This is a genomic window from Streptomyces sp. NPDC003042 (genome assembly GCF_053591315.1).
Genome location: NZ_JBSFTP010000038.1, coordinates 1 through 56,324 on the forward strand (window position 1 = coordinate 1; position 56,324 = coordinate 56,324).

At 71.8% G+C, this 56,324-nt stretch carries 48 protein-coding genes; 13 read left to right on the plus strand and 35 right to left on the minus strand.

Annotated elements, in window-relative coordinates; genetic code table 11:
* Window positions 1-53: 53 nt before the first annotated feature.
* The 4 genes from ACWDYJ_RS19635 to ACWDYJ_RS19650 form a co-directional block, all read right to left on the minus strand.
* A complete protein-coding gene (locus ACWDYJ_RS19635; protein WP_451566826.1) occupies window positions 54-1,139 on the minus strand; it encodes a branched-chain amino acid aminotransferase in 1,086 nt (361 codons plus the stop codon).
* A gap of 227 nt (window positions 1,140-1,366) precedes the next feature.
* Window positions 1,367-2,407, minus strand: coding sequence for a 3-isopropylmalate dehydrogenase (locus ACWDYJ_RS19640; RefSeq protein ID WP_451566827.1), 1,041 nt, complete (start codon window positions 2,405-2,407; stop codon window positions 1,367-1,369).
* A 127-nt stretch (window positions 2,408-2,534) separates the two neighbouring features.
* On the minus strand, window positions 2,535-2,666 hold the full coding sequence (locus ACWDYJ_RS19645; RefSeq protein ID WP_281206921.1) for a hypothetical protein: 132 nt from the start codon (window positions 2,664-2,666) through the stop codon (window positions 2,535-2,537).
* 261 nt (window positions 2,667-2,927) lie between these two features.
* The gene (locus ACWDYJ_RS19650) at window positions 2,928-3,824 is read right to left on the minus strand and encodes a LysR family transcriptional regulator (RefSeq protein ID WP_451566828.1); all 897 of its coding nucleotides are present in this window, start codon (window positions 3,822-3,824) and stop codon (window positions 2,928-2,930) included.
* A gap of 100 nt (window positions 3,825-3,924) precedes the next feature.
* On the opposite strand from ACWDYJ_RS19650, the gene ACWDYJ_RS19655 reads away from it, so the two are divergent.
* Complete coding sequence (locus tag ACWDYJ_RS19655) at window positions 3,925-4,938, plus strand: NADP-dependent oxidoreductase (RefSeq protein ID WP_451566829.1); 1,014 nt, start codon at window positions 3,925-3,927, stop codon at window positions 4,936-4,938.
* A gap of 119 nt (window positions 4,939-5,057) precedes the next feature.
* Window positions 5,058-7,085, plus strand: a complete 2,028-nt coding sequence (locus ACWDYJ_RS19660; RefSeq protein WP_451566830.1) for a phosphocholine-specific phospholipase C — start codon at window positions 5,058-5,060, stop codon at window positions 7,083-7,085.
* A gap of 21 nt (window positions 7,086-7,106) precedes the next feature.
* On the opposite strand, the gene ACWDYJ_RS19665 is transcribed toward ACWDYJ_RS19660, so the two are convergent.
* Window positions 7,107-7,655 (minus strand): GNAT family N-acetyltransferase, encoded by a 549-nt coding sequence (locus ACWDYJ_RS19665; RefSeq protein ID WP_451566831.1) that lies wholly within the window; start codon window positions 7,653-7,655, stop codon window positions 7,107-7,109.
* Between the two features lie 423 nt (window positions 7,656-8,078).
* Between ACWDYJ_RS19665 and ACWDYJ_RS19670 the strand changes: the two genes are divergently transcribed.
* Window positions 8,079-8,780, plus strand: a complete 702-nt coding sequence (locus ACWDYJ_RS19670; RefSeq protein ID WP_451566832.1) for a nitroreductase family protein — start codon at window positions 8,079-8,081, stop codon at window positions 8,778-8,780.
* A gap of 129 nt (window positions 8,781-8,909) precedes the next feature.
* On the opposite strand, the gene pruA is transcribed toward ACWDYJ_RS19670, so the two are convergent.
* Entirely contained in the window at window positions 8,910-10,541 is a 1,632-nt protein-coding gene (pruA, locus tag ACWDYJ_RS19675) for an L-glutamate gamma-semialdehyde dehydrogenase (RefSeq protein WP_451566833.1), read from the minus strand.
* Window positions 10,542-10,561: 20 nt separating this feature from the next.
* The gene (locus tag ACWDYJ_RS19680) at window positions 10,562-11,542 is read right to left on the minus strand and encodes a proline dehydrogenase family protein (RefSeq protein ID WP_451566834.1); all 981 of its coding nucleotides are present in this window, start codon (window positions 11,540-11,542) and stop codon (window positions 10,562-10,564) included.
* Window positions 11,543-11,742: 200 nt separating this feature from the next.
* Between ACWDYJ_RS19680 and ACWDYJ_RS19685 the strand changes: the two genes are divergently transcribed.
* Entirely contained in the window at window positions 11,743-12,882 is a 1,140-nt protein-coding gene (locus ACWDYJ_RS19685) for a PucR family transcriptional regulator (protein WP_451566835.1), read from the plus strand.
* Between the two features lie 35 nt (window positions 12,883-12,917).
* On the opposite strand, the gene ACWDYJ_RS19690 is transcribed toward ACWDYJ_RS19685, so the two are convergent.
* Window positions 12,918-13,457 (minus strand): hypothetical protein, encoded by a 540-nt coding sequence (locus ACWDYJ_RS19690; RefSeq protein WP_451566836.1) that lies wholly within the window; start codon window positions 13,455-13,457, stop codon window positions 12,918-12,920.
* Window positions 13,458-13,570: 113 nt separating this feature from the next.
* Window positions 13,571-14,167: a TetR/AcrR family transcriptional regulator gene (locus ACWDYJ_RS19695; RefSeq protein WP_451566837.1), complete on the minus strand. Its 597-nt coding sequence runs from the start codon at window positions 14,165-14,167 to the stop codon at window positions 13,571-13,573.
* A 102-nt stretch (window positions 14,168-14,269) separates the two neighbouring features.
* Here ACWDYJ_RS19695 and ACWDYJ_RS19700 point away from each other — a divergent pair, with 102 nt between their 5' ends.
* Window positions 14,270-15,796, plus strand: a complete 1,527-nt coding sequence (locus tag ACWDYJ_RS19700; protein WP_451566838.1) for an MFS transporter — start codon at window positions 14,270-14,272, stop codon at window positions 15,794-15,796.
* A gap of 113 nt (window positions 15,797-15,909) precedes the next feature.
* On the opposite strand, the gene serA is transcribed toward ACWDYJ_RS19700, so the two are convergent.
* The 6 genes from serA to ACWDYJ_RS19730 form a co-directional block, all read right to left on the minus strand.
* Window positions 15,910-17,499 carry a phosphoglycerate dehydrogenase gene (serA, locus tag ACWDYJ_RS19705; protein WP_451566839.1) on the minus strand — a complete coding sequence of 530 codons (1,590 nt, stop codon included), beginning with the start codon at window positions 17,497-17,499 and terminating at the stop codon, window positions 15,910-15,912.
* A 334-nt stretch (window positions 17,500-17,833) separates the two neighbouring features.
* On the minus strand, window positions 17,834-18,835 hold the full coding sequence (gene ilvC / locus ACWDYJ_RS19710) for a ketol-acid reductoisomerase (protein ID WP_451566840.1): 1,002 nt from the start codon (window positions 18,833-18,835) through the stop codon (window positions 17,834-17,836).
* 130 nt (window positions 18,836-18,965) lie between these two features.
* Window positions 18,966-19,490: an acetolactate synthase small subunit gene (gene ilvN, locus ACWDYJ_RS19715; protein WP_451566841.1), complete on the minus strand. Its 525-nt coding sequence runs from the start codon at window positions 19,488-19,490 to the stop codon at window positions 18,966-18,968.
* 33 nt (window positions 19,491-19,523) lie between these two features.
* Window positions 19,524-21,410 (minus strand): acetolactate synthase large subunit, encoded by a 1,887-nt coding sequence (locus tag ACWDYJ_RS19720; RefSeq protein ID WP_451566842.1) that lies wholly within the window; start codon window positions 21,408-21,410, stop codon window positions 19,524-19,526.
* A 227-nt stretch (window positions 21,411-21,637) separates the two neighbouring features.
* Entirely contained in the window at window positions 21,638-24,493 is a 2,856-nt protein-coding gene (locus ACWDYJ_RS19725) for a putative bifunctional diguanylate cyclase/phosphodiesterase (protein WP_451566843.1), read from the minus strand.
* 282 nt (window positions 24,494-24,775) lie between these two features.
* Window positions 24,776-25,723: a 2-hydroxyacid dehydrogenase gene (locus ACWDYJ_RS19730; RefSeq protein WP_451566844.1), complete on the minus strand. Its 948-nt coding sequence runs from the start codon at window positions 25,721-25,723 to the stop codon at window positions 24,776-24,778.
* Between the two features lie 73 nt (window positions 25,724-25,796).
* On the opposite strand from ACWDYJ_RS19730, the gene ACWDYJ_RS19735 reads away from it, so the two are divergent.
* From ACWDYJ_RS19735 to ACWDYJ_RS19745, 3 genes are all read left to right on the plus strand, one after another.
* Window positions 25,797-26,804 carry an aldo/keto reductase gene (locus ACWDYJ_RS19735; RefSeq protein ID WP_451566845.1) on the plus strand — a complete coding sequence of 336 codons (1,008 nt, stop codon included), beginning with the start codon at window positions 25,797-25,799 and terminating at the stop codon, window positions 26,802-26,804.
* A 138-nt stretch (window positions 26,805-26,942) separates the two neighbouring features.
* Window positions 26,943-28,205, plus strand: coding sequence for a PQQ-dependent sugar dehydrogenase (locus ACWDYJ_RS19740; RefSeq protein ID WP_451566846.1), 1,263 nt, complete (start codon window positions 26,943-26,945; stop codon window positions 28,203-28,205).
* Between the two features lie 49 nt (window positions 28,206-28,254).
* Window positions 28,255-28,425 carry a DUF6191 domain-containing protein gene (locus ACWDYJ_RS19745; RefSeq protein ID WP_451566847.1) on the plus strand — a complete coding sequence of 57 codons (171 nt, stop codon included), beginning with the start codon at window positions 28,255-28,257 and terminating at the stop codon, window positions 28,423-28,425.
* On the opposite strand, the gene ACWDYJ_RS19750 is transcribed toward ACWDYJ_RS19745, so the two are convergent.
* The 6 genes from ACWDYJ_RS19750 to ACWDYJ_RS19775 form a co-directional block, all read right to left on the minus strand.
* Window positions 28,422-31,475 carry a helix-turn-helix transcriptional regulator gene (locus ACWDYJ_RS19750; protein WP_451566878.1) on the minus strand — a complete coding sequence of 1,018 codons (3,054 nt, stop codon included), beginning with the start codon at window positions 31,473-31,475 and terminating at the stop codon, window positions 28,422-28,424. The genes ACWDYJ_RS19745 and ACWDYJ_RS19750 overlap by 4 nt on opposite strands.
* A gap of 80 nt (window positions 31,476-31,555) precedes the next feature.
* Entirely contained in the window at window positions 31,556-31,726 is a 171-nt protein-coding gene (locus ACWDYJ_RS19755) for a hypothetical protein (RefSeq protein WP_451566848.1), read from the minus strand.
* A gap of 167 nt (window positions 31,727-31,893) precedes the next feature.
* A complete protein-coding gene (locus tag ACWDYJ_RS19760) occupies window positions 31,894-32,454 on the minus strand; it encodes a hypothetical protein (protein WP_451566849.1) in 561 nt (186 codons plus the stop codon).
* Between the two features lie 88 nt (window positions 32,455-32,542).
* Window positions 32,543-33,103: a GNAT family N-acetyltransferase gene (locus ACWDYJ_RS19765; RefSeq protein WP_451566850.1), complete on the minus strand. Its 561-nt coding sequence runs from the start codon at window positions 33,101-33,103 to the stop codon at window positions 32,543-32,545.
* 27 nt (window positions 33,104-33,130) lie between these two features.
* Window positions 33,131-35,368 carry an MMPL family transporter gene (locus ACWDYJ_RS19770; RefSeq protein WP_451566851.1) on the minus strand — a complete coding sequence of 746 codons (2,238 nt, stop codon included), beginning with the start codon at window positions 35,366-35,368 and terminating at the stop codon, window positions 33,131-33,133.
* Between the two features lie 125 nt (window positions 35,369-35,493).
* Window positions 35,494-35,925, minus strand: coding sequence for a signal peptidase I (locus ACWDYJ_RS19775; RefSeq protein WP_451566852.1), 432 nt, complete (start codon window positions 35,923-35,925; stop codon window positions 35,494-35,496).
* A gap of 64 nt (window positions 35,926-35,989) precedes the next feature.
* On the opposite strand from ACWDYJ_RS19775, the gene ACWDYJ_RS19780 reads away from it, so the two are divergent.
* Both ACWDYJ_RS19780 and ACWDYJ_RS19785 read left to right on the plus strand, forming a co-directional pair.
* Window positions 35,990-36,769: a GNAT family N-acetyltransferase gene (locus ACWDYJ_RS19780; protein ID WP_451566853.1), complete on the plus strand. Its 780-nt coding sequence runs from the start codon at window positions 35,990-35,992 to the stop codon at window positions 36,767-36,769.
* A 107-nt stretch (window positions 36,770-36,876) separates the two neighbouring features.
* Window positions 36,877-37,428, plus strand: a complete 552-nt coding sequence (locus tag ACWDYJ_RS19785) for a DinB family protein (RefSeq protein ID WP_451566854.1) — start codon at window positions 36,877-36,879, stop codon at window positions 37,426-37,428.
* Between the two features lie 24 nt (window positions 37,429-37,452).
* Here ACWDYJ_RS19785 and ACWDYJ_RS19790 read toward each other — a convergent pair whose 3' ends face one another.
* A complete protein-coding gene (locus tag ACWDYJ_RS19790; RefSeq protein WP_451566855.1) occupies window positions 37,453-38,187 on the minus strand; it encodes a siderophore-interacting protein in 735 nt (244 codons plus the stop codon).
* Between the two features lie 64 nt (window positions 38,188-38,251).
* Here ACWDYJ_RS19790 and ACWDYJ_RS19795 point away from each other — a divergent pair, with 64 nt between their 5' ends.
* Both ACWDYJ_RS19795 and ACWDYJ_RS19800 read left to right on the plus strand, forming a co-directional pair.
* Window positions 38,252-40,363, plus strand: coding sequence for a penicillin acylase family protein (locus tag ACWDYJ_RS19795; RefSeq protein ID WP_451566856.1), 2,112 nt, complete (start codon window positions 38,252-38,254; stop codon window positions 40,361-40,363).
* Window positions 40,360-40,950 (plus strand): GNAT family N-acetyltransferase, encoded by a 591-nt coding sequence (locus ACWDYJ_RS19800; protein ID WP_451566857.1) that lies wholly within the window; start codon window positions 40,360-40,362, stop codon window positions 40,948-40,950. Before ACWDYJ_RS19795 ends, ACWDYJ_RS19800 begins: the two co-directional genes overlap by 4 nt.
* Here the strand turns inward: ACWDYJ_RS19800 and ACWDYJ_RS19805 are convergent.
* The gene (locus ACWDYJ_RS19805; protein WP_451566858.1) at window positions 40,928-41,713 is read right to left on the minus strand and encodes an alpha/beta fold hydrolase; all 786 of its coding nucleotides are present in this window, start codon (window positions 41,711-41,713) and stop codon (window positions 40,928-40,930) included. The two genes, ACWDYJ_RS19800 and ACWDYJ_RS19805, sit on opposite strands and share 23 nt — an antisense overlap.
* Before the next feature lie 227 nt (window positions 41,714-41,940).
* Here ACWDYJ_RS19805 and ACWDYJ_RS19810 point away from each other — a divergent pair, with 227 nt between their 5' ends.
* A complete protein-coding gene (locus ACWDYJ_RS19810) occupies window positions 41,941-43,716 on the plus strand; it encodes a serine/threonine-protein kinase (RefSeq protein WP_451566859.1) in 1,776 nt (591 codons plus the stop codon).
* A gap of 33 nt (window positions 43,717-43,749) precedes the next feature.
* Here ACWDYJ_RS19810 and ACWDYJ_RS19815 read toward each other — a convergent pair whose 3' ends face one another.
* The 12 genes from ACWDYJ_RS19815 to ACWDYJ_RS19870 form a co-directional block, all read right to left on the minus strand.
* Window positions 43,750-44,133 (minus strand): type II toxin-antitoxin system VapC family toxin, encoded by a 384-nt coding sequence (locus tag ACWDYJ_RS19815; RefSeq protein ID WP_451566860.1) that lies wholly within the window; start codon window positions 44,131-44,133, stop codon window positions 43,750-43,752.
* Window positions 44,133-44,375 (minus strand): type II toxin-antitoxin system Phd/YefM family antitoxin, encoded by a 243-nt coding sequence (locus ACWDYJ_RS19820; protein WP_451566861.1) that lies wholly within the window; start codon window positions 44,373-44,375, stop codon window positions 44,133-44,135. Before ACWDYJ_RS19820 ends, ACWDYJ_RS19815 begins: the two co-directional genes overlap by 1 nt.
* Window positions 44,376-44,522: 147 nt before the next feature.
* Window positions 44,523-46,034, minus strand: coding sequence for an Asp-tRNA(Asn)/Glu-tRNA(Gln) amidotransferase subunit GatB (gene gatB / locus ACWDYJ_RS19825; RefSeq protein WP_451566862.1), 1,512 nt, complete (start codon window positions 46,032-46,034; stop codon window positions 44,523-44,525).
* Between the two features lie 16 nt (window positions 46,035-46,050).
* Window positions 46,051-46,293, minus strand: coding sequence for a hypothetical protein (locus ACWDYJ_RS19830; RefSeq protein WP_451566863.1), 243 nt, complete (start codon window positions 46,291-46,293; stop codon window positions 46,051-46,053).
* Window positions 46,290-47,789 carry an Asp-tRNA(Asn)/Glu-tRNA(Gln) amidotransferase subunit GatA gene (gatA, locus tag ACWDYJ_RS19835; protein WP_451566864.1) on the minus strand — a complete coding sequence of 500 codons (1,500 nt, stop codon included), beginning with the start codon at window positions 47,787-47,789 and terminating at the stop codon, window positions 46,290-46,292. Before gatA ends, ACWDYJ_RS19830 begins: the two co-directional genes overlap by 4 nt.
* 5 nt (window positions 47,790-47,794) lie before the next feature.
* Window positions 47,795-48,091 (minus strand): Asp-tRNA(Asn)/Glu-tRNA(Gln) amidotransferase subunit GatC, encoded by a 297-nt coding sequence (gene gatC / locus ACWDYJ_RS19840; RefSeq protein ID WP_007266718.1) that lies wholly within the window; start codon window positions 48,089-48,091, stop codon window positions 47,795-47,797.
* 301 nt (window positions 48,092-48,392) lie between these two features.
* Window positions 48,393-50,591: a putative bifunctional diguanylate cyclase/phosphodiesterase gene (locus tag ACWDYJ_RS19845; protein WP_451566865.1), complete on the minus strand. Its 2,199-nt coding sequence runs from the start codon at window positions 50,589-50,591 to the stop codon at window positions 48,393-48,395.
* Window positions 50,592-50,978: 387 nt separating this feature from the next.
* Window positions 50,979-53,180, minus strand: a complete 2,202-nt coding sequence (gene ligA / locus ACWDYJ_RS19850) for an NAD-dependent DNA ligase LigA (protein ID WP_451566866.1) — start codon at window positions 53,178-53,180, stop codon at window positions 50,979-50,981.
* A gap of 31 nt (window positions 53,181-53,211) precedes the next feature.
* Window positions 53,212-54,213 carry a methionine synthase gene (locus ACWDYJ_RS19855; protein WP_451566867.1) on the minus strand — a complete coding sequence of 334 codons (1,002 nt, stop codon included), beginning with the start codon at window positions 54,211-54,213 and terminating at the stop codon, window positions 53,212-53,214.
* The gene (locus ACWDYJ_RS19860; protein ID WP_451566868.1) at window positions 54,210-54,899 is read right to left on the minus strand and encodes an SDR family oxidoreductase; all 690 of its coding nucleotides are present in this window, start codon (window positions 54,897-54,899) and stop codon (window positions 54,210-54,212) included. Before ACWDYJ_RS19860 ends, ACWDYJ_RS19855 begins: the two co-directional genes overlap by 4 nt.
* Before the next feature lie 79 nt (window positions 54,900-54,978).
* A complete protein-coding gene (locus ACWDYJ_RS19865) occupies window positions 54,979-55,935 on the minus strand; it encodes a hypothetical protein (RefSeq protein WP_451566869.1) in 957 nt (318 codons plus the stop codon).
* Between the two features lie 2 nt (window positions 55,936-55,937).
* Window positions 55,938-56,282: a DUF1330 domain-containing protein gene (locus ACWDYJ_RS19870; RefSeq protein WP_451566870.1), complete on the minus strand. Its 345-nt coding sequence runs from the start codon at window positions 56,280-56,282 to the stop codon at window positions 55,938-55,940.
* Window positions 56,283-56,324 lie beyond the last annotated feature (42 nt).

A 56,324-nucleotide genomic window follows, 5' to 3' on the forward strand; every position in this document is an offset into this window, starting at 1 on the left:
CCTCGATCGCTGGACGAAGGGCGGGGCGGGGCGGTACGTACGGGCCGTGAGGTCTAGCCGAGCGGGTGCATCCAGCCGTGGGTGTCGACGGCGCGGCCGGTCTGGAGGTCCAGGAGCGCCTTGCGGAGCTTCATGGTGACCTCGCCGGGCTCGCCGTTGCCCTGGGTCCAGTTGGCGCGCTCGGACTTGACCGAGCCGACCGGGGTGATGACGGCGGCGGTGCCGCAGGCGAAGACCTCGGTCAGGGTGCCGTTCTCGTTGTCCCGCTTCCAGTCCTCGGTGCTGATCCGGCCCTCCTCGGCGGTGTAGCCGAGGTCGCGGGCGATGGTGAGGAGGGAGTCGCGGGTGATGCCGGGGAGCAGCGAGCCGGTGAGCTCGGGGGTGACGATCCGGTCGCCATACACGAAGTACAGGTTCATCCCGCCCATCTCCTCGATCCAGCGGTGCTCCACCGCGTCGAGCCAGACGACCTGGTCGCAGCCGTGCGAGGCGGCCTGCGCCTGGGCGACGAGGGAGGCGGCGTAGTTGCCGCCGGTCTTGGCGGCGCCGGTGCCGCCCTTGACGGCGCGGACGTAGTCCTCGGAGAGCCAGACGGAGACCGGCTTGACGCCACCGGGGAAGTAGGCGCCCGCCGGGGAGGCGATGACGATGAAGAGGAACTCGTTGGCCGGGCGGACGCCCAGGCCGACCTCGGACGCGAACATGAACGGCCGCAAGTAGAGCGAGGCCTCGCCGGAGTCGGGGACCCAGCCGCGGTCCTGCTGGATGAGGGCGTCGCACGCGGCGATGAAGAGCTCGGACGGCAGCTCCGGCATGGCCATGCGGCGGGCGGAGGTCTGGAACCGCTCGGCGTTGGCCTCGGGGCGGAAGGTGGCCACGGTGCCGTCGGGCTGCTTGTACGCCTTGAGGCCCTCGAAGATCGTCTGCGCGTAGTGCAGGGTCATGTTGGCCGGGTCGATCGACAGTGGCGCGTACGGGACCAGCTCGGCGTCGTGCCAGCCGCGCCCCTCGGTCCACTTGATGGTCACCATGTGATCGGTGAAGTGGCGACCGAAACCGGGGCTTGCCAGGATCGCTTCGCGCTCCGCGTCGGACAGAGGGTTCGAGGAGGGCTTCAGCTCGATCGTGGGCGTCGTCATGAGTGCTTGTCCTTCACCGGTTGGGTAGGGCGGACCGCGCTCACGGCGTACTAGGACGTCCGAGCTTCCCCGTATTCCGCGGCCTCGCGTTCGATTATCGCGCGAGGGCAGGCTCCGGTGAAACACGGTGAGAGCGGCCCAGGGGAGATGGTGGCACCCGGGGCCGCACAGGAGAAGCCGCCGGGTCGCTGTCATGACCCGGCGCTTCCTGGAATGGAGCTGCCGGGTCAGCCGGCTACTCGCGTGGCGAGAGCGTCGCCGATCGCGTCGGTGGAGCGGAAAGTCCCGTCGCGCTCGGCCAGATCGGCGCAGACGGCGTCCTCGATGCGGACGGCCTGGGCCTCGTAGCCGAGGTGGCGCAGCAGGAGGGCGACGGAGAGGATCGTCGCGGTCGGGTCGGCCTTGCCGGTGCCGGCGATGTCCGGGGCGGAGCCGTGGACGGGCTCGAACATGGACGGGAAGGCGCCGGTCGGGTTGATGTTCCCGGAGGCGGCCAGGCCGATTCCGCCGGTCACGGCCGCGGCCAGGTCGGTGAGGATGTCACCGAAGAGGTTGTCCGTGACGATGACGTCGAAGCGCTCGGGCTGTGTGACGAAGAAGATCGTCGCCGCGTCGACGTGCAGGTAGTCGGTGGTGACCTCGGGGTACTCCTGGCCGACCTTGTCGAAGATGTTCTTCCACAGGTGGCCCGCGTACACGAGGACGTTGTTCTTGTGGACCAGCGTCAGCTTCTTGCGGGGGCGGGCGTTGGCCCGCTCGTACGCGTCGCGGACGACGCGCTCGACGCCGTACGCGGTGTTGACGCTGACCTCGGTGGCGACCTCGGCCGGGGTGCCGGTGCGCAGGCTGCCGCCGTTGCCCGTGTACGGGCCTTCGGTGCCCTCACGGACCACGACGAAGTCGATCTCCGGACGGCCGGCGAGCGGGCTGGCCGTGTTGGGGAAGAGCTTCGACGGGCGCAGGTTGATGAAGTGGTCGAAGGCGAAGCGGAGCTTCAGCAGCAGACCGCGTTCCAGCACGCCCGACGGGACCGAGGGATCGCCGATGGCGCCCAGGAGGATCGCGTCGTGGTGCTTGAGGGCCGCGAGCTCCGCGTCCGGGAGGGTTTCACCGGTGCGGTGCCAGCGCTGGGCGCCGAGGTCGTATTCCTTGGTCTCCAGCTTCACATCCTGGGGCAGGACCGCGGTAAGGACCTTGAGGCCCTGAGCCACGACTTCCTGGCCGATGCCATCACCGGGGATCACTGCGAGATTGATGCTGGTCGACATGGCGAAACCGTACTCCGTGTCCCAGCCCTCAGACATATGGCGTCCAGCATTCGGACCAATCACTTGGACCGGTGCGGACGCGACATGCCGGGGCCGCGTCAGTTCCGACTCGATGGCCGGTTGGGGCTCAGTGGCCGGTCGAACCGCCGTTGTCGCGGCGGTCCAGGGCGCGCTGGAGGGCTGCGGCGGCGTTCTTGCGGTCGGCGTCGGCCGGGGAGGAGTGGCGGACGCGGCGGGCTGCGGCGGTGGTGGGGGTCATGGTGATCGACTCCTTGAGATCACGGCGTGGCGGGGCCACGGATGAGGGGTTCCTTCAAGGCGCCGGAAGAGGCGGGGAGCGGTGCGCCGCAGGGGTTGCCTGCCAAAGGGCGCGCGCTCTCGACCGCCATTCGCCGGATCGGCGAGACGTTCGGCTCCTACAAAGCTAGGTCAGCCGCCGCTGTATGTCTCCGCAATTACTCGGACTTCCTAGTATCTGAGACGGGGAACCCTCGAAAGGGCCCCTGCGCCGCCTTCCGTTTCAGCCCTTGTCGGCTCGAAGTTCCCTGATCAGAGCCCTGACGGTGAGCGTCGCGGCCAGTTCCGGTGTGGTGACGTACCCCACTTTCCTCACCGGTCCCTCAGGCCCCAGACGGGTGATCTCCACCGCCTCACCGGCCTCGCGGAGCGACAGCTCGGGCATGATCGCCATCCCGAGCCCCCGGCCGACCATCGTCAGCACCATCGCGTCGTCCTCCGCCTTGACGGTGGCGCGCGGGATCCAGTCCTGGGCCGCCCACCAGGCGCGGGTGTACGAGCCGCAGTTCTCGTCCCAGTCCAGCAGGGGCAGCGACCTCGGGTCGCGGTGTCCGGCCGGGTGGACGAGGGAGTACGCCTCTTGCGCGAGGACTCCGCTCAGCAGCCCCGGCGGCAGGTCGGCGGAGCCGCCCAGCGTGGCGATGCCCAGGTCGGCCCGGCCCGCCGCGACCTCCCCGGCCGTTCCGGGGCCCAGTTCGCGCACGACCCTGACCTCGGGGCGGATGCCGGGATGCCGGGCCGTGAGCCGCTCCAGGGCGGGCGGCAGCAGGTGCAGGGCGGCGCTGCGGAAGGCGGCGACGCGCAGCGGTCCCCCGAGGGCGCCCCCGGCGGCGTCGGGTCCGGTGCCCGGCCGGCCCGCGCCGCGCGCCTCCGCGCCCAGCACCTCGTAGAGCCGCAGGATGCGCCGGCCCAGGGCGACGGCCCGCTCCCCCGCCGGGGTGGGCGAGGCCCCGCCGCGGCCCCGTTCGAAGAGCACCGCGCCGATCTTGGCCTCGCTGCCGCGCACCGAGTGGGAGACGGCGGACTGGCTGATCCCGAGAACGCCCGCCGCGGCCGAGAAGCCGCCGGTTTCGGCGACGGCGACCAGGATCCGCAGTTCTTGCGGGGCGAGTTCGGTCACGGGGCTCCCACCTCGGTCTATGAGCGGCATTCATGGATGTGCGGCTTCGATGAGCCCAACCCCCTGCCCGGCCCGCTGATTCCTTCCTACGGTCATCGCCATGACCCCGCACACCGCATACGCCGTCCACCAGACCGCCCGCCCCACCGGCTTCCCCACCGCCACCGACTTCGCCTGCGTCGCCTCCCCGGTCCCGGAGCCGGCGCCCGGCACCGCCCTCGTCGAGAACCTGCTGCTCTCGGTGGACCCGTACCACCGCGGAATGATGGACGGCGGCGACGACGGCTTCACCTTGAACACCCCCCTGGAAGGCCGCTCGGTGGGCCGGGTGATCGCCTCCCGCGACCCGGGGCTGCGGGAGGGCGACCTGGTCTTCCACCGCGAGGGCTGGCGTACGCACGCGCTCGTCACCCTCGGCGTGGACGGCGCCCGCACACTGCGCGGCCATGACGGGGTCCCGCTGGAGGCGTACCTCTCCATCCTGGGCGGGACCGGCCTGACCGCGTACGCCGCCCTGACCCGGACCGCCGCCCTGCGGGAACGCGAGGACCTGTTCGTCTCCGCCGCCGCCGGCGGCGTCGGCACGGCCACCGGCCACATCGCCCGGCTGCTCGGCGCCCGCCGGATCATCGGCAGCGCGGGCTCGGCGGCGAAGGTCCGCCACCTCACCGGGGCCCTCGGCTTCGACGCGGCCTTCGACTACCACGACGGTCCGGTCGGCGAGCAGCTCGCGCAGGCGGCGCCGGACGGCATCGACGTCTACGTCGACAACGTGGGCGGCGACCACCTGGAGGGCGCCATCGCCAACCTGCGCGACTTCGGGCGGGTCGCGTGGGTCGGCGGGATCTCGATGTACAACGGCGACCGCTCGCCCGCCGCGCCCCGCAACCTCTTCGAGGTCGTCCACAAGTCACTGCGCCTGGAAGGGGTATTGGTTCGCCACCACACCAATCTCCAGGACGAGCTGGAGGACTTCCTCGTCCCCCATCTGCGCAGCGGCCGGATCGGCACCGACACCACCGTTGCGCAGGGCTTCGACCACACCGTGGACGCCTTCCTGGGCATGCTCCGCGGGGACAATCTGGGCAAGATGCTCGTACGGATCGCCGACTGATTCCGGCCACCTGGATGTTCACCGATTTCCTACCGCACGGATGTAGACCTTTGCCGCGCCTCCCGTCACTCTTGCGGTCAATGTGCCGCCGGGGCACGTGAGTTGGAGGCGAGGGGCCAGTGACACCGATCAGCCGCAGAGGTTTCGTGGGTATCGGCGCCGGGCTCGTGGCGGGGGCGGCGCTGCCCACGGCGGCTTCCGCGTCGGCGGCCGCGGCAGCCGCGACCGGCACGATCACCGATGTGAAGCACGTGGTGATCCTGATGCAGGAGAACCGCGGCTTCGACCACTACTTCGGCAGGCTGAAGGGTGTCCGCGGCTTCGGCGACCGCGCCGCCGGCAACCTCCCGGGCGGCTGGGGCATGTTCAACCAGCCCAACTGGGGCGGGCGCCAGTACCCCTGGAAGCTGTCCGCCACCCCGCCGGCGGGCGGCGCGGACAGCGAGACCCTCGCCCAGTGCACCGGCGACCTCCCGCACAGCTGGACCTCGCAGCACACCGCCTGGAACAAGGGCCGGATGGACAACTGGGTCACCGGAGTCGGCAACACCCGCACCCTCGGCCACCTGGACCGCTCGGACATCCCCTTCCACTACGGGCTCGCCGACCACTACACGGTCTGCGACGCGTACTTCTGCTCCGCGCTCAGCGCGACCGGCCCCAACCGCACCTTCCTGTGGAGCGGCAGGATCGACGCCTCCAGCAAGGACGGCGGCGACGAGTCCGGGCTGACCTGGGAGACGTACGCGGAGGCCCTCCAGCGGGCAGGCGTGAGCTGGAAGGTGTACCAGAACGCCCAGGACAACTACGGCGACAACGGACTGGCGTACTTCAAGAAGTTCACGGACGCGGCCCCCGGCAACCCGCTGCACGACCGCGGCATGGCCTCGGTCCCCCGCAGGACCGGCTCCACCCCGGACGACATCGCGGCCGCCATCCACGCGGACGCGCTCGCGGGCACGCTCCCCCAGGTCTCCTGGGTCGTGGCCAACGAGGCCTTCTCCGAGCACCCGTACGCCCCGCCCGGCGACGGCGCGCACTTCGTGGACCTCGTATACCGGGCGCTGGCCGCGAACCCGGAGGTCTTCGACTCCACCGTCCTCTTCCTCAACTACGACGAGAACGACGGCTTCTTCGACCACGTGCCGCCGCCGGTGGCCCCGCCCGGCACCCCCGGCGAGTACCTGGACGGCGTCCCGATCGGGCTGGGCTTCCGCGTGCCGATGATCGTGATGTCCCCGTGGACGCGCGGCGGCTGGGTCAGCTCGGAGGTCTTCGACCACACGTCGGTGCTGCGCTTCATGGAGACCTGGACCGCCGCCCTCGGCACCCCGGCCGGCTGCCCGAACATCAGCGCGTGGCGCCGCAAGGTGACCGGTGACCTGACCGGCGTCTTCGACTTCACCCGGCCGCTCTACGGAGTCCCGGCGGGCCTTCCGTCCACCGCCAAGGTGATCGGCCAGTCCACCTGCGCCCCGCTGCCCAATCCGGTGCCCCAGGACAACGCCCTCCCGGCCCAGGAGGCGGGCACGCGCCCGGCACGGGCCCTTCCGTACCAGGTCAACGGCAACCTGGACCGCTTCGAGTTCGGCGCGGCCGGCAAGATCCTGGCCTGGTTCTCGATGACCAACCAGGGGCCCGAGGCGAAGCGGGCGGCGCACTTCTCGATCCACCCGCACCAGTACCGGGACACGGCGGCCTGGCAGTACACGGTGGACGCCGGCGCCACGTCGAGCGACTACTTCAACATCGGCACCGGCAGCGGCGCGGGCAAGTACGACATCTCGATGCACGGCCCGAACCGCTTCCTGCGCCGCTTCATCGGCGACGCCTCGAAGGCGGGCAAGGCGATCGAGGCGGCGGCCCGCTTCGCCGTCGAGCCCGGCACGGGCAGGACGGCGATCTACTTCAAGCTGACCAACACCTCCGCCGCCCCGGTCACCTTCACGATCCGCGCGAACGCCTACCGTACGGACGGCCCGTGGACGTACACCGTCCCGGCCGGATCCTCGCGCGAGGACTTCTTCAACGCGGTGGCGTACAGCGACGGCTGGTACGACTTCACGATCCTGGCCGACTCCGACGGCACCTGGTCACGCCGCTACACGGGCCACATCGAGTCGGGCGCGCCGAGCGTCTCGGGCTGACCCGCTCTACGCTGACCCGCTCTACAGAATGTCTCCGTTGCGCCAGTCGAAGTCGAGTCGCCCGGCGGGATCCGGAAGCATCCCGCCGGGCGGCGCCCACACGTAGGTGGACCCCTCCTCCTCGGGGAGGGGGACGGGCCCGCCGGGCGAGAGCACCCCGATCCGCCCGCCCCATACCTGCCACCCCCGGCTGTCGTACAGCGTCGCCCCGTCCCGCGACGCGGATAGCGCCCCGAGCACGTACGCCCGCCCGATCACGCCCTCCAGCCCGTCCATGACCCGCCCGCCGAGCCCGCGCCGCCGACGGTCGGCCCGTACCCCGACGGCTTCCACGTACCCGGTCCGCAGAGCGCGACCCAGGTGCACCACCCGCCGCTGGACGACACTCCCGTGCGCGACCAGCTCCGCACCCTCCCGTACGAGCACGTGCATCCCGCCGAGGGCGTGCTCGAAGTCCTCGTCCCCGAAGTCCCCGCCGAAGGCGGCATCGAGGAACCCCCGCACCTCCCGCAGTTCCTCACCGGTCAGCTGCGAGGTGTGCCGTACGACGGTCGCGTCCCACATGTCCATCCGGGGACGGTAACAGCGCCCCACCGTTCAGGCACTGGTGGCGAAAAGGCCGGAAACAGGCTGGGGTGCGCGAGCCGGCTCCAGCGCCGCGCCTCCCGGGCGGGCTGGTTCCCGGCGCCGTCGGGACGGGCTGGGCGACCGACGTGGTCCGGCCCGGCCCCGGGGTCGGCGCGCAGGTCGCCGAGGGTCCGTACGCCGTGCGCGGCCGGGTGGTCCAGCGGTGGGCGGCGGGCCGTCCGAAGGCTCCGGCGCGCCGGCCCCGGTCCCAGCGGCCCGCCCAGCTCAGGCAGGGTGCGGCGGGCGGTGCCGGCGACGAATCGGCCGGTGATCGCCACGGTCATAGCCCCCCTGTCAGGACACAACGGACAGCAGGTCGCGGCACGACGCTAGCCAGCCCGCTTCCGCCCTCGGCAAACTCGGTTCATGCCTCCTCAGACCCAGCAGTGGACGCCCACCCACGGCCAGCCCTACCGGCCCGTCGCCTACACGCCCGCACGGATGCCGAGCCAGGAGTCGCTCGCGCGCGCGGCGGAGTTGAGGGCCCGGATGGACGAGCGCAGGACGGTGCGCCACTTCTCCCCCGACCCCGTGCCCGAACAGGCCGTACGCGATGCCGTCGCCTGCGCGGCCACCGCCCCCTCGGGCGCGCACCAGCAGCCGTGGACCTTCGTACTCGTCAAGGACCCGGACATCCGGCAGCAGATCCGCGCCGCGGCCGAGCAGGAGGAGCAGATCTCCTACGACGGCCGGCTCGGCGACGAGTGGCTCGCCGCCCTGCGCCCCATCGGCACGGACGCCGTGAAGACCCATCTCACCGACGCCCCGGCGCTGATCGTGGTCTTCCAGCAGCGCTACTGGCTCGGCCCCGACGGCACGAAGCGCAAGCACTACTACGTCGACGAGTCGGTCGGCATCGCGGTCGGCATGCTGCTGTCCGCCCTCCACCTCAGCGGTCTCGCCGCGCTCGTCCACACCCCGAGCCCGATGCGCTTCCTGAGCCACGTCCTGAACCGCCCCGAGAACGAGAAGGCCTTCGCGGTCATCCCGGTCGGCTACCCGGCGGACGACTGCGAGGTCCCGGACCTCCTGCGCAAGTCCCTGGACCAGGTCCTTTTCGAGGTCTAGTGCTGTGGCCCTTTCCGGTCACAGCACTAGCCGTGGTCCAGCCGGGTCTGGCCGGCCGGGCCCCGGACATGGAACCGCCCCCGCTCCGGGCTTGGGGGTACCGGAGCGGGGGCGGGCTACAGGGGACGGTCAGCCCATGTGGGGGTAGCCGTACTCGGTCGGCGGGACCAGGGTCTCCTTGATGGAGCGGGTCGAGGTCCAGCGCTGCAGGTTCGACGCCGCGCCCGCCTTGTCGTTCGTACCCGAGGCGCGGCCGCCGCCGAAGGGCTGCTGGCCGACGACGGCGCCGGTCGACTTGTCGTTGATGTAGAAGTTGCCCGCCGCGAAGCGGAGCTTCTCCATCGTCTCGGCGGCCGCGTAGCGGTCCTGGGCGATGACGGCGCCGGTCAGGGCGTACGCCGAGACGTTCTCCATCTGGGTCAGCATGGTGTCGTAATCGGCGTCGTCGTAGACGTGCACCGCGAGGATCGGGCCGAAGTACTCGGTCGTGAAGACCTCGTTCGCCGGGTCGGAGCACGCGATGACGGTCGGGCGGACGAAGTAGCCCTCCGAGTCGTCGTACGTGCCGCCCGCGATGATCTCGCAGGTCGGGTCGGCCTTCGCGCGGTCGATCGCGGCCTTGTTCTTCGCGAAGGAGCGCTCGTCGATGACCGCGCCGATGAAGTTCGACAGGTCGCGGACGTCGCCCATGGCGAGGCCCTCGACCTCGGCCGCGAACTGCTCCTTGAAGCCGTCGTTCCAGATGGAGGCCGGGACGTAGGCGCGCGAGGACGCCGAGCACTTCTGGCCCTGGTACTCGAAGGAACCGCGCGTCAGGGCGGTCTTCAGGATCGCGGGGTCCGCGGAGGGGTGTGCGACGACGAAGTCCTTGCCGCCGGTCTCGCCGACCAGGCGCGGGTAGGACTTGTACTTCTCGATGTTGTTGCCGACCGTCTTCCACAGGTACTGGAAGGTCTTGGTCGAGCCGGTGAAGTGGATGCCGGCCAGCTCGGGGTGGTTCAGGGCCACCTCGGAGACGGCGATGCCGTCGCCCGTCACCAGGTTGATGACGCCCTTGGGCAGGCCGGCCGCCTCCAGGAGCTCCATCAGCAGGACGGCGGAGTGCGTCTGCGTCGGGGACGGCTTCCACACGACCACGTTGCCCATGAGGGCGGGGGCGGTCGGCAGGTTGCCGGCGATGGCCGTGAAGTTGAACGGCGTGATCGCGTAGACGAACCCTTCGAGCGGGCGGTGGTCGCTGCGGTTCCACACGCCGGCGGAGTTCGCCTGGGGCTGCTCGGCCAGGACCTGCCGGGCGAAGTGGACGTTGAAGCGCCAGAAGTCGACGAGCTCGCACGGGCAGTCGATCTCGGCCTGCTGCGCGGTCTTGGACTGGCCCAGCATGGTGGACGCGGCCAGCTTCTCGCGCCACGGGCCCGCCAGCAGCTCGGCGGCGCGCAGGATGATCGCGGCGCGGTCGTCGAAGGACATCGCGCGCCAGGCCGGGGCGGCGGCCAGGGCGGCGTCGACGGCGTCCTGCGCGTCGGCCCCGGTGGCGTTGGCGTAGGTGCCGATGACCGACTTGTGGTCGTGCGGCTGGATGACGTCGAAGCGCTCGCCCCCGCCCATCCGCTTGACGCCGTTGATCGTCATCGGGAGGTCGATCGGGTTCTCGGACAGCTGCTTGAGCTGGATCTCGAGGCGTGCGCGCTCCGCGCTGCCGGGGGCGTACGAGTGGACCGGCTCGTTGACCGGCGCGGGGACCTGGGTCACAGCATCCATGGTTCGGGTAACTCCTTGACCTAGTTCTTGGTGATCATCGAGCGGAGGAAGAACAGCAGGTTGGCCGGCTTCTCGGCGAGGCGGCGCATGAAGTAGCCGTACCAGTCGGTCCCGTACGCGGTGTAGACGCGCATCCGGTGGCCCTCGGCGGCGAGCCGCAGGTGCTCCTCGCTGCGGATGCCGTACAGCATCTGGAACTCGTACTCGTCCAGTTTGCGCCCGGCCTGCCGGGCGAGCTCCTGTGCGATGGCGATCAGGCGCGGGTCGTGGGACCCGATCATCGGGTAGCCGTCGCCCTCCATGAGGATCTTCATGATCCGGACGTACGCCTTGTCGATCTCGGCCTTGTCCTGGTACGCGACCTCGGCGGGCTCCTTGTAGGCGCCCTTGACGATCCGGACGCGGCTGCCGGAGGCGGCCAGGCGGCGGGCGTCGGCCTCGGTGCGGAAGAGGTAGGCCTGGATCACGCAGCCGGTCTGCGGGAAGTCCCGGCGCAGCTCCTCGTGGATGGCGAACATCGAGTCGAGGGTGGTGTGGTCCTCGGCGTCCAGGGTCACCGTGGTGCCGATGGCCGCGGCGGCCTCGACGACGGGGCGGACGTTGGCGAGCGCCAGCTCATGCCCGCCCGGGAATGTGGCGGCGAGCCCGGAGGGCTCTCCGTTGAGGGTGGTGGCGGGCGACGGGAGGGACTGGCCGAACATCGACAGCTTGACCGACATCTCGACCGTCTCGCCCAGACCCAGCTCGGCGAGGCGCCCGACGAGCTCCAGGTACGCGTCGCGGGCGGCGTGGGACTGCTCGACGGTGGTGATGTCCTCGCCCACGACGTCGAGGGTGATCTCCAGGCCCTTGCGCGTGAGGTCCTCGACGATGGGGATGACCTGGTCGACCGTCTCACCCGGGATGAACCGGTTGACCACCGGCTTGGTCACCGGGGCGGCAGAGACGATGCGGCGCATCTTGTCGCTGCGCGAGGCGGCGAGGATCACGGGACCCAGCACGGGGCACCTCCAACGGGTGGCAGAAGCGGACATACGGTCCGCCGCGGGGTGGGCTGCGGACGCATGGGAAAACGCAAGTAAAACCACCGTGAAACCTAAGGATCTCCACGATCCTCTGCCATCGACAGCTGTCACGCATCCGTGGTCCGGATCTCATACATTTGTCTGAAGAGCGGGTGCGGAGATGGGAGAATGCCGCTGTGAAGGGCGATTACCAGGACCTGGTGGACGAGATCTCGGCGCTCCTCGGCGCCCCGGCGACGCTGGAGAACCGGGACTTCCGCCTCATCGCCTTCGGCGCGCACGACAGCGACGACGATCAGGCCATGGACCCGGTACGGACCCGCTCGATCCTGACCCGGCAGTCGACGGCGGCCGTCCGGTCCTGGTTCGAGGGCTTCGGCATCACCCGCGCCACGGGCCCGGTGCGGATCCCTGCGGCGCCGGAGGCGGGAGTCTTCCGGGGGCGGATCTGTCTGCCCGTGCGCCACCGCGGCTTCGTGCACGGCTACGTGTGGCTCCTCGACCAGGACCCCGGCCCCGGGCCGCAGGCGCTGGCCGCGGCCATGGACGTGGCCGAGCGGATCGGGGTGCTGCTGGCCGAGGAGGCCAAGGCGGGCGCCGACCTGTCGCGGGAGTTCCTGGCGGTGCTCACGGCCGGGCGGGGCTGGCAGCAGGACATGGCGGTGGCGGCGCTACGGGTCGCCCTGGGCCCCGCCGGGGAAGGGCTGCTCGCGGTGGTGTGCGTGGCGCCCTGGGCCGGGGAGACGCCGACGTCGGTACCGGGCGCGGCGGCCCTGTGCGTCACCCCCGCGGAGCCGGGCGGCGCCGCGGGGCAGCTCGCCGTTCTGCTCCGGCCGCGCTCGACGGACGCGCTGGCTCCGGCCCTGACCGCGGTGGGGCGGCTGCTCCCGGGCGAGGCGGGAGCGGCGGGCGGGGTCTCCGACCCCGTCCGGGCCCTCGCCGAGCTGCCCGCCGCCTGGGCGCAGGCCACCGCCGCGGCCCGGGCGGCCGCCGCGCAGCCCCGGCTGGGACCGGTGGCCCAGTGGTCGGCGATCGGCCCGTACCGGATGCTCGCCGCGCTGGCCGCCGACCCGGTGGACGACCCGGCGACCCGGGTTCTGCTCACTCCGGTCCACCGGGAACTGGCGCGTACCGCCGAGGTGTTCCTCGACTGCGCCGGCCAGGCGGGCCGCGCGGCGGCGGCGTTGGGCATCCACCGCCAGACCTTGTACTACCGCCTCGCCCGGGTGGAGCAGCTGACCGGCCTCGACCTGGACGAGGGCGAGGACCGCCTGCTGCTCCACATGTCCCTCAAGTCGTCCCACTTGCACGGCTGACGGCTGACGGCTGACGGCTGGCGACTGGCGGCACGTCAGCGGCCGTACTCCAGCGGGGCGCCCGTCGCGGCGTCGAGGAGGAGCCGGTCGCCCAGCGGCCGGACCAGCGTGACGGGAACGCTCTTCATGCGCATCATCGCGTCGCAGCCGGCGCCGGCGTCCAGGCCGGTGCGGACCAGGACGCGCCCGGCCAGGACGACCGTGTGCTCGCCCTCCAGGACGTCGACGGCGGCTCCGGCGTCGCAGCCGCCGTGGCCCGCGCTCACCGTGAAGGAGGTCGCGTCCGCAGGCGGAGGCGCGTCGCCGAACAGCGGCGCCGTGCCCTCGCCGAACAGGACGAAGTTCCCCTCCAGGTAGGCGGCTTTGTCCTCGTCGGAGCGGAAACCGCCCGGCGGCCGCCAGCCCTGGGAGTCCAGGGGGTGGAAGCCGGCCCGCCACTGCCGGACGGCGGCCGAGCCCTCCCAGGCGGCGGCCACCTTCTCGCTGCGCGGGCGGGTGTCCGCCGGGCTGCCCTGCGTGACCCACCCGCTGCCGCATCCGCCCACCAGGACGGCCGTCAGGACGGCCGCCGTCATTGCGGCCCCGGCTCTCGCGTGCGCTCTCGCTCTCGTTCCCGCCACCACGACTCCCTCGGATCGGTCCGATGCGGGGGTGGGACGTACGAGGCCCGGCGGTCGTTCCGCTCCGCCTACTCCGGCTGTGCGGAGGCCTCCTGGGAACGCGTCAGGCCCTCGGCGGCCCGGCGCATGCCCTCGGCGAACTCCTGCGCGGTGGCGGCGGTCGCGGGGTCGAAGAGCCACTGGATCATCAGGCCGTTGAGCAGTGCCTGGTAGAAGGCGCCCAGCGTGCGCTCGTCCCGTTCGGTGAGCTCTTCCTCGGGCTGCCCGGTAAACATCGCGACCAGGCCGCGGCGACCCTCCGCCTGCGAGGCCTCGAGCAGTTTCCGCAGCTCCGGCAGCCGCTCCCCGCTCAGTGCGACCTCCATGCTGGCCGCCCAGATGGGAGCCGCCGCCGCCTGCTGCGTCAGCACGCCGTCCCAAACGGCTCGGAACCGTTCCAACGAGCCGCCCTCGCCCGTCACTCCGGCCTCGAAGCCGTCGCTCCACTCATGCAGGAGGGCGACGAACGCCTGGGTGAGCAACGCGTCCTTCGAGCCGTAGTGGTAGCCGATGGAAGCCAGGTTGGTGCCCGAGGCACTGACGATGTCGCGCGCGGTGGTGCGCACGAAACCCTTCTCGACCAGGCACTTCTTGGCGCCTTCGAGTAGATCTTCGCGATGTCCCATGCCGACACGGTAGCAAGACAAGCGTTCAAGACGGAAGTTCCACACATCCGTTCCATACGTTCGTCATAGACACCCGTTTAATACATCTGTACCTTGCTCCTCATGACAAACCCCGCCGCCCCATCACGGCTCGCCGGCCGCCGCGAATGGACCGCCTTCGCCGTCCTCCTGCTACCCCTCCTCCTGGTCTCGATGGACGTCTCCGTCCTCTACTTCGCCATCCCGGCCATCACCCGGGAACTCGACCCGAGCGCCACCCAGCAGCTCTGGATCTTCGACAGCTACGCCTTCGCCCTCGCCGGCCTGCTGATCACGATGGGCTCCCTCGGCGACCGGATCGGCCGCCGCAAGCTGCTCCTGCTCGGCGCGACCGCCTTCGGCCTCGCCTCGGTCGCCGCCGCCTACGCCACCAGCGCCGACATGCTGATCGCGGCGCGCGTCCTGCTCGGCATCGGCGGCGCGACCCTGATGCCCTCCACCCTGGCGCTCGTACGCAACCTCTTCCAGGACGCCAGGCAGCGCGGCCAGGCCATCGCCATCTGGTCCGGGGCCATGACCGGCGGCATCGCCCTCGGCTCGGTGATGAGCGGGGTGATGCTGAACCACTTCTGGTGGGGCTCGGTCTTCCTGATCAACGTGCCCGCGATGCTGCTCCTGCTGGTCCTGGTCCCGGTGCTGGTCCCGGAGTTCAAGGACCCGGCCCCCGGCCGCTTCGACCTGCTGAGCGTGCCGCTGTCGACGGCGGCCGTACTGCCGGTCGTCTACGGGCTCAAGGAGATCGCCGCCGAGGGCTTCACCCTCCTCTACGTGGGCTGCGTCGCCATCGGCCTGGCCTTCGGCTACGCCTTCCTGCGGCGCCAGCACACCGCCCCGGACGCGATGGTCAGCCGGGCTCTGTTCCAGGGCCGCGGTTTCGGGGCGGGCGTCGGCCTCAACACGATCGCCGCCTTCGCCATGATGGGTTCGGCGTACTTCACCACCCAGTACCTCCAGTCCGTGCTCGGCATGGGGACCCTGGAGGCGGCCCTGTGGAGCCTCGCCCCCTCGGTCTTCATCGCCGCCGCCGCTCCGGTCGCCGCCGCCCTGGCCCAGAAGACCGAACGGGCCTACGTCGTCGCCGGCGGCTTCGCCCTCGCCGCCGCCGGGTTCGCCCTCATCGCCCTCGTCGGCACCGACTCCCTGTGGCTCCTGCTGACCGGCGCCGGGGTCCTGGCCAGCGGCATCGTCACCGTGATGTCGCTGGTCTCCGACATGGCGCTCGCCTCCGCCCCCGCCGAGAAGGCCGGTTCCGCCGCCTCCCTGCTGGAGACCGGAGCGGAGTTCGGCGGCGCGCTCGGCATGGCCCTGCTGGGCAGCCTCGGTACCGCGGTCTACCGCGCCGACCTGGCGGATTCCGAGCCCGCGGTACGGGAGACCCTGGGCGGCGCCGTCGCCACCGCCGGGCGGATCGGGGGCGAGGCGGGCGAAGAGCTGCTGACCCTGGCCCGCGAGGCCTTCGTCCACGGGATGCAGTACGCGGCCTGGGGCGGCGCGGCGCTGCTGCTCGTGGCGGCGGTGGGCGCGGCGGCGCTGCTCCGGGGCGTCGAAGCCCCCGCCCCGGCCGACGCTCCGGCGGGGGCGGCGCGCTGAACCCCGTAGCGCGGGGGGTACGCGAAAGGGCCCGGGGTTCGCACCCCGGGCCCTTCACGCGTTCGGTACTGATCAGACCCGGCCAGAGCAAGGCCAGACCAGGTCGGACCAAGTCAGACCAGGTTGACCGTACGGGCCGAGACCGCGCCGATCTCGGCCGAGATGGCCGCGAGGACCTCGACCGGAACCTCGGCGTCGACGGTGAGCACGACGAGCGCCTCGCCGCCCTCCTCGGCGCGGGCGACCTGCATGCCCGCGATGTTCAGGCCGGCCTCGCCGAGCAGCTGCCCGACCTTGCCGACCACGCCCGGGCGGTCGGTGTAGCGGAGCACGATCATGTGGTCGGCCAGGGCCAGGTCCACGTCGTACTCGCCGACGCCCACGATCTTCTGGAGGTGCTTCGGGCCCGCCAGGGTGCCGGAGACCGACACCTCCTGGCCGTCCGACAGGGTGCCGCGGACGGTCACCACGTTGCGGTGGTCCGGGGACTCCGAGCTGGTGGTCAGGCGGACCTCGACCCCGCGCTCCTGGGCGAACAGCGGAGCGTTGACGTAGGAGACCGTCTCGTCGACGACGTCCTCGAAGACACCCTTGAGCGCGGAGAGTTCGAGCACCTTGACGTCGTGCTGGGTGATCTCGCCGCAGACCTCGACATCGAGGCGGACCGCGACCTCGCCCGCGAGGGCGGTGAAGATGCGGCCGAGCTTCTCGGCGAGCGGCAGGCCGGGACGGACGTCCTCGGCGATGACGCCGCCCTGGACGTTGACCGCGTCCGGCACGAGCTCACCTGCGAGCGCGAGGCGCACCGACTTGGCGACCGAGACACCGGCCTTCTCCTGGGCCTCGTCCGTGGACGCGCCGAGGTGCGGGGTGCAGACCACCTGGTCGAGCTCGAAGAGCGGGGAGTCCGTGCAGGGCTCCTTCGCGTACACGTCGAGACCGGCGCCGGCGACGCGGCCCTCCTTGATGGCCGAGTACAGCGCGGCCTCGTCCACGATCCCGCCGCGCGCGGCGTTGACGATGCGGACGGACGGCTTCACCTTGTGCAGGGCCTCGTCCCCGATGAGACCGAGGGTCTCGGGGGTCTTGGGCAGGTGCACGGTGATGAAGTCGGCGACCTCCAGGAGCTCGTCCAGCGTCAGCATCTTGACGCCCATCTGGGCGGCGCGAGCGGGCTGCACGTAGGGGTCGTACGCGACGACCCTCATGCCGAAGGCCGACATGCGCTGCGCGACCAGGACACCGATGCGGCCGAGGCCGACGACGCCGAGGGTCTTCTCGCTGAGCTCGACACCCGTGTACTTGTTCCGCTTCCACTCACCGTTCTTCAGGGCGGTGTTGGCCTGCGGGATGTTGCGGGCGGTGGCGACGAGCAGGCCACAGGCCAGCTCGGCGGCCGTCACGATGTTGGACGTCGGGGCGTTGACGACCATCACGCCGGCCTTGGTGGCGGCGGAGACGTCGACGTTGTCGAGGCCGACACCGGCGCGAGCGACGACCTTCAGCTTCTTGGCGGCGGCGATCGCCTCGGCGTCCACCTTGGTGGCGGAGCGGACGAGAATCGCGTCGACGTCGACGATCGCGGGCAGCAGCGCCGCGCGGTCGGCGCCGTTGACGTGCCGGATCTCGAAGTCCGGGCCGAGCGCGTCGACCGTGGCGGGCGACAGCTCTTCGGCGATGAGTACGACAGGTTTCGAGCTCACGTGGGTCCTCACAAGTCCAGTGCGGACGGCCGTCCCGATGGCCGCAGGCGGTGGAGGGGGGTAGCCGCGTGGAAGACGCACGACACTGTGGGCCTGACGCGTTGTGTTGTGCAGTGTAGTAGCGGATCCGGAGCGGATCTCCGCCTGTACGGCAGGATCACCCGTCCGTGATTGGCCGGGGTGGACAATCCGCGCCACAGGAGGTCTACATTCCGGTGCTTCCGGCACTACCGGCACTACCGGCGCTTCCTGGCGCTCCCCGGCGCTCCATGGTGCTGCCGAGAGATGTGCGGCGGGGCCGGGACACACCGCCCCGGCCCCGCCGCGTACGAGATCAGCTCTCGTCGTTGTCGACCCAGCTCATCAGCTTGCGCAGCTTCTTGCCCGTGGTCTCGAGCAGGTGGGCCTCGTCGGCCTTCTTGTACTCGTTGTACTTCGGCAGACCGGCCTTGTACTCGGCCATCCAGGTGTTGGCGAACTCGCCGCTCTGGATCTCCGCGAGGACCTTCTTCATCTCGGCCTTGGTGGCGTCGGTGATGATGCGGGGGCCGGTGATGTAGTCGCCCCACTCGGCGGTCTCGGAGACCGACCAGCGCATCTTCTCCAGGCCACCCTCGTACATGAGGTCCACGATGAGCTTCAGCTCGTGCAGGCACTCGAAGTACGCGATCTCCGGCTGGTAGCCGGCCTCGGTCAGGGTCTCGAAACCGGCCTTGACCAGAGCGGAGGCGCCACCGCAGAGGACGGCCTGCTCACCGAACAGGTCGGTCTCCGTCTCCTCGGTGAAGGTGGTCTTGATGACGCCGGCGCGGGTGCCGCCGATGCCGGCCGCGTACGAGAGCGCGAGCTGGAAGGCGCTGCCGGTGAAGTCCTGCTCCACGGCGGCGATGCAGGGCACGCCGCGGCCTTCCTCGTACTGGCGGCGGACGAGGTGGCCCGGGCCCTTCGGGGCGACCAGGGCGACGTCGACGTTGGCCGGGGGCTTGATGAAGCCGTAGCGGACGTTGAAGCCGTGGCCGAAGAAGAGCGCGTCGCCCTCCTCGAGGTGGTCCTTGATGGACTCCTCGTAGATCTCGGCCTGGAGCGGGTCCGGGGTCAGGATCATGATGACGTTGGCCCACGCGGCGGCCTCCGACACGGAGACGACCTTCAGGCCCTGCTCCTCGGCCTTGGCCTTGGACTTCGAGCCCTCCTTGAGGCCGACGACGACGTCGACGCCGGAGTCACGGAGCGACAGCGCGTGGGCGTGGCCCTGGCTGCCGTATCCGATGACGGCGACCTTGCGGCCCTGGATGATGGACAGGTCGGCGTCGTTCTCGTAGAACAGCTCGGCCACTGGGATATCTCCTTGGTGCGCTGGTGTTGCACCCACCGTACGGCGGGGAACGGAATCTGAGTTTCTCGGTCTCGCCATGCGAACGGCGAGCGGTGCGGGGCGTGTCAGCCGTGTCGGGGTGTCAGGGCTGTCAGGCGCTGCGGTCGAGCGAGCGCAGGCTGCGGTCCGTGATGGACCGGCCGCCACGCCCTATGGCGATCGTCCCGGACTGCACGAGTTCCTTGATGCCGAAGGGCTCCAGCATCTTGAGCATCGCGCCGAGCTTGTCGGTACCGCCGGTGGCCTCGATGGTGACGGCCTCCGGGGAGACGTCGACCGTCTTGGCGCGGAACAGCTGGACGATCTCGACGATCTGCGAGCGGGTCTCGTTGTCGGCCCGGACCTTCACCAGAACGAGTTCGCGCTCGATGGCGTTGTGCGCCTCCAGCTCGACGATCTTGAGCACGTTGACCAGCTTGTTCAGCTGCTTGGTCACCTGCTCCAGGGGGAGGTCTTCGACATTCACGACGATGGTGATGCGCGAGATGTCGGGGTGCTCCGTGACACCGACCGCGAGGGAGTCGATGTTGAACCCGCGGCGGGAGAACAGCGCGGCGATCCGGGCGAGGATGCCGGGCGTGTTCTCGACCAGGACGGAGAGCGTGTGCTTGGACATGTGAGTCGTTCTCTCTCTCGGGCTCTCTCGTACTCAGTCGTCTTCGTTGTCGCCGAAGTCGGGGCGGACGCCCCGGGCTGCCATGACCTCGTCGTTCGAGGTGCCGGCGGCGACCATCGGCCACACCATGGCGTCCTCGTGGACGATGAAGTCGATCACGACGGTACGGTCGTTGATCGCGTTGGCCTCGGCGATGACCCGGTCCAGGTCGGCCGGGTCCTCGCAGCGCAGCGCCACGCAGCCCATGGCCTCGGACAGCTTGACGAAGTCCGGGACGCGGGTGCCCTTGCGGGGGGCGACGGACTCGCCGAGCTGGGAGCCGACGGTGTCGTGGCCGGTCTCGTCCGCGTGCAGCACGGTGTTGGAGTACCGCTGGTTGTAGAACAGGGTCTGCCACTGGCGGACCATGCCCAGCGCGCCGTTGTTGATGATCGCGACCTTGATCGGGATGTTGTTCAGCGCGCAGGTGACCAGTTCCTGATTGGTCATCTGGAAGCAGCCGTCACCGTCGATCGCCCAGACCGTACGCTCCGGCATGCCGACCTTGGCGCCCATCGCGGCCGGGACCGCGTAGCCCATGGTTCCGGCGCCGCCGGAGTTCAGCCAGGTGCGCGGCTCCTCGTACTTGACGAAGTGCGAGGCCCACATCTGGTGCTGGCCGACGCCGGCCGCGAAGACGGTGTGCTTCGGCGCGAGCGCGCCGATCCGCTCGATGACCTGCTGCGGCGAGAGACTGCCGTCCTCGGGCAGGTCGTAGCCCAGCGGGTAGGTGTCGCGCCAGCGGTTGAGGTCCTTCCACCAGGCGGTGTAGTCCCCGGCGTTGCCGTCGGTGTGCTCGGCCTGGACCGCCTGGATCAGGTCGGCGATGACCTCGCGGGCGTCGCCGACGATCGGGACGTCGACGGCGCGGTTCTTGCCGATCTCCGCCGGGTCGATGTCCGCGTGGATGATCTTGGCGAAGGGGGCGAAGCTGTCCAGCTTGCCGGTCACGCGGTCGTCGAAGCGGGTGCCGAGCGCGATCAGCAGGTCCGACTTCTGCAGCGCGGTGACGGCCGTGACCGCTCCGTGCATGCCGGGCATGCCGACGTGCAGCGGGTGGCTGTCGGGGAAGGAGCCCAGCGCCATCAGGGTAGTGGTGACCGGGACGCCGGTCAGCTCGGCGAGGACCTTCAGCTCGGCGGTCGCGCCGGACTTCATGACGCCGCCGCCGACGTACAGGACCGGGCGCTTGGCCTGGCAGATGAGCTTGGCGGCCTCGCGGATCTGCTTGGCGTGCGGCTTGGTGACCGGCCGGTAGCCGGGGAGGTCCATCGCGGGCGGCCAGGAGAACGTGGTCTTCGCCTGGAGGGCGTCCTTCGCGATGTCGACGAGGACCGGACCCGGGCGTCCGGTGGAGGCGATGTGGAACGCCTCGGCGATGGTCCGCGGGATGTCCTCGGCCTTGGTGACCAGGAAGTTGTGCTTGGTGATCGGCATCGTGATGCCGACGATGTCCGCCTCCTGGAAGGCGTCGGTGCCGATCGCCTTGGAGGAGACCTGGCCGGTGATCGCGACGAGCGGGACGGAGTCCATGTGCGCGTCGGCGATCGGGGTGACCAGGTTGGTGGCGCCCGGACCGGAGGTGGCCATGCAGACACCGACCTTCCCGGTGGCCTGCGCGTAGCCGGTGGCGGCGTGGCCGGCCCCCTGCTCGTGGCGGACCAGGATGTGACGGACCTTCTTGCTGTCCATCATCGGGTCGTACGCGGGGAGGATGGCGCCGCCCGGGATGCCGAAGACGGTGTCGCACCCCACCTCTTCGAGAGAGCGGATGAGGGACTGCGCACCCGTGACGTGCTCAATTGCGGCGGACTGGTGTCCGCCGGAACGGGGCCGCGGCTGCGGATGGTGGGCCCCGGTGGCCTGCTCGGTCATCGGCATTCTCTTCTCGAAGCTGAGGGTTTTACGAGGAGCGGGGATCCCCCGGAGCGGGTCCGGGGGCGTGTGCCAGTGCAACAAAAAACCCCTCGTGCCAGGTGGCAAGCGAGGGGAGCGCGTCGGAAGTGTTGAGCGGGGACATGCTGGTCCCAGCTTCAGCCGACGCGCTTTCCAAGTACGAGAATTCGGGTGCGCATGGCATTGACCCTCCCTCCGGCGGGAGGTCGATGTCAAGTGGGTGGGACGGGCGTCTCATTATGTGAGCCTCTACGGATGACCATGGATCCCCCGGACGCACCTCCGGCCAAGGCGGGCTGGGCCGTACCGCCCGGTACTGGGAACGTACCTCGCACGAGAGCTCGCCGCAGCCTGTATTCGTCGAGTGGCCCGGAGAAGGCCGCCCCCTGGCCGTGGGTGCACCCCATCGCACGCAGCGCCATGACCTGCTCGGGGAGATCCACCCCGTCCGCCACGGACTGCATGCCGAGGTCGTTTGCGATCCGCAAGAGGCCGGCGGTGATCTTGTGCAGCCGGGCGGACTCGACCACGCCCTCGACCAGGCCCCGGTCCAGCTTGAGCACGTCCACGGGCAGGCGGCGCAGCGCGCTGATGGCCGCGTAGCCGCTGCCGAAGCCGTCGAGGGCGATGCGTACGCCGAGCCGGTGCAGGGCCGCCAGCCGGCGCTCCAGCTCGTCGAAGGGCACTCTGGGGTCGGAGGCGGCGAGTTCCAGGACCAGCGCCCCGGACGGCAGCCCGTGCCGGGTCAGCAGGGACTCCACCGAGCCGCCCGGCATGGACCGGTCCAGGAGCCGCTGGGCGGTCATCCGGACGGCCACCGGTACGTCGTGCCCGGCCCGGTGTCGCTCAGCGGCCTGCTCCACGGCCTCCTCCAGCAGCCAGCGACCCAGCTCGGCGGTGCGGGCGGCGTCCTGCCCGGGAGCCCCGCCCTCGCCGTGTTCGGCCACTCGGAGGAACTCGGCCGGGGTGAAGAGGATTCCCTGGGCGGAGCGCCAGCGGGCGTGGGCGGCCACGGAGGCGACCTCGCCGGTGGCCAGCGAGACCACGGGCTGGTGCAGCAGGGCGAACTCGCCCTCGTGGAGCGCGGTGCGCAGCCGCCCGGCCAGTTCGGCCTTCCGTACGACTTCGGCCTGCAGCTGGGGCGCGTACAGCTCGACGCGGTCCTTGCCGGCCGCCTTGGCGCGGTACATCGCGAGATCCGCGTTGCGCATCAGGTCCGAAGGGGTGATGCCGGGGTCGGCGAAGGCCACGCCGATGCTGGCGGCGACCCGGACCTCGCTCCCGGCGATCCGGTAGGGCTGGGAGAGTGTGGTGCGCAGCCGGTCGGCGATCTCGTGCACCTGGTACTCGCGGGCGCTGCGGTCGCGGCTGCCGTCGCCCAGGATCAGGGCGGCGAACTCGTCGCCGCCGAGCCGGGCGGCGGTGTCCCCGGCCCGGACGGCGTCCTGGAGTCGGCGGGCGGCCTCGATGAGGAGCTCGTCGCCGGCCTGGTGGCCGATGGTGTCGTTGACCGCCTTGAAGCCGTCGAGGTCGATGAAGAGCACGGCGGTGCTGTGGTCCCCGGCCCGGCGGCCGGTCAGGGCCTGGCGGACCCGGCGGGTGAACAGGGCGCGGTTGGGCAGGTCGGTCAGCGGGTCGTGTTCGGCGCTGTGCTGGAGCTGGGCCTGAAGGCGGACCCGCTCGGTGACGTCCCGGCTGTTGAGGATGAGCCCGCCCTGGTGGCGGTTGACCGTGGACTCCACGTTGAGCCACTCGCCGCTGCCCGACTTGAACCGGCACTCGATGCGGGTGGTGGGCTCCTCGGCGGGCGGCGCGGCGAGGAAGCGGCGTACCTCGTGGACGACCCTGCCGAGATCGTCGGGGTGGATCAGGGTGGCGAGCTCGCTGCCGACCAGCTCCTCCGCCTCGCGGCCGTAGACCCCGGCGGCGGCGGGACTGACGTAGCGCAGGGTCCCGGTGGGCGCGGCGATCATGATGACGTCGCTGGAGCCCTGGACCAGGGAGCGGAAGTGGTTCTCCTTCTGGGCCAGTTCCTGGGTCAGGGCGATGTTGTCGAGGAGCATGATGCCCTGCCGGACGACCAGGGCCAGCACGACGGTGCAGCCGGTGATCACGACCACCTTGTCGACATTTTCGCTTTCGATCACGTTGTACAGGATGCCGAGGGTGCAGACGGCCGCGGCGAGGTACGGGGTGAGCGCGGGCAGCGACCGGGCGATCGGCCGGTTGACGGGCCGCACGCCGCGCACCGGCTCCGGGTAGGGGCCGGTCCGGCGGGCACCCCAGGGCGCGTAGGCGAGCAGCAGGGATCCCGCGAACCAGCCGGCGTCGAGGAGCTGGCCGGAGCGGTAGCTCTCCTTCAGCAGCGGCGACGTGAAGATGGCGTCGCAGAGCACGGTGAGCGCGAGTGCCGCGACGGCCGTGTTGACGGCGGACCGGTTGGTCGCGGATCGCCTGAAGTGCAGCACCAGCACCATGGAGACCAGGGCGATGTCCAACAGCGGGTAGGCCAGTTCGAGCGCCGCTCCCGCGACACTGGTTTCGCTGTGGGACCTGGCGGCCTGGGCGAGGGCGAGGCTCCACGAGAGCGTCAGCAGCGATCCCGCGATCAGCCAGGAGTCGAGGGTGAGGCAGACCCAGCCCGCGCGGGTGATGGGCCGCTTGGCGAGGACGAGGAGCCCCACGATCGCCGGAGGGGCGAAGCAGAGGAAGAAGAACTGCGCCGGGGAGGGGCTGGGCATCGGGTCGTCCACGACGACCTCGTACCAGCCCCAGACCGCGTTGCCGCAGGCGGACATCAGGGACGAGAGAGCAAAGAGCACCCAGGCGAGCCGGTCACGGTTCGCATGGGTGCGCGCGTACTGGTAACAGGATCCGGCGGCGAGGAGTGCCGCGGCGCTGAGGCCGAAGTCACCCATGATGTCCGCGAGTCGGCCGCTTCCCCACCCCAACGCGGCACCGACGGCGTATCCGCACCACACCACCGCCAGGACCACCTGGACGGCCACGCCCCGACCACCGCCAGAGGCGGGGGGCCGAGTCAGGAGCGCCGCCCCCGGGGCGCTCACCGGTCCCCCTCGCTGGCTTGTTTCGGCGCAGCCCAGTCTCGGCATCGTCGCCTCCGGCGGCTCCGCCGCATCGGATCCTTCGTCCATTGGCCGTGCATCGCCCGTCGCCCCCCAAAGTGTCCGATCACCCCAGCGCCAGACGTTCGTGGCGCAGCCCCTTGTTCCGGACGATACACCACTTTCGTCACTCAGCGACATAGTTTCTCTACGCTCCGTCACCAGCAAGGGAGTTGTGGACACACGGCGCAGGCGGGCGGTCGCGGAGCGTGTGCGGCGGACGACTCAGCCGGTGACCAACACCGTGTTCTCCACCGGCTCTCCGGCGGCGAACCGGGTGAGCTGCCGGGCCACCAGACGCTTCGCCCGGGGCTCGAACGCCGTACTGCTGCCGCCGACATGAGGTGTGATCAAGACATTCGGAGCGTGCCAGAGGGGGTGGCCCGGGGGCAGCGGCTCCGGATCCGTGACGTCGAGCGCGGCACGCAGCCGGCCCGACTCCACCTCCGCCAGCAGGGACTTGGTGTCGACGACGGGCCCGCGGGCCACGTTCACCAGCAGGGCTCCGTCCTTCATCCGCCCGAGGAAGCCGGCGCCTGCCAGGCCCTTGGTGTCGTCGGTCAGCGGCGTGCAGAGGATCACCACGTCCGCGTCCGGCAGCAGCCGGGGCAGGTCCGCGAGGGCGTGCACCGGCCCGTGTCCGGCGGTGCGGGCCGACCGGGCGACGCGGGTGATCCGCCCGCAGTCGAAGGGGACGAGCCGGTCCTCCACGGCCGCGCCGATCGATCCGTAGCCGACGATCAGGACGGACTTGTCGGCGAGGGCGTCGTAGAAGCCGAAGCGCCACTCCTCGCGGTCCTGGCCGCGCACCATGCCGGGGATGCCGCGCAGGGAGGTGAGGGTCAGGGTGAGGGCGAGTTCGGCGGTGCTGGCCTCGTGGACGCCGCGCGCGTTGCACAGCCGTACGCCGGGGCGCAGGTCGTCGAGACCGGGAAGGACGTGATCGATGCCCGCGGTGAGGGTCTGGACGACCTGGAGGGCGGGCATCGCCGCGAGCGGGCGCAGGGTCACGGCCTGGGACTTCATGTACGGGGTGACGTAGAAGACGCAGTCGGCCGGGTCGGCCGGGAAGGCCTCCTCGCCGTCCCACTGGCGGTAGCGGAAGGAGTCGGGAAGGCCGTCGATCTCCCCGGCGGGGAAGGGGAGCCAGACGTCCCCGGTGGTTGCATGCATGATCGCGAGGCTATGCGAAGGGATCCTGATCAAGCCGTTAGTTTGAGGGCCGGACCGGGAGGGGGACGCAGGGGTGGAGCGCAGGTCGATCGGGTCGGGACCGCTGACGGTCGGAGCCATAGGGCTCGGCTGCATGCCCATGAGCTGGGCGTACGCGCCTTCGCTGCGCCGGGGCGAGGAATCGGTGCGCACCGTGCACACGGCGCTGGACCTGGGCGCGAACCTGCTGGACACGGCCGATCTGTACGGGCCGTTCACCAATGAGCTGGTACTGGGGCGGGTGCTGCGCGAGCGGCGGGCCGATGCCTTCGTGTCCGCCAAGGTGGGGCTGCGGGCGGGTGAGCAGCATGTGGTGGCCGATGGGCGGCCGGGCTATGTGCGGCGGGCCTGTGACGCCTCGCTGCGGCGGCTGCGGACCGACGTCATAGACCTCTACCAGCTGCACCGGGTGGATCCAGACGTCCCGGTGGAGGAGACCTGGGGCGCCATGGCCGAGCTGGTGGGCGCGGGGAAGGTGCGCGCGCTGGGGTTCTGCGCCCTGGGCGCCGGGGCGGGGCCGGGCGCGGGGCGGCGCGGGGACCGGGCGTACGGGGCGACGCTGCGGCACCTGGAGCGGGTCCAGCAGGTGTTCCCGGTGACCGCGGTGCAGGCGGAGCTGTCGGTGTGGTCGCCGCAGGCGGCGTGGCAGCTGCTGCCGTGGTGCGCGGCGCGGGGGGTGGGGATGCTGGCGGCGATGCCGCTGGGCAGCGGGTTCCTGACCGGGACGCTGACACCGGGGCAGGGGTTCGAGGACGCGGACGTACGGGCCCGGCATCCCCGGTTCACGGCGCACGCGATGGCCTCGAACCAGGGAGTGGTGGCGGGGCTGCGACGGGTGGCGCGGCAGCACGGGCCGCAGGTCACGGCGGCGCAGGTGGCGCTGGCGTGGGTGCTGGCGCAGGGGCCGTACGTGGTGCCGGTGCCGGGGGCCGAGAGGGCGTGCTGGGCGGCGGAGAACGCCCGGGCGGCGCAGGTACGGCTCACGGCCGGGGAACTGGCCGAGATAGCGGCGCTGCCGGCGGCGGTTGGAGCCTGGGACTGAGGCGGAGGGGCTGCGGCCGGGAACGTCCCGACATCCACTCGATCGAGTGTACGACCGGCGGAACTTCGCGGGCCGCCGAGGCTGTTGAGTCAGGTGAAGGGCAGGAATCGGAGGACCGCGGGGAGAGGGAGCAGGACGATGCGATACGGGCAGAGCCACAGGGGCGGCGCTGGGACGGGTCCGGCGGGGTCGGCGGGTGGGCCGGGGCGGTACGAGGGCGGGCGCGCGCGGCACCGGGGTGTGCTGGCGGCGCTCGCGCTGGCCGGGTGCGGGACCTTGCTGGCGGCGGGCTGTTCCCCCTCGGGCGGCGGGCAGGCCGGTGGGGGCAGCTCCCCGCCGGGCTCGCGCCCCGCTGGGACGGCCCCGGCGACGCCATCGGGGTCACCGGAGGCGTCCGCGCCGCCCGCCAAGGGCTCCGTGACGGTGTCGGGCGAGGCCGCCAAGGGTCTGGAGTCGCCCTGGGGGGTGGCCCCACTGCCCGGCGGGGACCTGCTGGTGGCCTCCCGGGACCAGGGCACCATCAGCCGGATCCAGGTGGGCACGGGGACGGTGACGCGGATCGGCGAAGTCCCCGGGGTGGATCCGGGCGGTGAGGGCGGGCTGATGGGGCTGGCGCTGTCCCCGGACTTCGCCTCGGACCGGCTGGTGTACGCGTACTTCACGACCGAGTCCGACAACCGCATCGCCCGGATGCGTTATGACGACCAGAGAGCCGCCGGACAGCAACTGGGGGCGCCCGACACGGTGTTGAGGGGCATCCCCAAGGGATTCGTCCACAACGGCGGCCGGATCGCCTTCGGCCCCGACAAGATGCTCTACGCCGGAACGGGCGAGACCGGGGACAAGGGGCTGGCCCAGGACAAGAAGTCGCTCGGCGGCAAGATCCTGCGGATGACGCCGGACGGCGATCCGGTGCACGGCAATCCGGAGGCCGACTCCGTCGTCTACTCGTACGGGCACCGCAATGTGCAGGGCCTCGCCTGGGACAAGGACAAGCGGCTCTGGGCGGCGGAGTTCGGGCAGAACACCTGGGACGAGCTGAATCTCGTCGAGCCCGGCGCCAACTACGGCTGGCCGGAGGCCGAGGGGAAGGCCGGCAAGCCCGGCATGCGCGATCCGGTGGCCGTGTGGAGGCCCGCCGAGGCCTCGCCGAGCGGGATCGCCTGGGCGCGGGGATCGGTCTGGATGGCCGGGCTGAAGGGCGAGCGGCTGTGGCGCATCCCGCTGAACGGCACGGCGCCGGTGGCGGACCCCGAGGCATTCCTGGAGGGGCAGTACGGCCGGCTGCGCACCGTGGTGTCACTCGGCGGCGACAGGCTCCTGCTGGTCACGAGCGAGACGGACGGGCGCGGGTCGCCGGAAGCGGGCGACGACAGGATCCTGACTCTGACGGTGCGGTGACCGGCGGCCCCGGCAGGGGACGAAAGGCGCGGTGGACACGGTGTTCAACATGATCGAGGAACTGTTCAGCCCGGGACGCAAGAACACGAACGACGAGAAGAAGCGGCTGGAGCTGTCCCGGACCGACGTGAATGACGGCGACCCGGGGCGGGGTCCGATAGACCTCGACTCCGGCAAGGTGCTCATACGCCCGGCCGAGGGCGCCGAGGAGACGCCCTAACGGCGGCCCGCCGGGGCCGCGGGGGCGGCCGGGGCGAAGAGGCGCAGGCGGTGGGCGACGGCGGCCGCCTCGCCGCGGCCGGCGACGCCCAGCTTGGCCAGGATGTTCGACACGTGCACGCTGGCCGTCTTCGGGGAGATGAAGAGTTCCTCCGCGATCTGGCGGTTGGTGCTGCCCGTCGCGACCAGGCGCAGGACGTCCCGCTCGCGGCTGGTCAGGCCCAGGGCCTCGACGGGGTCGGTGTCCGGGGCGGGCGGGGCCGGGCGGGTGTCGTCGGCGGTCAGCGGGAGCCGGGCGCGCTGCGCCAGCAGAGCCAGGTCCTCGCGCAGCCGGCGGGAGCCGAGCCGGTCGGCGGTGGCGTGGGCGCCGCGCAGCAGGGCGGCGGCCGACTCGCGGTCCCCGCCCGAGGCCAGCAGCGCCTCGGCGAGCCGGTGGTGGACACGGGCCAGCAGGTAGGGGCGCTCCAGCGGGCGGATCGCCGCCTCGACCTCGGTCCAGTCGGCGACGGTGTCCCGGGCCTCGGCGCGGAGCAGCTCGGCCCGGAAGTACTCGGCGTGGGCGATCCACACCGGGGCCGGGGTGGCCAGGGAGCGGGCGGCGGTGCGCAGCACCTCCAGGGCGGCGTCCCGGCCGGCGTCGGCGACCGGCAGGCCTCTGGCGTCGGCCTCGGCGGAGGCGGCGGCCAGCAGGAGGGGCCAGGCGTAGCGGTGTTGGCCGAGGGGGAATCCGTAGGTGACGGCGGCGGTCATCTCGGCGCGGACGTCGGCTATGCGGCCCTGGCCCGCGGCCACTCCGACGGCCAGGCGGAAGAGCGGGATCCGGTGCTGGGGCTGGGTGTCGTGGGTGCCGAAGTGGTTGTGGGCGGCGGCGAGTTGCTGGGCGGCCTCGGCCAGTTCGCCGCGGGCCAGGGCCAGGTAGGCCAGCCGTGCGGAGGCGGAGCCGCGCGGGGCCGCGCTCTGGCCGACGCGCAGGGTGCGCAGGGCGGCTTCGGCGGCCTCGTCCCAGCGGCCGAGGCTGTACAGGCTCTCCGCCATGTTGCCGCGGACCCAGGCCTCGGTGTCGAACAGGCGTGACCGGGAGACGAGTTCGGCTCCCTCCAAGGCCAGGTCCACGGCCTCCCGTGACCGGCCCATGCTTTCCAGCTGAGAGGTGAGGTTGATATGTGCCCGTCCCACGATCAGGGTGAGCCCGAGGCAGGCGGCCCGGTCCTTGACCGCGTGCATCTCGGCGAGTCCGGCCTCGGGGTCGCCGGATTCGGTGAGCAGGCAGCCGACGGTGATGCGGGCGTTGAGCTCGGTCTCCTCGGCCCCGACCATGCGCGCGTACTCGACGGCGCGTTCGGCGGCGGCCAGGTTTCCGGGGCCGGGCTTGTGGAGCATGCCCCAGCCGGCGGCCCGGACCAGGACGTCGGCGTGCACCTGGGACGGGGGCAGCCCCTTGACCAGTTCCTGTGCTCGGGCGATCTCCTCCCAGCCGTCGCCGCGCCCGAGGCTGGCGATCAGCCGGGAGCGCTCGGTCCAGAACCAGGCGGCCCGCAGCGGGTCGCCGTCGTCCTCTTCCAGCATCCGCAGGGCCAGCTTGCTGGTCTTCAGGGCGCGTTCGCGTTCGCCGCCGAAGCGGGCCGCGACGGTGGCCTCGGCCAGCAGGTCGAGGCGCTGGAGCGGGGTGGTGGCCGGGTCGCAGCCGCACGGCGGGTAGACGTCGGTGTAGTCCGCCGGGCGCAGGGCCTCGCGTACGTCCTCCGGGGCGCTCTCCCACAGGTCCATGGCCCGCTCCAGCAGGCTGAGCTGTTCGGAGTAGGCGTGCCGGCGGCGGGCGGTGACCGAGGCGGCGAGGACTGCGGGCAGGGCCTTGGCGGGGTTGTTGGCCGCGTACCAGTAGCTGGCCAGCCGGATGACGCGTTCCTCGGCGCGGACGAGCGAGTCGTCGGCCTCCATGGCCTCGGCGTAGCGGCGGTTGACGCGGGCGCGCTCGCCGGGCAGCAGGTCGTCACTGACGGCCTCGCGGACGAGGGAGTGGCGGAAGCGGTAGCCGTCGCCGTCACTGGTGGCGAGGAGGATGTTGGCGCCGACGGCCGCCCGCAGGGCCTCGATCAGTTCGTCCTCGCCGAGTTGGGCCACGGCGCGCAACAGGGGGTATTCGACGGTGGAGCCGCCCTCGGCGACGATGCGCACCACGCGCTGGGCGGCGTCCGGCAGCACCTCCACGCGGACGAGCAGCAGGTCGCGCAGGGATTCGGTGAGGCCGGTGCGGCAGCCGCTCTGCCGGGAGGCGACGAGTTCCTCGACGAAGAAGGCGTTGCCGTCGGAGCGGTCGAAGACGGAGTCGAGATAGGTTTCCTCGGGCTGCGAGGCGAGGATTCCGGCGAGCTGGCGGCGGACTTCGCCCCGGTTGAAGCGGGGCAGTTCGATCCGCTGGACAGTGCGCAGCCGGTCCAGTTCGGCCAGCAGCGGGCGCAGGGGGTGGCGACGGTGGACGTCGTCGGCCCGGTAGGTGGCGATGAGGACGAGCCGGCCGCTGCCGAGGGTGCGGAAGAGGTACGCGAGGAGGTGCCGGGTGGAGGTGTCCGCCCAGTGCAGGTCCTCCAGGACGAGCACGACCGTGCGGTCGGCGGCGAGGCGCTCCAGCATCCTGGCTGTCAGTTCGAAGAGCCGGGCTGTGCTCTCCTCGTCGTGCGGGCCGCGGGGGGTCTCGCCGAGTTCGGGCAGGATCCTGGCGAGTTCGCCTTCCTGGCCGGCGGCCGCGTCGGCGAGCTCGTCGGGGAGCTGACGGCGCAGGCTGCGCAGGGCCGTCGAAAACGGGGCGAAGGGAAGTCCCTCCGCCCCGATCTCCACACAGCCTCCGACGGCCACCACCGCGCCGTGGCGGGCGGCCTCATTGAGGAATTCCTCGGTCAGCCGGGTTTTGCCGACTCCCGCTTCTCCCCCGATGAGCAGGGCCTGCGGCTCCCGGTCGGCGGCGCGGGTCAGGGCGTCGACGAGTACGGCCAGTTCGTCGGCTCGGCCGACGAACACCGGGCTGACAGATCTGGTCTCCACGCCGCCGAGCATCGCACAGAGGTGCGGGTCGACGGCACTGCTTATCGGTGCGCTTCTCATCACGCGTCAGCTCGCGCGGTTCGCGGCGCGGCTTACGCGGCGCGGGTGAAGCGGCTGCGGCTCCCTCTCACCGACCCCTCGGGTTCCTGGCTTCGCGAGGAGGAGGCGCGGTGTGCCTTCTTGGCCTCCCGGACCATCCGGTACTGGTCGGCCTCGCGGATGAGGTCGGCGCGGCGGGCGGTGGCCATCTCGTACTCGAACATCTCGTACTCCCTGGTCGCGTTTCTCGGGCACCTCGTTCGGTGTGATCCAAGATTCGCTTCCCAGAGGGTGCCGGCGCATCGGGCGCATGCCGCATCTGCTCGGGGCAGGGGGCCTTAGGCCGGGACCGAGGATCCCGGAGGCGGCCTAAGGCGGCCACGGGGAGTGCTTATTCGGCGGCCGTGGGCATGGGGACGAGGAGGTCGAAGTACATGAGGCCGAAGAGCAGGACGCCGAGGATGCCGAGCGCGACGGCGGCCCAGGAGACGGACCGGACCCAGGCCGGCAGGGTGCGGCCGGGGGCGCCGAAGGCGGGGCGGGCCAGGACGAAGACGGCGATGAGGAGGGCCAGGGTGGACACGACACCGTTGACCAGGGCGGTCATGTGCCAGGCGTCGCCGTACAGCGCGGCGATCTTCTCCTGGGTGGTGGTGGCGTTGGCCGCGTCCAGCTGGCCGATCAGCGTCTGGCGCTCGCCGATCACACGGGAGACCCAGGTACCGCTGAGGGCGACGAGCCCGAGGCCCGCGGCGACGACGGCGCCGGCCGCCGCGCCGACGACGGCGCTCTCGGCGTCCTCGGCCTCCGCTTCGCCGTCGAACTCGGCGTCGAGGTCCGCGTCGTACTCGGTATCGACGAGTTCGGTGGAGTCGGCCGCGGTGTCCACCGCCGCCTTGTCCTCAGGTGCGTCCGCCTCGGCGGTCGGGGCGGGGGTCTTCGTGATGTCCATGCGGGGCACCGTAGGCGGCGTTTCTGAGAGGTTCCTGAGAATCCTCGCAGGACGCCGCCCGCGGGCCGGTCGGCGGGAAACGGTCCGGTCAGGCTCCGGCGGCGCGGGACGCGGACCATTCGTCGGCGAGGACCGCCCAGATCTCGGTGTCCTGGCGGACCCCGCGGTGGAGGTGGTTCTGCCGCATGACACCCTCGCGGGTCAGGCCGAGTCGCTCGGCGACGGCGATGCTCTTCTTGTTGCCGGAGGCGACGTGCCACTCCACGCGGTGCATGCCGCGCACCTGGAAGGCCCAGTCGATCAGGACCCGGCAGGCCTTGGTGACCAGGCCCCGGCCGGCCGCGGCGGGTTCCAGCCAGCAGCCGACCTCGCAGTTGCCGGCGGCGGCGTCGAAGCTCGGGAAGAGGACTCCGCCGACCAGCGTGCCGCCGACCCGGATGCCGTACAGCCGGGCGCCGTCCGCGGCCGCCTTCTGCGCGTTCGAGCCGAGCAGCTGCCGCGCCGCGTCGAGGTCGGTGGCGCGGTCCGGGAAACCGACGTACTGGCCGATGAACTCGCGGCCGCGGTCCATGTGTGCCAGGAACTCCTCGGCGTGCCAGACCTCCAGCGGGAACAGCTGGGCGTCGTCGGCCAGGTCTATCGCGAACATACGGGCTTCCTTGCGGCTCGTAACCGGTCAGCGGGACAGCGAGGCCGGCTCCGCGTGGTCCGCGTTCGGCCCCTGCGCCGGAAGTCTGTCACGCGTACGGGTACGGCACTCCGGAGGCTCGATGCTGATACGGGGCAGCCGCCGGTCCAGCCAGGCGGGGAGCCACCAGTTCGCGCCGCCGAGCAGGTGCATGAGCGCCGGGACGAGCAGGGTGCGCAGAACGAAGGCGTCGAGTGCGACGGCGGCGGCGAGGGCGATGCCGAACATCGCGATGATCCGGTCGCCGCTGAGCACGAAGGCCAGGAAGACGGCGATCATGATGACCGCCGCCGAGTTGATCACCCGGCTGGTCTCGGCGAGGCCCACGCGGACGGCCCGCTGGTTGTCCCCGGTCGCCAGCCACTCCTCGTACATCCGGCTCACCAGGAAGACCTGGTAGTCCATGGACAGTCCGAAGAGCACCGACACCATGATCACGGGGAGGAAGGGCTCGATCGGCCCGGCGCTGCCCAGGCCCATCGCTTCGCTGCCCCAGCCCCATTGGAAGATCGCGACGACGACGCCGAAGGAGGAGGCGACGGCGGCGACGTTCATGGCGGCCGCCTTGAGCGGGATGCCGATCGAGCGGAAGGCCAGCAGCAGGAGCGCGCAGCCGAGGGCGATGACCACACCGACGAAGAGCGGCAGCTTCCCGACGATCACCTCGGCGAAGTCGTCGTAACCGGCCGTCACGCCTCCGACGTGGACCTCCATCGAGCTGCCGCGCCCCGCCCGCGGGATGACGTCCTCGCGGAGGGTGTCGACCAGCTCGCTCGTGGCCCGGGACTGCGGCGCGAAGTCCGGTACGACGGTCAGGACGGCGGTGTCTCCGCTCCGGTTGAAGACGGCCGGGCCGGCGGAGGCGACGCCGTCGGTGCGGCGCAGCGCCTCGGCGAGGCGGTCGACCGCGACCCGGGCGCCGGCGCCGTCGACCCGGGCGACGACGGTGAGGGGGCCGTTCGTCCCCGGCCCGAAGCCTTCGGCGAGCAGGTCGTAGGCCTTGCGGGTGGTGGAAGCGGCCGGGTTGTTGCCCTGGTCGGAGGTGCCGAGGTGGAGGAAGAGCGTGGGCAGCGCCAGGACGACCATGACGAGGGTGGCGAAGGCGCCCAGCAGTTTGGGGCGGCGCTCGACGAAGGCCGACCAGCGGGCGGCGAAGCCGGTGGGCGGCTCCGACCGGGGGCCCTCGGCGGCGAGCTTGCGGCGCTCGCGGCGCGAAAGGGCGCGCATGCCGATGAAGGAGAGGAGGGCGGGGAGCAGGGTCACCGAGGCGGCCACGGTCAGGACCACGGTGAGGGAGGCGGCTACCGCGACCCCGTTGAGGAACTTCAGCCGCAGCACCAGCATGCCGAGCAGGGCGATGCAGACGGTGGCTCCGGCGAAGACGACGGCCCGGCCGGTGGTGGAGACGGCGCTCTCGGCGGCCTCGTCGACCGCCAGCCCGCGCCCCAGTCCCTTGCGGTGCCGGGTGACGATGAACAGGGCGTAGTCGATGCCGACGCCGAGACCGACGAGGGTGCCGAGCATCGGGGCGAAGTCGGCGACCGGCATGGCGTGCCCGAGGAGGGTGATGCCGAAGTAGGCGCTGCCGACGCTGACCAGGGCGGTCGCGATGGGCAGCAGGCTCGCGGCGAGCGAGCCGAAGGCGAGGAAGAGGACCAGGGCGGCGATGGCGACGCCGATCACCTCGGCGAGGTGGGCGCTGGGTGCCTCCGTCAGGCCGATCGCGCGGCCGCCGAGTTCGACCTGGAGCCCGTCGGCCCGGGTGGCCTCGTTCTTCGCGGCGTCCACGACGGCCTGGGCCTGGGCCTTGGGTACGGAGTCGGCCGCCCGGTCGAAGGTGACCACGGCGTAGGCGGTGCGCCCGTCGCGGCTGATCCGCGCGGCGCTCTCGGGATCGGCGCCGTACGGGCCGGCGACCGATCCGACGCCGGGGAGTGCGGCGATGGCGTGCAGGGCACGGGTCATGCGCTGCTCGACGTCCGGCGCCCGGGCCGTCTGGTGGTCAGGGGTCCGCCATACGACGGTGTCGGTGTCACCGCCCTGGCCGGGAAAGCCGTCGCGCAGGAGGGCGTGTGCCTGGCCGGACTCCGTGCCGGGGACCTCGTAGTCGTTGGAGAAGGAGGTGCCGGCGGCCGTGGCCGCCGCGGCGGTCCCGCCGAGCGCGAACAGCCAGATCAGGACGGTGACCAGACGGTGCCGCATGCACCACCGTGCGATTGCTGCCAACGGACGTGCTCCCTGGTGGTTCGGATCTTCACCGGGAACAGCCCGACGTAAAGAACGCTTGAACGCGTGAAGGCCCGGCCGGCGTTCCGAGGGATCGCCCCGGGGCGGCACGGGTGATCTACACCTCAAAGATACGATCTCAGCGTTTCGTGATCGTTGGCCCGTTTCGTGTGCATCGTCACAGGCGGCTGGTCGGCCCGGTAGCCGGGGAGCGAGGGCCACCGGACGGTGAGCACCACCGTGTCCTCCTCGGCGTACCAGGAGTGGTCGACCCCGCGCCCCCAGACCACGTAGTCACCCTGCTCGGCGAGGACCACGGTGCGGCCGGGGAACTCCAGCCGGAACCGGCCGCTGATCAGAACCTGGAGCGCGGTGCGCTCCTCGCCGGTCACCCAGCGCTCGCGTTCCTCGCCCTTGGGGTGGACGCCCCACTTGATCTCCACGTCCTCGCTGTGGCGGGGATCGCCGGGGGACTTGAAGTGGCCGAGGAGCCAGCCCCGGTCGGCGGCGGCGTCGGGGGTGGCCTTGCCGGTGTAGATGGCGGAGTCGTCGTTCACGGGGGTGAGGTTAATGCAGTTGTGGCGGCGCTCCGCCACCTGGTCAGCTGAGCCGATGACAGCCATGGATCAAGACGAACTGCTGACGGCACGCGCCCGCTACGACGCGCAGATGCGCCGCGACGCGCAGCCCGACGCGCCGCAGGCACGCGTGGAGCGGGTGGGAGCCGTCGTACGGCAGACCGTGCCCGGCCTCGGCTGGAACGGCGTGCTCTGGTCGGACCTCGACGAGGAGACGGCGGACGCCGAGATCGCGGCGCAGGTGGCCCACTTCGGGGCGGAGTTCGAGTGGAAGCTGTACTCCCACGACCGCCCCGCGGACCTCGGGGACCGGCTGCGGGCGGCGGGCTTCGTGCCGGAGCCGGCAGAGACGCTGCTGGTGGCACGGACGGCGGACCTGGCCACCCTGCCGGTGGAGCCGCCGCAGGGGATCACCCTGCGGGTGGTGACGGACGAGGCCGGAGTGGATCTGATGATGGAGGTCCACGCCCGGGCGTTCGCCACCGAGCGGCCGGTCGTCCGGGAGCTGATGCTCAGCCTCCTGCGCGACGAGCCGGAGAGCATCGAGGCGGTGGTGGCGATGGCCGGGGACGTCCCGGTGAGCGCGGCCCGGATGGAGATGCGGCCGGGAACGTCCTTCGCCGGTCTGTGGGGCGGCGGCACCGACCCGCAGTGGCGCGGCCGGGGGATCTACCGCCTGCTGGTGGCCCACCGCGCCCGCGTGGCGGCGCAGCGGGGGATCCCCTACCTCCAGGTGGACGCCACGGACGACAGCCGGCCGATCCTGGAACGCCTGGGGTTCGGGGTGCTGGGGGTGACGGTCCCGTACGTCTGGCAGGGCTGATCCTGCGCCGGCGGGCGGACCGGAGCCGGTGGCCGCCGGTGGCCGCGCGGCGGTGGCGCTCACCGAAACGGCTTCCGCCGACCGGGAGGCCAGGGCAGGATCACCCCATGGACAGCACGGAGCACACCACCCCCACCGACACTGCGGGCAACGCGGCCGCGCACCGGGTCGGGCCGCCGCTCACCGGCGGGGAGCGGGAGACGCTGCGGGCCTACCTCGACTTCCACCGCGCCACCCTCGCCATGAAGTGCGAAGGCCTCGGTGACGCCGACCTGCGCCGCCGGGCGTCCCCGCCGTCCACGCTCTGCCTGCTGGGCCTGGTCCGGCACATGGCCGAGGTGGAGCGCCACTGGTTCCGCCGCACCCTCGGCGGCGCCGACGTACCGCATCTGTGGTCCGCCGACCACGACTTCCAGGCCGCCTACGACGCCTCCTCCGCCACCCGCGCCGAGGCCTTCGCCGCCTGGGAGGCCGAGGTCGCGCACTCCCGCCGCGTCGAGGCGGCCGCCGAGTCCCTCGACGTCACGGCGTACGTCGCGAAGTGGGAGCAGGACGCCTCGCTGCGCCTGGTGATGCTGCACATGATCCACGAGTACGCCCGCCACAACGGCCACGCCGACTTCCTGCGCGAGGCGATCGACGGCGCCACCGGCGCCTGACCTCAGCCAGGCTCCAGGAAGGCCTCAGGCGGCGCGCCAGTACCCCAGTGCGTTCACGCGCTGCTTCGGCAGGGCCAGTTCCTTGCGCAGGTACGAGGACAGAGCGCGCGTGGTCGCCGCGTCGCAGGCCAGCCAGACGTACGCCGAGGCCGCGTCGAGGCCGACCAGCTCCGGCAGCTCGGCCCTGACCCGCTCGGCCAGCGCCGCCCCGCTCCGCTCGACGCGCCTGACGTCGTGCCGGTCCGCGTCCGCCCGTAGGGGCAGCCCGGCGTCGGAGGCGTGCTGCGTCTCGAACCAGATCGTGGCCGGGGTCCGCGGGTACGCGTCCAGCAGGGAGTTGATCGCCGGCAGGGACGCCGCGTCGCCGATCACCAGCAGCCGCTCCGGCTCCGGCCGCGGCGCGGTGAAGCCCGTGCCCTGGACGGTGGCCTCGATGGTGTCGCCGGGCTCGGCGTCGCGCGCCCACTGGCTGGCGAGTCCGTCGTGCAGGGCGAACTCGAAGGCGAAGGTCCCGGCGGCCCGGTCCGGGTCCACCAGCGTGTAGGCCCGCTGGTGCGGCCGGCCCGCGCCCGGGAACCACACCCGCACCCACATCGTCGGGTGCGGTGACTCCCCGGCCGCCGCCAGCAGCCCGCCGTCGGTGAAGTGGATCCGCCGGAAGTGTTCGGTGACTTCCTCCACCGCCGTCACCGTGAACGTGAAGTCCTTGCCGCGAAGCAGCTTGAGGACCACGCCCTCCCAGCCCTTGCCGACCGCCATGTCCGCCCCTTCCCCTGACACCCTTATAGTTAGGCGAGCCTAACCTAAGACGCTGGGGGAGAGTGTGAGCAGTGTGAACACCGAGGCCTACGAGGTCTACCGCGACAGCTGGGGCATCCCCCACCTCCGTGCGTCCGACCCGCTCCGGCTCGCCTACGCCCAGGGCCGCGTCACCGCCGTGGACCGCGCCTGGCAGCTGGAGGTCGAGTGCCGGCGCGCCCAGGGCTCCAGCGCCGCCTTCCTGGGAGCGGACGCGGTCGCCTGGGACCGGTTCGCCCGCCAGGCCCGCCTCGACGACACCGCACGCCGCTGCTTCGAGGCCCTCGACGCCGATACGGCCGCCTGGGTCCGCGCGTACGTCGACGGCGTCAACGACGGCCTCGCCGAAGGCACGCGCCGCGACGAGCGCTTCACCCGCACCGGCCACACCCCGACTCCCTGGGAGCCGTGGGCGCCCCTCGCCATCTGGGTCGCCACGCACATCCTCTTCGCCGGTTTCGCCACCAAGCTCTGGCGCGACCGCGTCGCCCGCGCCCTCGGCGACGAAGCCGTCACCCTCTTCGCGACCGACGGACCCGGCACCGCCGGCAGCAACGGCTGGCTGGTGCCCGGCGACCGGACCACCACCGGTTCGGCGATCATCGCGGGCGACCCGCACCGCTTCATCGAAGACCCGGGCGTCTACCAGCAGATACGTCTCTCCTGCCCGGAGTACGACGTCCTCGGCCTGGCCGTCCCCGGCGTCCCCGGCCTCCCCCACTTCGGCCACACCGGCAGCGCCGCCTGGGCCATCACGAACGCGATGGCCGACTACCAGGACCTGTACGTCGAGCAGTTGCGCGGGGACGGCTCCGCCGTCGAGGCGCTGGGGCCGGACGGCGCCTGGGAGCCCGTCCACCGCCACACCGAAACCATCACGGTGGCCGGCGGCGTCGACGTCGAGGTGGAGATCCTGGAGACCGCCCGCGGCCCGATCGTCGTACGCCCGGACGCGGCGGGCACGGCGGACGCCGCGGACGCCACGGACACCGCGGGATCCCCCGACGGCCAGACCCTCTCCCTGCGCTACCCGCCCCGCGTCCGCCACGACCTCGGCTTCGCCGCCCTGCCCGCGCTGCTGCGCGCCCGCACCGTCGCCGACATCGACCGCGCCTTCGACGGCTGGGCCGAGCCCGTCAACGTCGTCCACGCCGCCGACTCCGAGGGCGGCCTGCTGCACCGCGTCGCCGGAGCCGTCCCGCGGCGCGACCGGGCCAACCGGCTCCGCCCCGTGCCCGCGTGGGACCCCCGGCACGCCTGGCAGGGCTGGTCACCGACCCCCGCCGAGCCCGTCCAGGGCTTCGCCGTGATGGCGAACGCGCGCGGGATCGCCTCCCCGCTCGGCGTGGAGTTCGCGCCCCCGCACCGGGCCAACCGGATCCGCGAGCTGCTCAGCGGCTCGACCGACTGGTCCCCGGAGGCGATGGCCGACGTACACCGCGACACGCACCTGGGCTCCGCCGAGCCGCTGCTCGCACTGCTGCCCGCCCTCGACGGCCTGTCCCCGGCGGCACAGAGCCTGCGGACCCGGCTGCTCGCCTGGGACCGTCACATGGAGGCCGACAGCACCGACGCCACCGTCTTCTCCGCCCTGCGCACCGCGACCGTACGCGGCCTCGCGGCCGATCCGGTCTTCGCGGGCCTGGCGGACGCCCCGGGCGGCCCGGAGGTGTTCCACCCCTGGCTCTACCTCGTCCCCCGCATCGGCTACGCCCTCGAGGGCCTGCTGACGACCTCCCTCCTCCCGGGCCTCGACCGCGCGGCGCACGTCCGCGCCGCCCTGGAGGAGACAGCGGCGGCCGACCGCCCCGACACGCCCTGGTCGCACGTGCACCGCCTGACCCCGTGGCAGGCGGTCCCCGACCCGGACGCCGAGTGGCCGGGGCTCGGCGGCGACCACGACTGCGTGAACGCCACCTCCTCCGTCCCCGGATTCACCGAACTCACCGCCCGCGCCTCGGCGGCCCGTTACGTGTGGGACCTGGCCCGCCGCGAGGACAGCCTGTGGGCGGTCCCGCTGGGGGCGGACGGCGTCTGGGGCTCCCCCCACCACCGTGACCAGCTCCCCCTCTGGGCGAACTGCGAACTCGTACCGGTCGTCACCGACTGGGCCCGCCTCACCAAGGAATCCGCATGATCTCCACCCGACAGCCCGTGTACAGCCACCTCGTCGAGGGCTTCGGCACGGTCACCGTCACCCCCGTCGACCCGGCCGCCGACTCGGCCCTGATTCACAGCTGGGTCACCGAGGAGCGGGCCCGCTTCTGGGGGATGGCCGAGTGCAGCCGTGAGCTGGTCCAGGAGATCTACGAGGACGTCGACCGCCGCACCACCCACCACGCGTTCATGATCAGCCGGAACGGCGAGCGGGTCGCGCTCTTCCAGACGTACGACTGCGCCGAGGACCGGGTCAGTGAGTGCTACGAGGTCCGGCCCGGGGACGTCGGCGTGCACCTGCTGATCGCCCCCAGCGACGGCGCGGCCCGGCACGGCTTCACGGCGAGCCTGATGAAGGCCTTCATGGCGTACGTGTTCTCCGACAGCCGCGTTCGCCGAGCGGTCGCCGAGCCGGACGCCCGTAACGACAAGGCCATCGCCCTCCTGGAGCGCACCGGCTTCACGCTCGGCCCGGAGGTCGAACTCCCGGAGATCGACCTCCCCGAGGTCTACCTCCCGGCCAAGCCGGCCCGCCTGGCCTTCCTCAGCGCGCCAGGAACCCGGTGATCAGCGACGCCCATTCGGCCGGGCGCTCGGCGAAGGGGAGGTGCCCGGTGGGCAGTTCCGCGAACCGCGCGCCCGGGAGGGCGTCCGCCAGCTCCCGCTGAAGGGCGAGGGGCGCGAGCCGGTCCTCGGTCGTCGCGATGACGAGGGCCGGTACGTCGATCCCCGCGAGCTCGGCCCGCAGGTCGGCCCCCTTCACCAGCGCGGCGTGATCCCCGCTGCCGGGCGGGATGGACGCGGCGAAGTCCCGTACGAGGTCCTCCACCTGACTGGAGGTCAGGCTTTCCAGTGCGGCCTCGCTCAGTGCGAGCGGTACGAGGAACCGCGCGAGCAGCTCGTTCTCTCCGCGCTCGGCGAGCCGGGACCAGAGGTCGGTGATCAGCCCGAGCCGGTGGCCGGCCCGCGCGAAGCTGGCGGTGATCACGAGGGCGGTGACCCGCTCCGGGTAGCGCGTCGCGACCCGTACGGCGACGTTCCCGCCGAGCGAGTACCCGAGCACGGCGAACCGCTCCAGCCCCTCGGCGTCGGCGGCGGCCACGAGCTGGTCGGCCAGCTCGTCCAGTTCGAGCGGCTCGGCGGCCCTCGGCGTACCCCCGGTGCCGGGGTAGTCGACCCCGACCACGCTGTACGCGGCAGCCAGTTCGTCCAGGATCGGCCCGAAGTTCGACTCGACGGCTCCTCCGCCGCCGTGGGCGAGCAGCAGCCCGGGGCCGCCGCTCTCCGTGCGGACGGTGCGGGCGTAGGGGGCGGTGGTGATGACGGGCATGGCGGAGCCTCACAATTTCCGTAGCGATCGTTACAGAAAGAACGGTACGCGAGTTCCCTATCGATCGCTACAGAACTCTTGGGTTTTGTACGGCCGATGCGCGGGCCCGTGGTCCTCGACGCGAACCTCAGCAGTCCCCCGCCACCTCGGCAGGTTCGATACCCTCACGGTTGGCTCCGGGCCGTCGGCAGGGCTCCGAACCGCCGTTGACAGGGGGATGTTTCCTTATGACCAGCGCACTTTCCGGCAGGCTCTTCCAACCGCTCACGCCGGCCGATCCCGCCATGGTCGGCGGATACCGTCTGGTGGCCGTGCTGGGCACGGGCGGCATGGGAAAGGTGTACCTCTCCTACACGCCGGGCGGCCGGCCGATCGCACTCAAGGTGATCCGGCCCGAGTTCAGCGAGGACCCCGAGTTCCGGCGGCGCTTCGAGCAGGAGGTGCGGGCCGCGCAGCGGGTGCAGGGCCTGTACACGGCGCCCGTCATCGACTTCGACACCCAGAGCGCGCAGCCCTGGCTGGCCACGGCCTACGTGCCGGGCCCCTCGCTCTCGCACGCCGTGGCGCAGTACGGCCGACTGCCCCTGCGCAGCGTGCTGCTGCTGACCGTCGGGTGCGCCGAGGCACTCCACGTCATCCACGGTGCCGGCATCGTCCACCGCGACCTGAAGCCCGCCAACGTCCTCCTCGCCGCCGACGGGCCGCGCGTGATCGACTTCGGCATCGCCCGCGCGGCTGACGCGACCTCCCTGACCGGCAGCGGCGTCAGCATCGGCACCCCGGCGTTCATGGCGCCGGAACAGGCGGCGGCCGGTACGGTCACTCCCGCCACCGACATCTTCGCCCTCGGCCAGATCGCGGCCTTCGCGGCCATCGGTGCCCCCGCCTACGGTGACGGATCCTCACACGCGGTGCTCTACCGCATCGTGCACGAGGATCCCGACCTGAGCAGCCTGCCCGCGGAGTTGCGGCCTCTCGTGACGCGTTGCCTCAGCCGCAGCCCGGCCGACCGCCCGAGCCTGCCCGAGATCATCGAGCTGTGCCACGAACTCTCACCCGTCCCGCTGCGCCAGGGTGAGGACTGGCTGCCGCAGACGGTCGCCGGTTCGATCACCGAGCGGCTGCGACTGCCCGAACCGGCGAGGACCCCGCCGCCGGTGCCCACCGCCGCGCCGACGCCGACGCCGACGCCGACGCCGACCGAATTCTCCCCCCAGCCCCCGACGCGGGGCGTGAACCCGTACGCGCCGCACGCCGCTCCGACGCAGACCGCGCCGGGCGTTGCGCCCGGCTATCCCGCGTCGCCGCCCGGGTACCGGACGCCGCCCGCGTTCGCGCCCGGCTACCACACCCCGCCGCCCTACAACCAGGCCGGCTTCGCGCCGACTCCGCCACCAGCACGGCCGCGGCGGACGGGACTGATCGTCGCCGGGGCCGTCGCGGCCGCGGTCGTCGTCCTGGCGGTCGTCGTCTCCCTCCTGCCGAACGGCACCGACAAGGGCAAAGATGCCAAGTCCCGCGAAAGCACCAGTCCGACCGGAGCCGCGTCCGCGGACAAGGAGCAGAAGCGGACCGATCCCCAGCCGGCCTCGTACGAAGGCATCGACCTGACGGCGAACTACTACCTCATGCTGGCCGACAACCCGCCCCGCCCGCTCGACGGCAGCAAGAACGGCGGCGTGCTCTACGCCCACGGAGACCTCTACTACTACTACGACACCCTGTTCGGCGAGCAGAGGGTGGGCACCGACAACGGACGCCTGGTCCTGTTGAACAACGCGCAGAAGGGCTCGCTGGAGACCTGCCGCACGGAGACGCGCTACACCGAGAAGATCGCCTTCGACCAGCTCACGGACGGGGCGCAGCTCTGCGTGCTCAGCGATGCGGGCCACGTGGCCGTGGCGACCTACCGCGGCAAGTCGGACCCGAGCAGCCCCAGCAGGTACCTCACCGTCGACCTGACGATCTGGCGCAACGCCGAGCAGCCGAAGGCCGACCGCTAACCCTGAGGGCGGAATGGACGGCAAGGGCCCGTATCACGTCAGACCGGCATGACCCGCCCGCACGTCGTACTCGGTGATCCACTTGCCGCGGGTCAGGAGCGTCATCCCCTCGATCTGAGTCTGGGCGACCAGCAAGCGGTCGAACGGGTCCCGGTGATGCTGCGGAAGCCTGGCCGCCCGCACACCGTGACCGGCCGTGATCGGCAGCGGGGTGAACTGGCTGTCCCGGACGCGCTCCGCCAGGTCCTCCGGGCCCGTCAGCTTCCCGAGGGACTGCTTGATCGCGACCTCCCACGGAGACACGGCGCTGACGTACACCGACGGCTCCGTGTCGAGCAGATCCTTGATCTCCCCGGACAGTTCGGCTGAGTCGGCCAGCCACCAGAGGACCACATGGGTGTCGAGAAGAAGCCTCATCAGCGCATCCCGAGGGCATCCGCGATGTCGTCGGGCAGCTCGTCGAAGTCGTCCGGGATGTGGATCGCGCCCGCGAGGGAACCGCGACCCGTCCGCCGGACCTTGGCCCGCAGTGGAACGACCTTGGCAACCGGTTCGCCCGCCTTGCTGATCACCACCTCTTCGCCGGTCGCCACCTGCTCCAGGATCCGGGAGAAGTGGATCTTGGCCTCGTGAACGTCGTACTGTCGAGCCGCTTCCATGGCTGCCTCCTGGCCAACGGCCTATGGACCGAGTAGCGGACCAAGAGTGGCTCAAAGACTCTGACCCCGTCAGGAGAAAGACGGAGTGGCCCGCCCCGGAACTCCTCGGAGTCCCGGGGCGGGCCACTCTCGTACCAGCGGACGTGCTCAGCCCTCGGAGACGCCCAGGCGTTCCAGGATGAGTTCCTTGACGCGCGCCGCGTCGGCCTGGCCGCGGGTGGTCTTCATGACCGCTCCGACCAGGGCGCCGACCGCGGCGATCTTGCCGCCGCGGATCTTGTCCGCGATGGCCGCGTTGCCCGCGATGGCCTCGTCCACGGCCGCGCCGAGCGCGCCCTCGTCCGAGACGACCTTCAGGCCGCGCTTGTCGACGACCTCGTCCGGAGTGCCCTCGCCGGCGAGGACGCCTTCGATGACCTGGCGGGCCAGCTTGTCGTTGAGCGAGCCGTCCGCGACCAGCGCCGCCACCCGGGCCACCTGCTCCGGGGTGATCGGCAGCTCGTCGACGACGACGCCCTGCTCGTTGGCGTTGCGGGCCAGCTCGCCCATCCACCACTTGCGCGCGGCGGCCGAGTCGGCGCCCGCCTCGATCGTGGCGACGATGGCGTCCACCGCGCCCGCGTTGAGGATCGACTGCATGTCGTGCTCGGTGACGCCCCACTCCTCGCGGAGCCGGTTGCGGCGCACACGCGGCATCTCGGGCAGGCCGCCGCGCAGCTCCTCGACCCAGGCACGGGCCGGGGCGATGGGGACCAGGTCGGGCTCCGGGAAGTACCGGTAGTCCTCGGCGTTGTCCTTGATGCGGCCGGCCGTGGTGGAGCCGTCCTCCTCGTGGAAGTGCCGGGTCTCCTGCACGATCGTGCCGCCCGACGTGAGCACCGCCGCGTGGCGCTGGATCTCGAAGCGGGCCGCGCGCTCGACGGAGCGCAGCGAGTTGACGTTCTTCGTCTCGCTGCGGGTGCCGAAGGGGGCTTCGGGGCTGGTGCGCAGCGACAGGTTCACGTCGCAGCGCATCTGGCCCTTGTCCATGCGGGCCTCGGAGACGCCGAGGGCCTTGATGACCTCGCGCAGCTCGGCGACGTACGCCTTGGCGACCTCGGGGGCGCGCTCGCCCGCGCCCTCGATCGGCTTGGTGACGATCTCGATGAGCGGGATGCCTGCACGGTTGTAGTCCAGCAGGGAGTGGGACGCGCCGTGGATGCGGCCGGTGGCGCCGCCGACGTGCAGCGACTTGCCGGTGTCCTCCTCCATGTGGGCGCGCTCGATCTCCACGCGGAAGATCTCGCCGTCCTCCAGCTGTACGTCGAGGAAGCCGTTGAAGGCGATCGGCTCGTCGTACTGGGAGGTCTGGAAGTTCTTCGGCATGTCCGGATAGAAGTAGTTCTTCCGGGCGAAGCGGCACCACTCGGCGATCTCGCAGTTCAGCGCGAGACCGATCTTGATGGCGGACTCGATGCCGATCGCGTTGACGACCGGGAGCGCGCCCGGCAGGCCGAGGCAGACCGGGCACGTCTGCGAGTTGGGGTCGGCGCCCAGCTCGGTCGAGCAGCCGCAGAACATCTTCGTCCGGGTGCCGAGCTCGACATGGACCTCGAGGCCCATGACGGGGTCGAACGAGGCGAGAGCGGCCTCGTACGACAGCAGTTCAGTGAAGGTCACGATGGAACTTTCCCTCTCAGCCCAGCAGGACGTCGTCGTCGCCCAGGCGCTTCAACTCGCGGTACAGGATCGCGAGGCCGGTGGCGATGGCGGCTGCGGACACAACGGCGTCGATCAGCTGGAGCGTGTCGTGATTGGCGCGGGCCTTGCGGGCCTGCTTGATCACGCTGATGGCACCGAAGGCGGTGGTGCCGATCGACAGGTAGGTGCCGGACTTGGACTTCTTGAAGCCCTTGGCCTTGGACAGTGCACTGGTCACAGCGACGGTGCCTCCTCAAGCAGCGGGTGGCCCCAGCGCTCGGTGAAGGCGGCCTCGATGGCGGCACCGACCTTGTACAGCCGGTCGTCCTTCATCGCCGGGGCGATGATCTGCAGCCCGACCGGGAGACCGTCCTCCGGTGCCAGGCCGCACGGGAGCGACATGGCGGAGTTGCCGGCCAGGTTGGTCGGGATGGTGCACAGGTCCGCGAGGTACATCGCCAGCGGGTCGTCGGTGCGCTCACCGATCGGGAAGGCGGTGGTCGGGGTCGTCGGGGAGACGATCACGTCGACCTGCTCGAAGGACTTCTCGAAGTCCTTGGTGATGAGCGTGCGGACCTTCTGGGCCGAGCCGTAGTACGCGTCGTAGTAGCCGGAGCTGAGCGCGTACGTGCCGAGGATGATGCGGCGCTTGACCTCGTCGCCGAAGCCGGCTTCGCGGGTCAGGGCGGTGACGTCCTCCGCGGACTTGGTGCCGTCGTCGCCGACGCGCAGGCCGTAGCGCATGGCGTCGAAGCGGGCCAGGTTGGAGGAGGCCTCGGACGGCGCGATCAGGTAGTACGCGGCCATGGCGAGGTCGAAGGACGGGCAGTCCAGCTCGACGATCTCGGCGCCGAGCTCCTTGAGGAGCTCCACCGACTCGTTGAACCGCTGGACGACACCGGCCTGGTAGCCCTCGCCGGCGAACTGCTTGACCACACCGACGCGCATGCCGGCGACCGAGCCGTTGCGGGCGGCCTCGACGACCGGCGGGACCGGGGCGTCGATGGAGGTGGAGTCGAGCGGGTCGTGCCCAGCGATGACCTCGTGCAGCAGGGCCGCGTCCAGGACCGTACGGGCGCAGGGGCCGCCCTGGTCGAGGGAGGACGAGAAGGCCACCATGCCGTAGCGGGAGACCGCGCCGTACGTGGGCTTCACGCCGACAGTCGCCGTGACGGCGGCGGGCTGGCGGATGGAACCGCCGGTGTCCGTGCCGATGGCGAGGGGGGCCTGGAAGGCGGCGAGCGCGGCCGCGCTGCCGCCGCCGGAGCCGCCGGGGATCCGGGTGAGGTCCCAGGGGTTGCCGGTGGGGCCGTAGGCGCTGTTCTCGGTGGAGGACCCCATGGCGAACTCGTCCATGTTGGTCTTGCCGAGGATGACGACGTCGGCTTCCTTGAGCCGGCGCGTCACGGTGGCGTCGTACGGCGGGATCCAGCCTTCGAGGATCTTCGAGCCGACGGTGGTCGGGACCCCGACGGTGGTGAAGATGTCCTTGAGGGCGAGCGGTACGCCGGCCAGCGGGCCGAGCTTCTCCCCGGCCGCGCGCTTCGCGTCGACGGCGCGGGCCTGGGCGAGGGCACCCTCGCGGTCCACGTGCAGGAAGGCGTGGACCTTCTCGTCCGTGGCCTCGATGCGGGCCAGGTGGGCCTCGGTGACCTCGACGGCCGTGAGCTCGCCGGAGGCGATCTTCTCGGCGGTCTGGGCGGCCGTGAGCTTGATGATGTGGGTGTCGGTCATGGTGATTAGTCCTCCCCCAGGATCTGCGGCACCTTGAAACGCTGCTGCTCCTGGGCGGGAGCGCCGGAAAGCGCCTGCTCGGGGGTGAGCGACGGTCGGACCTCGTCCGCGCGCATGACGTTCGTCAGCGGCAGCGGGTGGGAGGTCGGCGGGACGTCTTGGTCGGCGACCTCGGAAACGCGGGCGACCGCGCCGATGATGTCGTCGAGCTGTCCAGCGAAGTGGTCGAGCTCTTCGCTCTTCAGCTCCAGACGTGCCAGCCGAGCGAGGTGGGCGACCTCCTCGCGCGTGATGCCAGGCATGCGGCGATCCTCTGGGGGTGGTGAGTGTGTAGTTTCGGGCCCAATCCTATGGGGCCGGGCCCGCTCACCACGAAACGGTTTGCCGGTCCGCTGCGCGGGGGCCTGTACGGGGGCCTGTACGGGCCGCTGCGCGGGGCCCCGGGGCGCCGCCTGGACCCGCGCCTCAATCGCCGGCGGGCTGGATTTCGGCTGAGCTGCGCTCGAAACCACAGCCCCGCATCTTTCAGCCCCGCCGGCGTTTGAGGCGCGGGGTCCGGGGCGGAGCCCCGGCAACGGCGCCGCGCCCGGCCACCGGCGGAGCCTACGGGCGCGGGGGCTCCGAGGCGGCAGCGGCGGCGGCCAGTTCCGCCGTGATGTCCGCCGGGCGGCGCCAGCCGCGTTCGCCGCGGGCCAGGAGCCAGGCCGTCGCCTCCTGCGGCGGCATCGCGGCGGCGACCAGCCAGCCCTGTACGGCGTCGCAGCCCAGGTCCCGCAGCCGCTCCCACGTCTCGTCGTCCTCGACACCCTCCGCGACGACCAGCAGCCCCAGCGAGTGCGCGAGATCCACCGTGCACCGCACGATCTCCGCGTCCTGCGCGTCCACCGCCAGCCTCGCCACGAACGACCGGTCGATCTTCAGCTCGCTGACCGGCAGCCGCCGCAGGTGGACGAGCGACGAATAGCCGGTCCCGAAGTCGTCCAGCGACATCTTCACCCCGTGCCCGGTCAGCCCGGCCATGGTGTCGGCCGCCCGCTGGGGGTCTTCGAGGAGGACGTGTTCGGTTATCTCCAGCTGGAGCCCGCTGGCCGGGACCCCGTGGCGGGCCAGCCGGGCCGCGACCGCCCCCGCGAAGCCCGGTGTGTGGACGTCGCGCGGCGAGACGTTGACGGCGACGGGCACCTTCAGGCCCTGCGCGCGCCAGCGCGCGACCTGGGCGAGTGCGGTCTCCAGAACGTACTCCGTCAGGTGCGGCATGAGCCCGGACGTCTCGGCGATGGCGATGAACTCGTCCGGCGAGACCCTCCCCCGTTCGGGGTGCACCCAGCGGACCAGCGCTTCCAGCCCGGCCACCTGTCCGTCGAAGCGGACCTTCGGCTGGTAGTGCAGTTCCACTTCGCCCGCGTCGAGCGCCCGCCGCAGATCGCCGAGGAGTCCGAGGCGGTCGGGGGTGTTGCTGTCGCGCTTGGACTCGTAGACCTCCACGCCCGTGCGGTCCCGCTTCGCCTGGTACATGGCGACGTCCGCGCGGCGCAGCAGTCCTTCCGCGTCCAGCGCGTGGTCGGGGAAGACGGCGAGTCCGGCGCTGGCTTCCAGGACGAGCGTGAGCCCGTCCAGGTCCAGCGGGGAGCTGAGTTCGGCGACCAGGTGGCGTGCGACCCGCTGGGCGCTGGTGGTGGAGTCCGCGACGGGCAGCAGTACGGCGAACTCGTCGCCGCCGAGCCGGGCCACCTCGGCGTCCGGCGGGAGCGCCTCGCGCAGCCGGTCGGCGATCTGGAGCAGCAGCCGGTCCCCCGCGAGGTGGCCGAGGGTGTCGTTGACGGCGCGGAAGCGGTCCATGTCGATCAGCACGAGAGCCGACCGGGTGCCCAGACGTTCAGCCTCGTCCAGCGCCGACCAGGCGCGCTCCAGCAGCCACTGCCGGTTCGGGAGCCCGGTCAGCGTGTCGCGCAGCTGCTCCTCGGCTCGGGCGCGGGCGATCCACAGCGTGGAATCTAAAGCGATCAGCGGTACGGCGAACAGCGGCAGCAGCACCGGCTGGCTGCTGGCGACCACGCAGATCAGCGGCGCGATGCCGAGGAGGGCGGCGGCCACCAGCGCTTGGCGGAGCAGGGCGGTACGGGCGACCGTGGGCAGTCCGCCGCCGCGCGGAGCGAGCGCGAACCACAGCAGGATCCGGGTGACCAGCAGGTACGCGAGGGCGACCAGGACGACCTCGGGGGCCGCCTCCAGTCCCCAGCCGGCCGGCAGCCACGGTGCCTCGACGGTCGGCGCGTCGCCGAAGGCGGCCAGTACGAGGGCTCCCGCGCCGATGCCGAGGATGTCGACGCAGCCGTGCAGCAGCCCTTGGCGCCAGCGGTGCCGGCGGGCGGCTCCGACGAGGGAGACCACCGCGAGCGAGACGAGTCCGGCGGGGATCCACCCGTAGAGGATGAGCACGCCGAGGGTGAGGGCCGCGCCGGAGCCGGTGCCGCCCCACCAGCGGTCGCGGCCGAGCGCGACGAGGTGGCCGACGATGATGCCGGTGAGCAGGGCCAGCCCCCAGCCGACGGTGCCGCCGGGGAAGAGAGCCTGACGGTTGGTCAGTGCCGAGACGATGCCGGCCGTGAGCACCACGGCGGACAGGCCCATGATGACGAGGGGCAGCACCGTGCGCCGTTCTTGTCCCGCTCCGCCCGCTCCGGTGTCGAGTGGCCGGGTTTTCGGCGTCCTGGCACCCAGGACCCCGAGGCGGCCCGTCCGCATGGGCGGGAGTTCCCCGCCGAATTCGGGTGACGGGTCGGCGCTCTCGATGGGTTTCATGCCCGTCCCTCTCACAGCCGGCGATGCCGATGTCACGCGATGGCCCTGATGTCATGCCATCACGGCTGGAAGCGCATCAAACAGCCGTGCACGACGGGCGCACCCCACAACAGTAGGACGCGAGAGGCTCCCAGGGGCAGCGGTCGGCGGTGGTTGCCCGAATGCGACCCAGCCATCCTCATCAGTACGGTATCCGCCGAACGGGTGAGTTGGGACCAGGACCCCCCTGTCACCCCTCTGATGATCCGACAGGTCACCGCCCCTCGGCCAGGCTTGTACCGGCCTTTCTCACCGGTCACCGCGCCGGGCGTGCGCCCGCCCGTACGGCCGCACGCCACGCATCCGGATCCCTCCGCTACTCCTGCGGGACGACTCCCGTGTGGGTTACTACTCCGCTTCGGCCCCGCCGTCCAGTGGGAGCGCCGCCTCGCGCGCCGCGTCCGGGCCCTGCTCCAGCAGCACCGCGAAGCCGGCGTCGTCGAGGATGGAGAGCTTCAACTGCACGGCCTTGTCGTACTTCGAGCCCGGGTTCTCGCCGACCACGACGAAGGAGGTCTTCTTCGACACCGACCCGGTCACCTTGGCGCCCCGGCTCTGCAGAGCCTCCTTGGCGCCGTCCCGGGTGTGGCTCCGCAACGTGCCGGTGACGACGACGGTCAGCCCCTCCAGGGGCCGCGGCCCCTCCTCCTTGCCGGAACCTTCCTCCTCCATCCGGACGCCGGCCTCCCGCCACTTGCGCAGGATCTCCTGGTGCCAGTCGACGGCGAACCATTCCTTCAGGGAGCGGGCGATGATCGCGCCGACCCCGTCGGTGGCGGTCAGCTCCTCCTCGGTGGCCTGCTCGATGCGCTCGATCGACCGGAACTCGCGTGCCAGGGCCTCGGCGGCGACGGGCCCGACGTGACGGATGGACAGGCCGTTGATGATGCGGGCCAGCGGACGGCTCTTGGCGGCCGCGATGTTCTCCAGCATCGCCAGGGCGTTCTTCTTCGGCTCGCCCTTCTGGTTGGCGAAGACGGTGACGATCTTCTCCTCGCCCGTCTTCGGGTCCCGCTTGGGCAGTCCGCTGTCCTGGTCGAGGACGTACGCCTTGATGGGCAGCAGCTGCTCGATGGTCAGGCTGAAGAGGTCGCCCTCGTCGTGCAGCGGGGGCTCGGCCGGCTCCAGCGGGGCGGTCAGCGCGGCCGCCGCCACCATGCCGAAGTTCTCGATGTCCAGGCTCTGCCGGCCGGCCAGGTAGAACAGTCGCTCACGCAACTGGGCGGGGCACGTCTGGGCGTTGGGGCACCGGACGTCGATGTCCCCCTCCTTCATGGGCCGCAGCGCCGTCCCGCAGGCGGGGCACTCGGCGGGCATCACGAACTCCCTCTCGCTGCCGTCCCGCAGGTCCACCACGGGCCCGAGGATCTCGGGGATGACGTCGCCCGCCTTGCGCAGCACGACCGTGTCCCCGATGAGCACGCCCTTGGCCTTGACGACCTCCTGGTTGTGCAGCGTCGCGAACTCGACCTCGGAGCCCGCCACCGTCACCGGCTCCACCTGCGCGTACGGGGTCACGCGCCCGGTGCGCCCGACGCCGACCTTGATGTCGATCAGCTTGGTGTTGACCTCTTCGGGGGCGTACTTCCAGGCGATCGCCCAGCGCGGGGCGCGCGCCGTGGAGCCGAGGCGGCCCTGGAGCCCGATCTCGTCGACCTTGACGACCACGCCGTCGATCTCGTGCTCCACCGAGTGCCGGTGTTCGCCGTAGTACGCGATGAACTCGCGGACCTCCGCGAGCGAGGAGACGACCTTGGCGTGCGCGGCGGTGGGCAGGCCCCATTCGCGCAGCAGCTCGTAGGCCTGCGACTGGCGCTCGATGTCGAGGCCTTCGCGGGCGCCGACGCCGTGCACCACCATGTGCAGCGGGCGGGTGGCGGTGATCTTCGGGTCCTTCTGGCGCAGCGAACCGGCGGCGGCGTTGCGCGGGTTGGCGAAGGGCTTGCCCTCGGCCTCGACGAGCCGGGCGTTGAGCTCCTCGAACTTCTCCATCGGGAAGTAGACCTCGCCGCGGATCTCGACGAGGGCGGGGATCCGGTCGCCCTTGAGGCGGTCCGGGATCTCCTTGATGGTGCGCACGTTGGGCGTGATGTCCTCACCGGTGCGGCCGTCGCCGCGCGTGGCGGCGCGGGTCAGCCGGCCGTTCTCGTAGGTGAGGTTGACGGCGAGGCCGTCGACCTTCAGCTCGCACAGGTAGTGGTAGTCCGAGGTGTTCACGTCCCGGGCCACGCGCTCGGCCCAGGCGGCCAGTTCCTCGTCGTCGAAGGCGTTGTCGAGGGAGAGCATCCGCTCGCGGTGCCGGACCGCGGCGAAGTCCGTCTCGTACGCCCCGGCCACCTTCTGGGTCGGCGAGTCGGGCGTCCGCAGCTCCGGGTACTGCTCCTCCAGGGCCTCCAGCGAGCGCAGCAGCTGGTCGAACTCGGCGTCGCTGACGACCGGCTGGTCGTTCACGTAGTACCGGAAGCGGTGCTCCTCGACCTGTTCCGCGAGCAGGGCGTGCTGCTCGCGCACCGCCGCCGGTACTGCCGTGTCCTGCTGTTCGGCTGCCATGCCGTGTCCTCCCGTGGCCCGTCTCGAACCGTCACTCAGGGTTGTCGGCGAGCGACCTCGCCGCCCTGACGCAATGCGCCTGCACCGCGCGGGCGTAGGCGGGTGACGCTCCCGCCAGACCGCACGACGGGGTGACCACGACGGACTCGGCGAGAGTCCCCGGGGCCAGCCCCAGCCTGCGCCAAAGCTTCCTGACACCCATGACGCTACCGCCCGGGTCTGACAACGGCCCATCCGTACCCGGCACCACTCCGGCGAAGAGTTTCATCCCGTCCTCGACGGCCTCTCCGATGGCGTCGTCCTCGCGCTCCGTGAGCAGGGAGAAATCGAACGACACGCCCGCGGCGCCGGCCCGCCGCAGCAGTCCGAAGGGGACCTCGGGCGCGCAGGAGTGCACGATCACCTCGCCGCCCCCGATGACGTCCGTGACGGCGAACAGCTCGCGCAGCGTGCCCTCGACGACCTGCCGGTCGACGGCGCGGTAGGTGCGGTAGCCGCTGGCGGAGCGCACCCGGCCGAGCAGCACCGCGGTCAGCGACGGCTCGTCGAACTGGAGCACGATCTGAGCCCCGGGGATGCGCTTGTGTACGTCGGCCAGGTGTCCCCGCAGGCCCTCCGCGAGCGATCCGGCCAGGTCCCGGCAGGCTCCGGGGTCCTGGAGCATGGCCTCGCCGCCGTGCAGTTCCAGGGCGCCGGCCAGCGTCCAGGGCCCGACGGCCTGGATCTTCAGCTTGCCCGTGAACCCCTGGGTGAACTCCTCCAGGGCGTCGAGGTCCTCCCCCAGCCAGGACCGGGCCCGCTTCGAGTCCCGCCCCGGCCGGTCACTGATCCGCCAGCCGCTGGGCTCGACGTGCGCGTACATGTCGACGAGCAGCCCGAGGGACCGGCCGATCATGTCCGCGCCGGGCCCGCGCGCGGGCAGCTCGGCGAGGTACGGGAACTCCTCGAAGGTGCCCGTGACGGTCTTGGCGGCCTCGCGGGCGTCGCCGTCGGGCAGCGAGCCGATACCGGTGGCGTTCGCGCCCGTGCTCATCGGCCCGGCCTGACGGACAGGTCGTTGACCTCGGCGTCGCGCGGCAGGTCGACGGCCATGACGATGGTGGTCGCCACGGATTCGGGGTCGATCCAGGCGGCGGGGTCGTAGTCCTTGCCCTCCTGGGAGTGCACCTTGGCCTGCATCGCGGTGGCGGTGCGGCCCGGGTACACGGAGGTGACCCTGATCCCGTTCTCCTTCTCCTCCTCGCGCAGGGAGTCGGCGAGCGCCTTGAGCCCGTGCTTGGAGGCGGCGTACGCGCCCCACTCCGCGTGCGCGTGGAGGCCGGCGCCGGAGTTCACGAAGACGATGGTGGCGTGGGATGCCCGCAGGGTGGGCAGCAGCAGCCGGGTCACCTCGGCGGGGGCGATCAGGTTCACGTTGAGCTGCTGGTGCCAGGTCTTGGGCCGCAGTTCGCCGACGGGGCCGAGGTCGACGATGCCGGCGATGTGCAGGAGCGAGTCGATCCGCTCCGGAACGGCCTGCTTGGAGAAGGCCCACGACAGGCGGTCCGGATCGGCGAGGTCGCCTACGAGGGCCCGCGCGCCGGGATACCGGTCCACGAGCTGCCGGGCCCGGCCGGCGTCACGGGCGAGCAGGACGAGGTCGTCGCCGCGGGCGTGCAGCCGGGCGGCGACGGCGGCGCCGATGCCGGACCCGGCACCGGTGATCAAGTGAGTAGCCATACCGCCCATGCTCGCACCCCCGGCCCGGCCTGCCGGTACGGGCGGCCCGCGCCGGGCGCCACCGGGCCCGACGGCCCGGTCAGAGACCGGCGGCCGCCCGGTACGCCGCCCGGACCGCCGCCCGGGCGGTCCCGGCCCGCCCGCCCTCGACGCCGGGGGCGAAGCCGCTGCCGACCCGGATGTGCGGGTGCGCCGCTGCCAGATCCGCCCGGACGTCGCGCCGCGGCCCGGCCCACCGTTCCAGGGCCGCGTCCCGTACGAGGGCCAGCGCGGCGGCGCGGTCCGGCGCGGGCGGGTCGAAGCGTCCGCCGGCGGCCGCCCGGTGTTCGGCCCAGCGGTCCTCCCAGAACTCCACCGTCCAGCCGGGCCAGCGCGCGCCGACCGTACGGGCGTGGGCCCGGGCGGTGTTGAGCCACCAGCCGACCCGGCGCCGGGCGGGGTCGACGTGGATCCCGGCGTCGGCCCGCAGCCGGTACGTCCCGTGGTCGGGCGCGTCGCCGAGCCGGTCGAGCAGGGCGGGCCCCTCCTCGGCCGGGTGGTCGCCGATGTCGGCCAGCGCGTGGCAGCGGTCCGGGCCGATGGTGACCACCGCCACCAGCGGATCCGGGTCGGCCAGCTCCTCGTCGTCCGCGTCGAGCGCCGGACCGGGATACCCGCCGGCCGCGACGCCGACGTCGGCCTGGGCGAGGCCCAGGAGGGCGCGCAGGCCGCTCTGGCCGTCGTAGAGCCAGCGCACCTCCCAGCCGGGCCAGGCGTGCCGCAGCAGTTCCAGGGTGGCGGCCCGGGTGCGCAGCGAGGCGACCGGGCCCTCCTGGACGAAGGCGGCCAGCAGCTTGCGGCCCGGGTCGACGAGGACGCCCGCCTCGACCATGTCGTTCGGGTACCAGCCGTCCTCCGGGGTGTGGCCGCGCAGGTGCGGCAGGAACACCTCCGGCCCCGCGAGCAGGTCGAGGTCCAGGCCGACGGCTCCGTAGGAGGAGCGGTGGCGGGAGTGGCCCTCCGGGCCGACGAGGACGAAGGTGGCGCGGTTGCCCATCGTCAGAGACCGGCGGCTTCGCGCAGGGCGGCGGCGGTCTTCCTGGCGTCGTAGTCCTCGGTGACGCCCTCGACCAGGACCACCTCGCCCGCGAGGTGGTCGGTGCGCAGCGGGAGGATCTCCTGGTAGGCGTCGGACGCGTACCAGGCGCGGGCCCGCTCGATGTCCGGGAAGCCGATCATGACGATCGCGCCGGGGAAGGGGCCCTCCATGACCTCGACCTCCTTGCCGTGGATGAGGAAGCGGCCGCCGAAGGGGTCCATGGTCGGCTGGATCTCCTCGATGTAGCGCAGGATGTCCTCGTTCATGGTCGCGGGGCGTATGTGGGCGATGGCGTACGCGGTCATGCTCTCTCCCCTGTCAACCGGCCCGGCGGTCCGGGCTGTTGA

What these genes read in the sequence shown, in the direction of transcription:
- ACWDYJ_RS19635 (WP_451566826.1), bottom strand. Translation starts at nt 1,139, where the DNA reads ATGACGACGCCCACGATCGAGCTGAAGCCCTCCTCGAACCCTCTGTCC.
- ACWDYJ_RS19640 (WP_451566827.1), bottom strand. Translation starts at nt 2,407, where the DNA reads ATGTCGACCAGCATCAATCTCGCAGTGATCCCCGGTGATGGCATCGGC.
- ACWDYJ_RS19645 (WP_281206921.1), bottom strand. Translation starts at nt 2,666, where the DNA reads ATGACCCCCACCACCGCCGCAGCCCGCCGCGTCCGCCACTCCTCCCCG.
- ACWDYJ_RS19655 (WP_451566829.1), top strand. Translation starts at nt 3,925, where the DNA reads ATGACCCCGCACACCGCATACGCCGTCCACCAGACCGCCCGCCCCACC.
- ACWDYJ_RS19665 (WP_451566831.1), bottom strand. Translation starts at nt 7,655, where the DNA reads ATGGACATGTGGGACGCGACCGTCGTACGGCACACCTCGCAGCTGACC.
- ACWDYJ_RS19670 (WP_451566832.1), top strand. Translation starts at nt 8,079, where the DNA reads ATGCCTCCTCAGACCCAGCAGTGGACGCCCACCCACGGCCAGCCCTAC.
- pruA (WP_451566833.1), bottom strand. Translation starts at nt 10,541, where the DNA reads ATGGATGCTGTGACCCAGGTCCCCGCGCCGGTCAACGAGCCGGTCCAC.
- ACWDYJ_RS19690 (WP_451566836.1), bottom strand. Translation starts at nt 13,457, where the DNA reads ATGACGGCGGCCGTCCTGACGGCCGTCCTGGTGGGCGGATGCGGCAGC.
- ACWDYJ_RS19695 (WP_451566837.1), bottom strand. Translation starts at nt 14,167, where the DNA reads ATGGGACATCGCGAAGATCTACTCGAAGGCGCCAAGAAGTGCCTGGTC.
- ACWDYJ_RS19700 (WP_451566838.1), top strand. Translation starts at nt 14,270, where the DNA reads ATGACAAACCCCGCCGCCCCATCACGGCTCGCCGGCCGCCGCGAATGG.
- ilvN (WP_451566841.1), bottom strand. Translation starts at nt 19,490, where the DNA reads ATGTCCAAGCACACGCTCTCCGTCCTGGTCGAGAACACGCCCGGCATC.
- ACWDYJ_RS19720 (WP_451566842.1), bottom strand. Translation starts at nt 21,410, where the DNA reads ATGCCGATGACCGAGCAGGCCACCGGGGCCCACCATCCGCAGCCGCGG.
- ACWDYJ_RS19730 (WP_451566844.1), bottom strand. Translation starts at nt 25,723, where the DNA reads ATGCATGCAACCACCGGGGACGTCTGGCTCCCCTTCCCCGCCGGGGAG.
- ACWDYJ_RS19740 (WP_451566846.1), top strand. Translation starts at nt 26,943, where the DNA reads ATGCGATACGGGCAGAGCCACAGGGGCGGCGCTGGGACGGGTCCGGCG.
- ACWDYJ_RS19745 (WP_451566847.1), top strand. Translation starts at nt 28,255, where the DNA reads ATGATCGAGGAACTGTTCAGCCCGGGACGCAAGAACACGAACGACGAG.
- ACWDYJ_RS19750 (WP_451566878.1), bottom strand. Translation starts at nt 31,475, where the DNA reads ATGCTCGGCGGCGTGGAGACCAGATCTGTCAGCCCGGTGTTCGTCGGC.
- ACWDYJ_RS19755 (WP_451566848.1), bottom strand. Translation starts at nt 31,726, where the DNA reads ATGTTCGAGTACGAGATGGCCACCGCCCGCCGCGCCGACCTCATCCGC.
- ACWDYJ_RS19760 (WP_451566849.1), bottom strand. Translation starts at nt 32,454, where the DNA reads ATGGACATCACGAAGACCCCCGCCCCGACCGCCGAGGCGGACGCACCT.
- ACWDYJ_RS19765 (WP_451566850.1), bottom strand. Translation starts at nt 33,103, where the DNA reads ATGTTCGCGATAGACCTGGCCGACGACGCCCAGCTGTTCCCGCTGGAG.
- ACWDYJ_RS19780 (WP_451566853.1), top strand. Translation starts at nt 35,990, where the DNA reads ATGGATCAAGACGAACTGCTGACGGCACGCGCCCGCTACGACGCGCAG.
- ACWDYJ_RS19785 (WP_451566854.1), top strand. Translation starts at nt 36,877, where the DNA reads ATGGACAGCACGGAGCACACCACCCCCACCGACACTGCGGGCAACGCG.
- ACWDYJ_RS19790 (WP_451566855.1), bottom strand. Translation starts at nt 38,187, where the DNA reads ATGGCGGTCGGCAAGGGCTGGGAGGGCGTGGTCCTCAAGCTGCTTCGC.
- ACWDYJ_RS19800 (WP_451566857.1), top strand. Translation starts at nt 40,360, where the DNA reads ATGATCTCCACCCGACAGCCCGTGTACAGCCACCTCGTCGAGGGCTTC.
- ACWDYJ_RS19805 (WP_451566858.1), bottom strand. Translation starts at nt 41,713, where the DNA reads ATGCCCGTCATCACCACCGCCCCCTACGCCCGCACCGTCCGCACGGAG.
- ACWDYJ_RS19810 (WP_451566859.1), top strand. Translation starts at nt 41,941, where the DNA reads ATGACCAGCGCACTTTCCGGCAGGCTCTTCCAACCGCTCACGCCGGCC.
- ACWDYJ_RS19815 (WP_451566860.1), bottom strand. Translation starts at nt 44,133, where the DNA reads ATGAGGCTTCTTCTCGACACCCATGTGGTCCTCTGGTGGCTGGCCGAC.
- ACWDYJ_RS19820 (WP_451566861.1), bottom strand. Translation starts at nt 44,375, where the DNA reads ATGGAAGCGGCTCGACAGTACGACGTTCACGAGGCCAAGATCCACTTC.
- gatA (WP_451566864.1), bottom strand. Translation starts at nt 47,789, where the DNA reads ATGACCGACACCCACATCATCAAGCTCACGGCCGCCCAGACCGCCGAG.
- gatC (WP_007266718.1), bottom strand. Translation starts at nt 48,091, where the DNA reads ATGCCTGGCATCACGCGCGAGGAGGTCGCCCACCTCGCTCGGCTGGCA.
- ACWDYJ_RS19845 (WP_451566865.1), bottom strand. Translation starts at nt 50,591, where the DNA reads ATGAAACCCATCGAGAGCGCCGACCCGTCACCCGAATTCGGCGGGGAA.
- ligA (WP_451566866.1), bottom strand. Translation starts at nt 53,180, where the DNA reads ATGGCAGCCGAACAGCAGGACACGGCAGTACCGGCGGCGGTGCGCGAG.
- ACWDYJ_RS19855 (WP_451566867.1), bottom strand. Translation starts at nt 54,213, where the DNA reads ATGAGCACGGGCGCGAACGCCACCGGTATCGGCTCGCTGCCCGACGGC.
- ACWDYJ_RS19860 (WP_451566868.1), bottom strand. Translation starts at nt 54,899, where the DNA reads ATGGCTACTCACTTGATCACCGGTGCCGGGTCCGGCATCGGCGCCGCC.
- ACWDYJ_RS19865 (WP_451566869.1), bottom strand. Translation starts at nt 55,935, where the DNA reads ATGGGCAACCGCGCCACCTTCGTCCTCGTCGGCCCGGAGGGCCACTCC.
- ACWDYJ_RS19870 (WP_451566870.1), bottom strand. Translation starts at nt 56,282, where the DNA reads ATGACCGCGTACGCCATCGCCCACATACGCCCCGCGACCATGAACGAG.